Here is a 57,671-nt window from a genome sequence, read left to right as displayed (position 1 = left end):
AATTCAGCGTGGGCGTTCATTGCATTTTCCGTCGGGCTCGAAGCGGCATACACAGCAACGCGTCCCGTGTTCACTTTTTCTTTGACTTGGTCAGCCGTTTGGGTCATGGCATCCTGAGAAATCAATTTCTCGCGGAACAGCTTCGCGGAATACTGCATCGACTCGCGGAAAATCGGATCCGTAAAGATCGAAGTCAGCTTATCACCGTTAGGCACACCGCGGATGCTGATCCAACGAGTCAGAGCGTTTTCTGCGAATGCAGAGTACAGCACCTCGATACCTTGACCTTGTACGTGCGGCTCATAAGGAACCACTTGATCGCCGTATTTCGCTTTGACGGCTTTCAGGTATTCATACAGATCATCCGTCGTTTCCAGCTTCGGCTCGCCAAGCTCTTTGTAGATCTTCTTGTTTACAACATAACCTGCATTACCGTTCGGTTGGTTCGTATACCAGTTCGGGAACTGATACAGCTTGCCGTCCGGAGAGCGAAGCATGTTCAGACCTTCGTCCCCCATCCACTCTTTCAGGTTAGGATATTTATCAAGATATTCATCGAAAGGTACGAGCATATCGGCTTGACGCAGCTTCTCTACGTCCGGACCACGGTCCATCCACATCACATCCGGAAGCTCCGTGGATGCGATCATGGTATTGAATTTTTGCTGGGCGTTACCTTGCGAATGGATCGCGTTGACGGTTACCTTCTTGTTCTCTTTAATCCATTTCGAAGATTCGTCTTGTCCCCATGGCGGCATGGTGTACTCGTTATAATGGCCGTAGAAACTGAACTCAAGCGGTGTTTCGCCAAGCACAAACTTGTCGGATGCCTCCGTTGGAGGCGTGCTGGTTCCGTTTTCGCCTGCAGGCGCCGGATCCGCAGTCTTGGTTCCACCGCCGCCGCCGCATGCAGAAAGCATCAGCGCTGCCGCAAGCAAAGCCGTCATGGACGTGGTCAGCGATTTCTTTCTCAACCTCATTCTCTAATTTCCCCTTTCGTTTTTACACTTGATATTTATGTCTAAAGCTTAAGGCTTCAAACAACACGCATTGTTTTCCCTACTCTTTCAGGGAACCTACCAGAACACCTTTAACGAAGTGCTTCTGTACGAATGGATACACCATAATAATCGGAAGCGTTGCCACCATCATGGTTGCCATGGACAACGACTTGGAGGTTACGCTTTGCATCCGGGAGAGCACCGCCTGCGAAGCGGAATCCAGGTTGCTCATCTGTTCAGACATAATATTGGAGTTCAATATTTGACGAAGCATGGTCTGAATCGGAAGCAAGTTCTCGTTATTGATGTAGATACTCGGCAAGAACCATTCATTCCAATGGGAAACCGCCGTAAACAACGATAATGTTGCGATGACCGGACCGGACAGAGGCAGAATGATCTTAAAGAAAATGCCCCAGTTGCCGCAGCCGTCGATTTTGGCGGACTCTTCAAGACCGCTTGGGAGGCCGTTGAAGAATGTCCGGAAGATGATCATATTCCACACGCTTACCAAACTCGGGATAATGAACACCCAGAAGGAATCCATCAGCCCCAAACCGCGAACGAGCATGAACGTCGGGATCAAGCCGCCGCCGAAATACATCGTAACGATACACATAATCATGTAGTATTTGCGGCCGATCAGCTCCCGCTTGGTCATCCCGTAAGCGAAAATGGAGGTTACCAGTATGGAGGAAATCGTTCCGATCACGGTACGAAGCACCGAAATCTTGAAACCATTCAGCAACCGGTTATCCTGAAACACGATGCCGTAATTCTCAAGCGTAAAATCACGGGGCCAGAAGGTAACGCCCCCCATTGCCGTATCTGAACCTGAGTTAAATGAAATGACTAGTCCGTTCCAAAACGGATAAAACGTTACAAAGGCCAAGAATGCCAAGAAGATATAAATGATGACCATCATCACTTTGTCGCCAAATGCTAGACGTACCACTATTACCCGCTCCCTTCCTCATAATGATCTCTTACCATAAGCTGTTTCCTGATTTGCGTGCAATCAAGTTGGCAATCGTCAGAAGCATGACGCTGATCACCGCTTTAAACAAGCCTACGGCCGTTGCATATGAGAATCGGGAATTTTCGATACCTATTCGATAGACATATGTGTCGATAACGTCGGATACCTCTCGCAATACCGGGTTCTTAGCCAAGAGCAAGATGTCTTCGAAGCCTGCGGTCAGCAAGTTACCAATGGCAAGAATCATGAAAATAACGACGACCGGCATGATCGATGGAAGCGTAATCGTGAAGATCTGCCTGAATTTGCTTGCGCCATCCATGTCAGCCGCTTCATACATGTGCGGGTCAACCCCGGCAACCGCCGCCAAGTATACGATGGAGGAAAATCCAATCTCTTTCCATACCCCTGTCGTTACGAGAATTCCCCAGAAATATTCCGGTAGCGACAGGAAGTTGATCGGCTCTTCGATCAAATTCAGCTTCTGCAGCAAAATGTTCACGCTGCCGTTATCCGTTGACAAGAGCGAAATCGCAAAGCCTGAGACGATAACCCAGGACAGAAAGTGCGGAAGATAACTGACCGTTTGCACCAGTCTCTTGAAGAACATATGCCGAACTTCGTTCAGCATAAGCGCCAGCAGAATCGGTGCCGGAAATCCAATAAGAAACTTGAGCAAACTGATGACGATCGTGTTTCTCATGACCGTCATGAATTCCGGCGATTCAAAAAACATTTCGAAATGCTTGAATCCGGCCCACGGGCTGTCGCCCATCCCCTTGAAAATGTTAAAGTCTTGGAAAGCCATTAAAATACCGTACATCGGTATGTAGCTAAACACAAAAACGAGTGCCAGTGCAGGAAGCACCATTAACTGTATATCCCATTGTTTAGCAAAGCGAAGCAATAAGCTTTCCTTCTTCCGTTTCGGAACAGGTTCCTGTTCTACGGATATTTGCGCCATGTCCAACCCCCCGTGTGTTCTATGCCATGAAGTTTACCTGATGTCTAACATTGTAGAATAAACGATCGAATATAAACATTTGCCTATTCAACGAAAAATGATAGTATTCAATCGAGAATGAAACGCTTACACGGCATGGAATGTTTGCGAGGGTGAAACGCTGGGTGCGATTCTTTTCCATAAACGTAAAAAGACCCACCGCAAACATCATTGCGATGGGTCTGAAAAATAAGCTTGTGATGGCATTAACTATGATTTGCTCTTCACCCGAACAGGCGGAAGCAATTTACTCATATTCACCGTACGCTTGATCTCCCAAGTTTCCGGCTGATCATGTTCATACTGTTCCAAATAGGCGATGACTTCCTTCGTGATCGGAGTCGGTGTTGATGCCCCTGATGTAACTGCCACTTTGCCTACTCCTTCAAGCCATTCGCGTTTGAGTTCCGTCACATCGCCAATACGGTGGGCCGGTACTCCTGCTATCTCTTCGGATACCTGAGCAAGACGGTTCGAGTTATTGCTGCGAGGATCTCCTACCACGATCACTAAATCCGCCTGACCGGCTTGTTCGGCTACCGCTTCCTGACGCACCTGCGTTGCAAGACAAATTTCATTATGAATCTCCGCTCCCGGGAATTTATCGAGCAAGCTCTTCATGATATGCTTGATGTCCCATTGACTCATCGTGGTCTGGTTCGTGATGATGATTCGGGATGTTTTTACCTGAAGCTGTTCAATTTCTTCTTCCTTCTCGATCAGATGCACGTGTTCCGGTGCGATCCCGATCGCCCCTTCCGGCTCGGGATGCCCCTTCTTCCCGATGTAAATGATCTCATATCCGTCGGCTGCCTTATCCCGGATCAGATCATGGGTTTTCGTCACATCCGGGCAAGTGGCGTCGAGCGTGGTCAGCCCTTTATCCCGCGCAAGCTTGCGTACTTCGGGAGAGACCCCGTGTGCGGTAAAAATAACGGTCCCGCTCTCCACCTGGCTCAGGATTTCCATCCGATTCGGACCGTCCAGGGTAATGATGCCTTCGTCCTCAAAGGATTGCGTGACATGGCTGTTATGCACAATCATGCCCAATATATAAATAGGCCGAGGAAGGTCCAGATTCTGCGCCGCCTGACGCGCCAAGACCATGGCGTCGACGACACCGTAACAATAACCTCTCGGTGATATTTTCAAGACTTCGATGATCCCCACCTGCTTTCCGTAGTAATACATAAGCGATCTAGTCTATTATACCCTATTCAAGGGGAGGAGCAAAGACGACGGGGAGCCAGACGATAAAGGTGCTGCCTTCCCCTCTTCGGGTAACGACCTCGACAGAGCCCTTATGCTCATCGATGATCCATTTGGCGATGGACAGCCCGAGTCCGGTTCCGCTCGTGATGCCTCTCGACTGATCCGCGCGGTAAAATCGTTCGAATATGAACGGAACCTCATCCTTATCCATACCGATTCCCGTATCCGAAATCCGCAAGCCTACCTGACCTTTGTATAGAACAACATCCAGACTAACCTCACCCTCAGGCGTGTACTTGAACGCATTCTCGATAAAAATGAACAGCATCTGCTGTAAATAATCCTTATTTCCTTCCACATAAACACCGTTCAGGACAGACAGCTCTCCGACATGCCATTCTGCGGTTTTCTCCAGAAAATGAGCGCGCCGTGCAACCTCTTCAACCAACGGCTGGAGCGGCACCGGGTCCAGCTCAAACGTCTGGCCGGTATCGGCCCGCGCCAGGGACAGCATATCGTTCACCAGCCGGCTCATCCGCTTCGCTTCATCGGATATATCGCCTACCGCTTCGACCGAGATCTGTTTAATCATTTCCTCGTCCATATCCGCTCTCTCGCCGGGAGCAACCGTCCACATCTTCTGCAGAAGATCCACATTCCCCCGGATGGTGGTCAGCGGGGTCCGAAGTTCATGGGAAGCGTCCGACACGAAGCGCCGCTGCGCCGCATAGGCATCCTCAAGCTCTTTATAGAAGCTCTCCGTCCTCTCAAGCATCCCGTTAAACGTGCCGATTAACTGACCGATCTCGTCCTGAGGCCCGTCGTATTCGATCCGTACGCTAAGGTCGGTGCCTTTTTGGATCTGCTCCGCTGCCTCCGTGACCTTGCCGATCGGTTTCATGGATTTCCGGGCTAAGAATAATCCTAGGGTTGAAGCGATCACGAGTGTCGCTGCCGAGCCCATGATGAGGATGGATTGGAGCCGGTCCAGGGTTTGCTCGATGGTGCGTGTACTTACACCAATTTGAAGCCATCCGAATAATTTCCTTGAGTTGGTTTCAACTACAGGAGATTCGTATACAAGAAAGGAGGCCCCATTAAACGAAAATCGTTTAAACTCTCCGGACTTGGTCATACTTAATGCTCTTTCAACGGTCGGACTCTCAAATTGCAAGCCGCTAAACTCCATGTTGCCGGACCGCCAAATGGATCCGTTATAGAACGTATAGAGCTGTACATATAAATCAGCTGCCTCCGCATTAATCGCCGAGGAGCGATCCGGTAGTAGGGCAACAGACGATGACGTGTAACCAATCTTATTGGCTTCCTGCACCAACCGCTGCTTTAATTCCTCATACGTATACAAATGGACAAAGCCATACACCGCCGAGCTGAATATCAGCAGTGTCACGAATAAAATGCCGGTATACCATGCTGTCAATCTTAACCGAATGGACATGCTAGTTATCTCCTCTTAAAATATAGCCGGCTCCGCGGATCGTCTGGATCAGCCGTTTACCTCCATGTTCCTCGGTCTTCTGCCGGAGCATGGCGATATAAACCTCCAGCACGTTCGACTCCCCGCTGTAGTCATAGCCCCATATTTTATCCATAATCAAATCGCGGGACAGCACCCGCTTCGGGTTTTGCATAAACAGGTGCAGCAGCTCGAATTCCTTGGCCGTGAGCTCCAGTCTCTGCCCGCCGCGAATGACCTCCCTCGCATCGGTATCCATCACGAGATCCTCGAAGGTCAGTCGGTGGTTCGAGGTATCATCCCCTGTTTTGCGGCGCAGCAAAGCCCGGACGCGGGCTAGCAGCTCCTCCAGCGCAAAAGGTTTGACCAGATAATCATCCGCTCCGGTATCCAGCCCCTTTACCCGGTTCTCCACCTCATCCTTTGCCGTCAGCATCAGCACCGGTATCGTGCTTCCGCCCTCCCGGAGTCTGCGCAGCGCTTCAAATCCATCGACCTGAGGCATCATCACGTCCAGAACGACGACATCCGGGTCCTCACTCAATATCACTTTCAATCCTTCTGCCCCGTTGGATGCGGTCAGGACGTCATAGCCCTCAAACGCAAGCCCTCTGCGCAGCATGGAAATAATCTTCTCATCATCATCTACAATCAAAATCCGGGATCGCATAGCGGCATCTCCTCTATCTTCTTAGCGTTATATTTAGTACGACGTTACAATCCCATTATATCGGTCGCTTCAAGGACAAGACAAGCGGAAGGGAACGGTCCCTTCCGCTTGTTGTCACGCCTATCCAGGGTTACGGCTGCTGTTGCTGTTGCTGCTGTTGTTGGGTTAGATCAAAATCGTTCTTGTCGCCGATCGTCAGCGCTAAGTCCATGTTCTTGCCGTTACGCACCACATTCAACGTGATTTTGTCTCCTACCTTCTTCGATTGAATCAATTCAATCAGGTCCTGCGCGGTCGGATACTTGGTACCATCCACACCCACAATGATGTCATATTGGCGCAGGTCCGCTTCATAAGCCGGCGAACGGAACACGACGCTGTCAACGTAAGAACCTTCCTTCACGTCCGTACCCAAGGATTGGGCTATTTGCGGAGTGACCGTTCCCAGGCTGGCCCCGATGAACGGAACCGGCTCTTTCGGCACTTCCTCGTTATTTTTCAGGTATTCCACGACTTCCTTGATCGTGCTGGATGGAATCGCAAACCCGATCCCTTGCGCTTCCGCGCTGACGGCTACGTTCATCCCGATAACCTCGCCCTTCAGATTGAGGAGCGGTCCGCCGGAGTTGCCCGGATTAATCGAAGCATCGGTTTGCAGAAGATGCTCGTAATTACGCTCAGCTTCGCCGTTCGTGCCTTGAATATCGATCTCGCGTTCCTTCGAGCTAAGTACACCAGCGGTTACCGTGTGTTCAAAACCGTGCGGGTTGCCGATGGCAACAAGCCATTCACCAACCTTCAGCGAGTCGGAGTCACCTAGCTGTACCGATGGGAAATCCGCCCCTTCGATTTTCAAAACGGCTAAATCGAGCTCATAGCTGGAACCGAGCAGCTTCGCTTCATAAGGCTTTTTGGTACCCTGTACCGTCACTTGGATCACATCTGCGCCATGGATTACATGCTCATTCGTCAAGATGTATCCCGACTTCTCAAAGATGAAACCCGAGCCGATGCCTGAAGGCTGAAGCTGGGATTCCTGACCTCCGTTGTTGCTGCTTCCACCGTTTCCGCTGTTTCCGCCATTGCCTTCCTGGCTGGATTGACCGCCGCCGAAGAAGTACCAGAACGGATCGTTCATGTTCGGATTCGTGCTTTGTCTATTGCTGCTGTTTACAAGCGTCTCGATCAGCACGACGGCCGGACTCGCCTGATCCACCACTGCCGATACGTCGCCAGGATTCGATGGAATCATCGCTGATGCGGTAGTAGCTCCGCCGTTATCTCCGCCGTTATCCTGGACGTTAGCCGAAGTTTCTTGGGCTGGCTCTGATGAGTACGCCGCATCCGGCGTAAACAGATTCGTTCGGTCAGCGGCAAACATCAGGCTCGAAATGACGAGGACGCCTGCCAAGAAAGACAATAGTACGGTCTTAACGGAATTTTTGGGCTTCTGGCTGTAGTTCCACTCTTTGTTTCTTTTCATGGAATCCACAGGCCCGCCGCCACCCTGGCTTCCGGAGGAATGGGCCTGCGAGAAGCCGGAAGATGGAATCGGTTTAACCGGCTGCGGAGGGGTAACCTCCACTTCCTGGGGTTCCCGGCTCTGGTAAGGCCGTTCCGTTTTCTCGTCGTCGCGGTTATTCGATATGGACTGGAACGGTCCGTAAGAATAGTAATAAGAAGAATTCTCCGTGGATGCTTCCTCACGTCTCGTTGCTTCATTGTTATTCGCTTCGCTGTTCATTCCCTCATCATCCGGATACCCGTAACGCTTTCTTTGGTCGTCCATTGGTCTACCTCCTATTAAAATCACTTGCTTCCAAGTGGTCTAATTGATTAACTGTTCTTATTGTGTACTATAAACCTTAATAGTACCTTAAAAACAATTAAAAGGCAGATAAAAAGAAAACCGGGACGCTTCCCGGTCATACCTCACCAAAAGAACATATTGCTATATTTTGACCCAGCCCTTCCGGTGGGCATAAATCGCCAATTGCGTACGGTCCTCCAGCTCGCACTTCATCAGCAGATTGCTGACATGGGTTTTGACCGTCTTGATGCTGATATGCAGCTCTTCGCCGATCTCTTTGTTGCTCTTGCCTTCGGCAATCAGGAGCAGCACTTCCTTCTCCCGCTCGGTAAGCCCGGATTCATCCCCGTTCACCATATGCCGGCGGATTCCCCTGGTGAGTGCTTCCGAGACGTCTTTGGTCATGACCGGCATGCCCCGGAACGCTCCCTGAAGGGCGTAAATGAGCTCGTCAGCCGAAACCGTCTTAAGCACGTAGCTGACTGCCCCCGCTTCAATGCACTCGACCACAAGCTCGTCTTCGAGAAAGCTGGTCAGAATCACGATCTTCTGATCCGGGAATTCGGACATAACCGCGCGCGTGGTCTCCGCCCCGTTCATCACCGGCATCATCAGGTCCATTAGAATGAGATCCGGCCGGTCGGCCTCCTCCCCGTTTCTCAGCATATCGACGACCTCTTGGCCATTCGCTGCTTCTCCGATCACTTCAAACCCCGGATCCAACGATAAATATGTTTTTAACCCCATGCGAACCATATCATGATCATCAGCCAGCAATATCCGAATCGTACCCATAATGATTGTTGTCCCCTCTCTATTCCACTGGCTCAGCCAGCACTTCCTCATCCTTGTTCTCTTCCTCCGCCGCTCCGGTATTGCCCTCGGCCTCAAATAACGGGATATTTACTCGCACCGTCGTTCCCGCGCCCTTCTTGCTTATAATATCGACCTGTCCGCCAAGCTTTTCGGCCCGTTCGCGCATCGTCGACAGCCCGTACGATCCCTGCTTGCCTGCCACCTCGTCAAAGCCGACACCGTCGTCGCTGATGCTTAAAATCACGCGTTTCTGGTCCTCGCGAAGCGACATGCTGACAAGGCCTGCACCGGCATGCTTCACGATATTAGCCACCGCTTCCTGGATGATCAGGAAGAGCTGATGCTCAATGGCATCCGACACCCCGCCGTAGAGCTCGACATCCTTCATGCCCTTCAGGCCGTTTTGGCGGCAGTAATCCGGAAACCACCGTTCCAGTGCTTCTTCAAGGGTTCTGCCTTCCAGCTCCACGGGCCGAAGCTGCGCAATCAGCGCCCGCATCTGCTTCTGCGCCACATGGGACATTTCGATCAACTGGCCGAGCACTTTGTCCCCATGCTCCGGATTCCGCTTCAGTACCGCCGGGAGGGATGAAGCCGACATGTGGATCGCGAACAGCTGCTGACTGACCGTATCGTGCAGATCCCTTGCCATCCGGCGCCGTTCCTCGAGGACCGCGGCTTCCGCGGCAATCTCCTTCTCAATGACATCCTGCTCGCCGAGGCGCTGCAGCAGCTTCATTTTCTTCTCCAGTGCTTCCGTCATCCCGTTAAACTCATCGTATACTCTGGCAAAAGACCCGTCTTCCATGGCAGGCAGCCGCACGTTCAGATTTCCTTTGGCAACCTGCAGCATGTTCAGATGAAGCAGATCCAGCGGCCGCTGGATGCGCTGTCCCGCGATGTATCCCGCAATCCCCGTAAACAGAAGTACACCGACCGTGTAATACACCCACAGCCGGTTATCTTCAATATGTATGTAGCCGGATTGGTTTGCTGTGTACAGGAAAACAGCAACTCCGGCTCCGATCAACAGAAAATAAAACAATATCACCCATTTGGTATTTTTCAATATCCCCATCATAACGATTAACCTACCCTATTCACTTTGACGTCACCGATAAATACGCTCACGGTAATTCGAATTTTCTTGCCCGCTTCCCTGTAATGCGGGCTTTCCAGGCCGGCATTGCTCATAAAGCCGCTTCGGGACTCCTCCAGCACCTTCATATCGCCGATGAAGGAATTGGTCGTGACATGAATGCCGACGTCCGAATCGTTCGGAACGAACACCTTGACATCCCCGATAAACGCCGAGATGTTGATTTTCGTTTCGCCGTAAGGGATTTGAGCTTTGGTCAGGTCCAATACCGTATCACCGATGAACTGCGAAATATTCGTCGGCTTCAGCTGGAAATAATCCTTCCCCATGTGCACGTCCCCGATAAAAGAGGACTTGTTCACCGTATCATGGCTATGCCAAGATTGGTGATGATGATGTTGATGATGGTGGTGTTCATCCTTATATTCCGATCCGTCGCCGTAGCTTTTGCCGTTATCGTCAAAATCCACATGAACTCTGAACTTGCTGCGATCCGGACGTTCCTGGCGCGGGCGCTCATGCTGCTGTCCCTGCCAGCGGTACCCTTTGCTTGAATCGTGCGAGTCTCTTGATTCGAACTCCGGCTCTTCATAAGCCTTGTCAGCCTTGTCTGGCTTGCCGAATCTTCGCTCGAATTCTTCGTCCAGGGAGGATTCCAGCGGACGCGCTTCAGGCGGCTCCGGGATATCGTAATCGTCCCGACGATGCGAGCCGAAATCATCGGGACTTGGCGGTGATGGCGGCGGCGTATGATCCTTCGGTTTGAAAATAACCTGCAATCCGTACCCGATCAGGATGATCGGAATCGCGTATTTGATCAAATCGCCGAAAGAGAAATGGACCATGTCCAGATTTCTTCCGAGAAAGTACGATCCGATCACGATCGGTACGATCGAGCCCCACAATGCTCCGCCACGGGCATAAATCAAGCTTTGCAGCCCGAACCAGATGATGAACACCGGCCAAAATGTCGAGAATATATAACCAAGGTCCACATGTATAATATCGAGCTGATTGAGAAGAAACACCACACCAATGCCGATGAGCAGCAATCCGTTGCTAAGCTGGCTCCATCCTTTTCTACTCATGGTCATCCCCTAGCCTTCCAGTTCTATTTTTTCTTAATTACAGTGTACAACATATTGCGATGAACGGGTTAGCGGCGGTGGAATGAAGTTGATCTCAGTCTCGAGACCGAGTCCCTGGATATAAATGGATATGATTCCATAATAAAAGACCTCCGCTTTAAGCGGAGGTCTTATTACTGCACGAACGGGCGTTGACATCTACACCTTAACGGTTTGCAGAATGGTCCCCTGGTGTGTTCAGATCGCCAAACTCAGCGTCAAACTTCTCGTTCGGTTTTTTGTAGTTCTCCTGTACTTTGGAGTTACCTTTTGGGTTGCTGGCGATGCTGGTCTCTTCAGCAAACTCAGCGTTAAACTTTTCGTTAGGTGTTTTAAAGTTCTCTTGCACCTTGTTCTTTTTAGCCACAATATTCACCTCCCTGTTCATTTGCGATACCATCATCCTCTTCAGGGGTTTGGCCCCCGAAAAGTAGTATGTGATGAACAGGGTGTCATTATTCTTAAATGTTTACTGCCAAAGACGCGCAGCAAAATTACCCTAAATGGCTTCCTCCAGCACGGATGAAGGCAGGAAACGATAGGTCTCAATCGCGTCCTCCAAGGTTCTCAGCATGGCTTCCGTGCATTTGCCGCTTCCGGTTTTAATGACCTGCACCTCAACGTCCTTTTTCCCCCACTCCTTAAACACCTGCTTGGTGGTGGAGAAATAGAGGTCAATCTTCTGGCCCTTGATGGCTGACCCGATATCCGCTACGATTCCATAACCATAGCCGGGGATATAGAGAATGCTGCCGAGCGGAAATACATCAGGATCCGCGGCAATCGTAGACAGCGTATTTCGATCCCGCTTGACCTTCACCCCGGAGTAGGTGATTCCATACTGGGGATGTCCCGGCTTCTTCCCGGTCGACTCGTAACCTGCCGTGTATCCCGTAGCGGTTACCTTCACCGTATGCAGCACCTGGTCCTCCCTCGGGGCAAGCACCGGCATGGACTCGCGTTTCTTGCCGGGCTCGCTGGTCTTCGGCCCCGTACTTGGAACCTCCAAATATCTATTCATATCACTAAAACCTACCACGCGCAGCGCATAGAAGCGAGACATTTCAACGTAATCGGAGCCATGTATTTCCTCTGATGGATCATACACATTTCGGGTGTCCGTCGATTCGTAGGATTCGCTTAGAATCAAATTGCGGGCCTCTACTGCCGTAGAGCCTGCGCTGAACAAGATGGCTGATAAAATAAAACCAGCAAAAAACCTCTGCCATGTTTTCCATTGGATCATGTGAATACCTCCCCCTTACTAGCGAGGGTTCCCACTTCCCGAATAGAATATACGTCATGGCAGAGGTCTGCATGTTTCCTCGGTTACTTATCTTTTACGGCTAAACTAAACCGCATGGGTGTTAATTTCTTCACGCAGCTTGAGGATGATTTCGTCCAGCGGCTGGGCCCCGATGTCCCCTTCGCCGCGCTTGCGGACGGAAACCGCTCCGGCATTTTTCTCGTTCTCGCCAACGATGAACATGTATGGAATCTTCTCGAGCTGTGCTTCGCGAATCTTGTAGCCCAGCTTCTCGTTGCGAAGATCCGGCTCTACGGAAATACCGGCGAATTGAAGCTTCTCGGCCACTTCCTTCGCGTAGTCTTCAAAGGCGTTGGATACCGGAATGACTTTGACCTGTACCGGGGAAAGCCACAACGGCAGCGCCCCTGCAAAATTCTCAAGCAAGAATGCCGTAAAGCGTTCCATGGTGCCCAGAATCCCGCGGTGGATTACGACAGGACGGTGCTTCTGGCCATCGTCGCCGACATATTCCAGCTCAAAGCGCTCAGGCAGCAGGAAGTCGAGCTGGACCGTGGACAGCGTTTCTTCCTTGCCCAGTGCCGTGCGGATCTGAACGTCAAGCTTCGGTCCGTAGAAGGCAGCTTCGCCTTCCGCTTCATAGAACGGCATGTCCAGGCTCTCCACTACTTCACGCAGCATGCGCTGGGACATTTCCCACATTTCGTCGTTCTGGAAGTACTTCTCGGTATCCTGCGGATCCCGGTAAGACAGACGGAAGCGATAGTCGTGAATGCCGAAGTCCTTGTAGACCGTCATGATCAGCTGAATGACCCGGGCAAACTCTTCCTTGATCTGATCCGGACGGCAGAAAATATGCGAGTCGTTCAGCGTCATCGCGCGCACGCGATGCAGGCCGGTCAGCGCGCCGGACATCTCGTAGCGGTGCTGCATGCCAAGCTCCGCAATGCGGATCGGCAGATCCCGGTAGCTGTGCATATCGCTCTTATATACCATCATATGGTGAGGGCAGTTCATCGGACGCAGAACAAGCTCCTCGTTGTCCATTTCCATTTTCGGGAACATGTCCTCCTGATAGTGCTCCCAGTGACCGGAGGTTTTGTACAGCTCCACGTTTCCGAGTACAGGGGTGTACACGTGCTGGTAACCCAGGCGTTCCTCCATGTCCACGATATAACGCTCCAGGGTACGGCGCAGCTTAGCTCCGTTAGGCAGCCAGATCGGCAAGCCTTGTCCAACGAGCTGAGAGAACGTAAACATTTGCAATTCCTTGCCCAGTTTGCGATGGTCGCGCTTTTTGGCTTCCTCCAGCAGGCGAAGATGCTCGTCGAGCTGCGCTTTTTTCACAAACGCCGTACCGTAAACACGCTGAAGCATTTTGTTCTTGCTGTCGCCGCGCCAGTATGCGCCTGCCACGTTCATCAGCTTGAACACCTTGATCTTGCCGGTTGAAGGGACGTGCGGTCCACGGCAAAGGTCGAAGAATTCGCCCTGCTCGTAAATCGTAATGATGCTGTCCTCCGGCAGGGCGTTGATCAGCTCCAGTTTGTATGGATCGCCAAGCTCGCCGAAAATGCGCAGCGCTTCCGCACGGCTCACTTCCTTGCGGACGATCGGCAGATTCTCGCCGATGATGCGTTCCATTTCCTTCTCGATCTTCTGCAGATCCTCCGGATTCAAAGGCTCTTCCAGGTCCATGTCGTAATAGAAGCCGTCTTCGATGACCGGCCCCACGCCAAGCTTGACTTCTTTCTGTCCATACAAACGCTTGGTTGCCTGAGCCAGCAAATGCGCTGTACTGTGGCGCATCACCTCAAGCCCTTCGGGCGTATCCTGCGTAACGATTTCGATCAGCGCTCCGTCCTGAAGCGGAGTGGATAAATCCACGACGATCCCGTCCATTTTTCCCGCAACGGCATTCTTTCTCAGTCCGCTGCTGATCGACGCAGCCACATCCTCGATATTGCTGCCGGCCTCATACTCCCGTACGGAGCCGTCAGGCAGTTTAATGCTAATAGCCACCTTGTATTCCTCCCCAAAAAAGTTTTCACGTTTCTTCCATATATGAAGGACGCGTTAGTCTCCCCGTGAAGCAAGGCCTTGGGCTGTTCACAAGCCCGCCTGGACTTCAGCGAAGGATACCGGAACATGCAAAAAACACCCGTCCCGCGAAGGGACGAGTGTTATACCCGTGGTTCCACCCTAATTCGATCTCTCCATCCTCTTATGTACCCGGTACATAATCGATTAAGATCCTTCATCAGCATTGAGTAACGGTCATGAACCGGTGAAGCCTACTCATCCGCATTCTTGATGACTTGCGGGTTCGACGACACAGCTACAAAGGGGTAAATCAATGGCGAACCGGAGGAAATTGCAGCCGAGGTTTCCTCTCTCTGAGCGGTCGGATCCGGATTGATTCATGTCTTTGTCAGAGCTTTTACGTGAATTTATCAGTAATTATAATCCTGACCGCTTCGGTGCGTCAAGTCATCATTCGTCCGCTTCCCAGAAGCGCGCTGCATTCCGGACAGCTGCAGCATACTTCGGCTCGGTTATCAAAGATATGGGCCAATGTTGCGATGACGGGAAGCTCCGGCTGTCTCGTGTGGATAATCATGCGGGCCGGAGATACCGAAATCAGCGTGCTGACGACCATATCCTCAATCTCCATCTCCTGGTCCAGCCTTTCCATAACCAGTCCGTCGTCACGAGGGCGTTCGATCGGGCGAAGATTGCCGTCCAGCAGCAAAAAGTCCTCTTCCCCTTTATGAATGACGTGAACCAGCGGCATTTTGGGCTCCTGAAAATAAACGAAATATTTCAGCAGGCTTACGAACTCCTCATACTGCTGATCAAGCATGAACTCATCCACCGCGTACTCGGCCATCTCGCGAAGCTCCTGTTCATAGGACTGGAGCCTGAAGGCCATGAAACCGTCCAGATTGAGCTCCGGCGCCTCGTTAAGGCATTGATATATGCCTTCGGACAGCTTGCGCTTGCGGCTCTGCCAGAAATCCCCGGACGGGCCTTCTTCTTTTTGCAGGAGCATCAAAAACCACTGCAAAATCCGCCCTGCTTCTTCCTCATCATCAAACTCGAATTCCGAGAACATTAACCGTGCAGCAATCTCCTGCTCCTTCTCCTCCAGAATGTAAGCCGTGACCGCTTCGGCAGCAAGCCGGCGCAGCGTGTCGGCCGATGCGGTCCACGAAGACAGCGGAAGCTTGCCGGAGCACGTCCAAATCACGCGGTCATTCGAAGCGCTGAATGTGAATTTGAGCGGCTTGCACTGTTTATGTAGCTCTTTCTGCTTGTCTGACAATATGCGGTGGAACGCCTTTTTCTCATCTTCCGTCCGCGTACCGACAGAAATGCTGAACAGTTCCATGGAATCACTCCTTTCGAGTTCCCTTTTCAGTATATGGGGACCCGCTCGGGTATATACGGAACTCCTGCTTGGAAAAACAAGCAAGTCCCGGAGCGCATATTAAAAATGTTTATTACGCACGTTCCATGAAGGGCCTGCCCCTCTGAATAGTAATTTTTTAATGCGATATCAGGAAGGTTCATGCTTTTTGAATGTATACTTTCTGATATCAAATAAAAAACGGGCCGAGTCGGCCCGTCTTGCGGATTATAAGTTATGCGATTAGTTCTGCATTACGAAGTCGCGCTCCACGGTGCTGTTATCCTCGAACACGCGAAGGATATCATACCGGGTGTTGCGCTGAGCCGGAATGTTGCCGGTCTCGCGGATTAATTGAATAATCGATTCAATGTTGACCTTGTACACGGCGCCTGCGGAAGACACCACGTTCTCCTCCATCATCGTGCTGCCGAAGTCGTTGCAGCCGTAACTGAGCGACAGCTTGCCGATCTCAGGCCCCATCGTTACCCAGGACGATTGCAGGTTCGGCACGTTGTCGATCGCAAGCCGGCCGATGGCTACCGTCTTCAGGTACGCTTCCGGCGTTTCGCGCTCGCGCTTGAGGTTTGTGTTGTCCGGCTGGAAGGTAAACGGAATGAAGGCCAGGAAGCCTTTGGAATCATAACCGTTCTGGATGCATTCATCCTGCGCATCACGCACGCGAAGCATATGTAGCGCACGCTCTTCCATCGTTTCGCCAAGACCGATGACCATGGTAGCCGTCGTGTTCATGCCGACCTTATGGGCCGTCTGCATGACATCCATCCATTGGCGCCATGTACCTTTCAAACGGCTGACTTTTTTGCGGATGCGATCATCCAGAATCTCCGCGCCGCCGCCAGGCAGCGAATCCAGACCGGCGCTGTGAAGCTCGCGCATCACCTCTTCGAGTGTGAGCCCGGAGATCTCCACCATCTTCATGATTTCCGCCGGGGAGAAGGAATGCATCGTAATGTTAGGGAACCGCTTCTTAATATTGCGAAGCAGATCCGTATAATAATTGAAAGGCAAATCCGGATTGACTCCGCCCTGCATCAAAATTTCAGTGCCGTTGACGTCCTCGGTTTCCTGAATCTTCTGGAAGATCGTCTCATCCGGCAGAACATAGCCCTCGGAAGAGCCGGGTCTGCGATAAAAAGCACAGAAACGGCAGAATACATCACATATGTTGGTGTAGTTGATATTCCGGCCGATAACAAACGTCGTGATGGGATCCGGATGCAGGCGCTTGGTCATCACATCCGCCGCATGGCCAATCTTCTCGATCTCATCACTCTCAAAAAGGGTCACGGTATCTTCCAAATTTAAACGCTCACCGCGTAAAGCTTTATCCAATATACGGTTTACCGCACTCATTCTTGCAGCCTCCCTACTTAAAACAAAATACAAATCACCAGTAAAACTTCATCTATCCCATCCTACCACATTCCGCCATTAAAAACGACATCCCGTCCGTGACAGGATGCCGAATTCTATGATTTGGCAAATCTTCAAATAAGGTTCATTGCTTCTAAAAAATCTTTAATTGCTGGCAGAAATGGCCTGGTCCAAATCGGCAATCAGGTCATCCACATCCTCCAGTCCGACCGAGAAGCGGAGCAAACCGTCGGTAATGCCGCGCTCATGCCGAACCTTCTCGCCCATGGCCGCATGGGACATCATCGCCGGATACGACAGGATGCTTTCCACTGCTCCCAGGCTGACGGCTACCAGCGGCAGCTTCACGCGGTTCAGCACCTGCTTGGCACGCTCGCCTGAGCCGACGTCAAAGGAGATGACCGCGCCGTAACCGCTCGACTGCTTCTCATGGACTTCCCGTCCCGGATGATTCAAGAGGCCGGGATAATACACTTGCTCAATGTCGCTTCTCCCTTGCAGCCAGGCCGCCAGCTTGGCCGCGCTTTGCTCGGAGTGGGCCATCCGAGTGCCGAGCGTCTTCATGCCCCGCATAAGGAGCCATGAATCCTGCACTCCAAGCACCGTGCCCAAACCATTTTGCAGCTGTTTCAACTGGTCTCCCAGCTCCTGGGTTCTGGCTACGGCGAGACCTGCCAGCACATCGCTGTGTCCGCCAAGGAATTTGGTTGCGCTGTGGATGACGATATCCACGCCGAACTCGATCGGGCGCTGATAGAACGGCGTCATGAACGTATTGTCCAGCAGGGTAAGCAGGCCTTGCTCCTTCGCCCAATCCGTGACGGCGCCGATGTCGGTAATTTTCAAGGTCGGGTTCGAAGGGGTTTCCATATAAACCGCTTTTGTATTCGGTTTGAGGGCCGCCTTCACCTGCTCCAGATCGGTCATGTCGACGAAGGTGCTCTCGATGCCCATACGGCTCAGTATGCTGGTCAGCAGGCGGTAGGTTCCGCCGTATACGTCCTCCGTCACGATCATGTGATCGCCCGCGGACAGCAGCATGAACGAGCTGGAGATCGCCGCCATGCCGGATGCATAAGCGAAGCCGCGCACGCCTCCTTCCAAGAGGGCGATATAATCTTCCAGCGCCTGCCGCGTCGGATTGCCGGAACGGCTGTAATCGTGCAGCGGCGGGTTAAAGACGTCTTCATGATGAAACGTCGAGGCTTGATAGATCGGAACGCTTGAGGCGCCGGTTGCCCGGTCGATTTCCCCGCCGAAATGCAATAGTTTCGTCTCGAAACGAAGTTCTTCTTGGTGTCCCTGTTTTACTGATACCTGCTTGGTTTCCGTTCCCAAGCCGGATAGACCTTTATCGATGCTCATGCTCCCGTGCTCCCTTCCACTTCTGCCATAGCCGCGCCCAGCGCAGCATCCAAATCCGCGATCAGGTCATCCGCATGCTCGATGCCGACCGAGAACCGAAGCAAGCGGTCGTCCACGCCGATCGCTTCCCGAATCTCAAGCGGGATGTCCGCATGGGTCTGGACCGCCGGGTATGTCATCAGAGACTCGACGCCTCCGAGGCTTTCTGCGAATGCAATCAGTTTGATGTGCCGCAGCACCGGCTCGACATAGCGGGCGTCCTTCACCTTGAAGGAGAAGATGCCCGTGTTGCCGCTGGATTGGCGATTCTGGATCTCATGCCCCGGATGATCCGGCAGAGCAGGGTAATACACCTCGCCGATCGCCGGGTGGGTTGTCAAAAAGGTTGCCACCGCGGTTGCATTCGATTCGTGCCGGTCCATGCGAAGCGCGAGTGTCTTCATTCCCCTCATTAACTGATAGGAATCGGAAGGACTCAGCACCGCCCCGATGGAGTTATGAAGGAAGGCCATCTCCTCGGATAATTCCTTGCCCTTCGTCACGATGATGCCTGCCAGCACATCGTTATGCCCTCCCAGATACTTGGTGGCGCTATGTATGACGATATCCGCCCCAAGCTCGATGGGTCTCTGGAAATACGGGGTTAGCAGCGTATTATCCACGATGCTGATCAATTGATGGCGTCTTGCCCACGTACAGACGGCTTCGATATCCGTAACCATCATGAGCGGATTGGTCGGCGTTTCGATAAATACGGCCTTCGTGTTCGGTCGTCTGGATCCTTCCAGCGCATCCAAGTCGTTTGTATCCACGTAGGTTGCCGTTACCCCAAACTTGGACATAATCCGCTCCAGCAGCCGATACGTCCCTCCGTACAGATCGAGCGATACAATCAGGTGATCGCCTTGACCGTACAGCGCAAAAATCGTCTGAAGGGCCGCCATGCCCGAGCTGCAGGCAAAGCCGGCGTCACCGGATTCCAGCTCGGCGCAAGCATCCTCGAGTACCGAACGGGTCGGATTCTTGGTGCGGGCATAATCAAACCCCGTGCTCTGGCCTAATTTAGGATGGCGGTATGCCGTAGCCTGATAAATCGGAAAATTCACTGCTCCCGTTACCGGCTCCTGCACCGATCCGATCTGTGCCAGCCGGCTCTCTATATTCAAAGGTTTCTTCTCCATCACAAACTCTCCTTCCGTACGCTGTTAAATTTGCGGACCGATATCATATGGCGTTTCCTGATATACATAGTAATTGAGCCAATTAGTGAATAATAAGTTTGCATGCGCGCGCCATATGGACGGAGGCGTTCTTGTTGGATCGTCGTTCGGGTAATAGTTGCGCGGCAGCGCGATGTCCATGCCTTTGGCAACGTCCCGGTCATACTCCCATTTCAGGGAGTCCGCATCATACTCGGAATGCCCTGTGGCAAAAATCTGCTTGCCGTCCCGGCTGGATACCAAATAAATCCCTGCTTCCTCGGACTCGGACAGGATGACCAAATCATCCACGCCTGTTATGTCTTCGCGCCGAACTTCCGTATGACGGGAATGCGGAACAAAGAACATTTCGTCAAATCCGCGGAGCAGCTTGGTACACGCTTCATTGATCGTATGCGGAAATACGCCAAAGCACTTTTCCTCGAGGCTGTATTTCGGCACGCCGTAATGATAATAAAGCCCGGCTTGCGACGCCCAGCAGATATGGAGCGTGGAGGTTACATGGGTCTTGGTCCATTCAAAAATTTCAGTAAGCTCATCCCAGTAATTCACTTCTTCGAACTCCAGCTGCTCGACCGGAGCTCCTGTAATGATCATGCCGTCAAAACGACGGTTCTTCACTTCTTCAAAGGTTTTGTAAAATGATTTCAAATGCTCGGCCGACGTATTCTTCGATACGTGGGAACTCGGGTGAAGAAGGACGACATCCACCTGGAGCGGGGAGTTGCCGATCAATCGCAGCAGCTGGGTCTCCGTCGTTTCCTTGGTTGGCATCAAATTCAGGATCGCAATCCGCAGCGGGCGGATATCCTGATGAAACGCGTGACTCTCATCCATGACAAAAATGTTTTCTCCAGCCAGAACTTCCTTTGCCGGCAGGGCATCCGGAATTTTAATTGGCATCTCGGCTCACTCCTTCGAAATATGAAATGATACATCCATAAAGCTGTGAGAAAGAGCGTTAGACTGTATAAACGCAAGAAGACCTTTCTCGAAGTAGAGAAAGGTCATCATATACGTATCACAATGCGCCTCTCTCATCTGTCAGGCTATACAACGGCTTATACAATCGTCGTATCTCCTGCAAGAATTAGCACCGTGCGATGTTGCCGCCGGTTGCCGGGTTTCATAGGGCTAGTCCCTCCACCTGCTCTTGATAAGATTTCGCTTTATTCAGTTGTTTGGAATTGTTTCGTAATTGATACCTACTTTAAATCATTCTCAATTTTTCGTCAAGAACCTTTTCATGAGTTTGTCACACTTCACCAAAGGTTTCCATACCCTATATCATGGCCCTTGGACTGCTCCGGATTTCACTTGAAAGGTCCTACACCCGGCGTTATACTAGACAAGTGCTGTTTAAAACCGAGTATGAAAGAGGTGACATGGAAGATGGACGGTGACCCGAGCCAGAAACTGGATGCACAAGACGCACAACCGCATAGGATCAAGATCAGCTTACCGGCAGAGGGCAGCGTTATTTTTCATGCGCTTTTTATCGTATTCTAACCTTCCTCGATTTATGCCCGTACACCGGTGGGCTGATATCCTGTGCCTTAACTGCTTGACTTAAGCAGCTTGGATTAGACAAAGGAGTGATATCAGATGAAAATCCGGTTGGTCGATTCGGGCGTATTTACCCCTGTTGATGACATCGAAATGACGCTGACAGCTCCGGCCAGCGGCTTCTACTGGCTGGATGCGGACGTGGATGATTTAGCCGAACTGCAGCCCCTCTTCTCCCTGCATGATCTTGCCGTTGAGGATTGCCTCAGCGAAGAGGAGCAGCGTCCCAAAATTGAAATATACGAGAACCACTATTTTATCGTCGTGAACAGCATCCGGTTTGACGACGAAGAGATTTTCCTTCGGGCATTGAATGTTTTCCTGGGCAGGCATTTTATTATTACGGTAACCAAGCAAAAGATCCATGAGCTTCGCACCGTCAAACCGCTTCTCTGGGAGGATGAAGTCAGCACGCCTGACCGCTTCCTCTATCTCCTGATCGACCTCGTCACGGACAACTACTTCTCCGTAGGGGACAGAATTGAAGCGCGGATTGAAAAGCTGGAGGAAGACATTCTGATGCATACCAAAAAATCCCATCTCAGCGAGATCATCGGTCTGCGAAGCGAGATTCTTTGGTTGAAGAAGGTGCTTGGACCTCAGAAGGAAGTTATCAATACGCTCAACAAAAAAGATCTTCGGCTGATCGATGACCAGCTGCAGAAATACTTCAGCGATATCTATGAAAATGCCGTTAAAATTTCCGAAACGTTCGAGACCTATCGGGATCTCATGGGGAACCTTCGGGAAGCTTACCAATCCAGTATCGCCAATCGGGCCAATGAAATCATGCGCGTGTTTACCGCTATTACAACGATCTTTATTCCATTGACGCTGATTACGGGCATCTACGGCATGAACTTTGAGTATATGCCGGAACTTCATTGGAGATATTCCTATTATGTGGTTATCGGCATCATGGTTTTTGCCGGCGCGCTCATGTTTTACCTGTTCCGTAAAAAAGATTGGATATGAGGCACCCTGGTCAAAGGGGAGAGTACTGGCCGGATCACAACGGTTCATACGAACGGCCGCAATTCAAACTCAATCTACAAGCACGGCGAATTAGCATCAGGACGGATCTCCCTGCAACCGGGAGAATCCGTCCTGACTTCGTTTAAGGCAGATTAACCGGCATTCGCTTTGCCGGGCTGATCGCGCCGAAAGCGGATCCGTATGAGACGAAGCCGCTCATACAGCCTCTCCGTTCCGCCCAGCTCTTCTGCTTCTGCGTTCTCCGCTTGTCCCTGTCCGTATACCCGCTGTAACACAGGTTTAAGAAACGTATCGCCCAACTCTTCAAACGCCTTCCATACGTTTTCCTGCTCCGCAGCCGTCATCGTGTTCAATTCGACCTGGAGCAGCTGCTCCGTATCATAGCCTTCCTTCTCAAGCCCTTCCAATTCCTCGACCAAATCCCGGCGCGACAGCGAGGTACGCGCTTCAAGCTCGGTCAGCGAAGCGCCCTCGGCTATGCCAATCAGCATCGCACGGCGGGTTCGGAAGCGTTCAAGCTCCTGCTGATATCTCTGTTCCTTCTGTTTATACAGCCAGGACAAGAACTCCTCTTCCGGCAGCTGCGTATACACCCAATCCAGTGGAAACGTGGTGGTTCGCTCGGTTTTCGTCGTAATCTCCAGCCATTCCACCCCGTGCTCCGAAGCCTTGCTAACCCCGATTCCCGGAAGCTGCAGCAGCTCTTCCTCACTCTGGGGAACAAAAGCGCTGATCATGCGCAGCACCCGGTTGCTGGCAATGAAATAGGGCGCTTTTCTTCCGGATGCTGCCTTTCTCCTGCGCCAGGCGCACAGCTCCGTGTACAGCTCCTCCGATCCGTACAGCTCGCTGTAACACTGCAGCTTCTGAGTGCCGAGATTCTTGCTCCCGGTCTCCGCAGGTTCATGGAATACCCCTTCGATTAGCGGGCGGAAGCCTTCTCCGAGCTTCTTCGCAAGCTGGTGCCGATACACGCATAGCAGCTCATTCCATGAGTTGCCTTCATACCATTCGTCATCGGAAACTTCACCGTCCGGTTCCATATTCCGCCAGCCGAGTCGCCATCCTCCTTCTTCCTCGCCGATCCATACTTGGGCCGAACGGAGATGACCTGACTCATCCGCTCCGCTCATCCGATTCATGAACACAATTTGCATCCCTCGATAACCTCCCGTTTACGCAATCAGCATAAAAGCGGAACAACGCAAAAAAGCACCTCTCCTCCGCGCAGCGGCAAGAAAGGTGCTTCCTTCGTTCCATACATTATACTGTTGAAACTATAATACCATAATCTGTAATAGAATCCAATCCATTTTGAACTTGCCCTATATAAGAAATCAGGCTAAGCTTGAATGCTTTTGGCTTCATCCACTGCCAGCTTGGCCAATGCCAATGCGCCGCAGAGACCCGCATTATCGCCGAGCATCGGCGGAACGATGAATTGATCGATCCCGTCATGAAGGCTTGGATGCTGAACATATCCTGCCAGCAGCTCTTGAAGCTTCGTGCGGATCAGCGGGAACAGCTGCTCCTGCTTCATCACGCCTCCACCCATCACGATCCGCTGAGGGGACAAGATGAGGACATAATTCATCAGCGCTTGAGCGAGATAATAAGCTTCCATCTCCCAAGCCGGATGATCCGGCGTCAATTCCACGCCGGGAACACCCCAGCGTTTGCCAAGAGACGGTCCCGCAGCAAGCCCCTCCAAACAGTCTGCATGATAAGGACAGGTCCCCTCATATTTGTCTTCCGGATGACGGCGGACGTAAATATGCCCCATCTCCGGATGGGACAGGCCGTGAATCAGTTCGCCGGATACCACGGCGCCTGCTCCCACTCCCGTTCCGATGGTGATATAAAGACAGCTGTCCAGTCCCTGGGCCGCCCCCCACGTATATTCTCCAAGAGCAGCTCCGTTTACATCCGTATCAAATCCGATCGGAACGTCAAAACGCTCTTCCAATGCTTTGACGATATTGTAATTGCTCCAATGCGGCTTCGGCGTCGTTGTAATGCAGCCGTAGGTCGGGCTGCCTTTCACCGGGTCAATCGGTCCGAACGAACCGACTCCGATCGCCTCTATATCCTTATCCGCAAAAAAGTTAAAGACGTTTGCCATGGTTTCTTCAGGGGTTGTCGTCGGAAAGCTCACTCGCTCCACAACCGTTCCATCCTCCGTACCCACGCCGCAAACGAACTTGGTTCCTCCTGCTTCAATTGCTCCAAGTAAACTCATGCTTCTTCCATCCTCTCCACGATGTGCTGTGCCTTGTTCTCTATATGGTTGCTAACAAGCTCTATTCGAAGCATATGTAAACATTGTGCTCCCGTCAAGTCTGCCTGCCTCTTTCTCTGCCTCTGCCCGTTCCGAGCCGCGGGAGTAACAGCCATGAGAACAAAATCATAACCGTCGCCACGCCCATGCCTGCCCGCTTTGGCCATTGCTAACCGCAACGTAAATCGCCGTGGGCAGCGTTTGCGTGACGCACGGTATATTGCCTGCAACCATCCAGGTTGCCTCAAATTCGCCTAAACCTCCGGCAAAAGCCAGAAAGAACGCCGATACGCCTGCCTCGCGGACCTGCGGCAGCGCGGATCCAGCTGTTTCCGCTCAGTACCATTAGCGGACGGAAAGCCTACCACCATTGGCAGGAGCATCAGCTGCGTTTCGCCGGCCGTTCTGCCGACAAACGCGCGCCGGGACATGCAGTGTGCCGCCGCTGATCCCAGTATAAAGGCACTGATGCTGGACAGCAGTGATGTTTTTATCGACTGCCATTCCGGCAACCCGAGCCGAGCATTTTCGTCATGGTCACGACGACGGCTCCACAAACACAATCCGGCCACCATGTAGACGCCGCTGATTTCAGGCTTCCTGGTGAATTGAAGAAGTGCCCCGGCCTGCTGCGGATGTCTCCGGTACGACACCTTCGACCGAAGCGGCTAGGAAACCACCGCCACCCCAAAAAGATGGCCAAGACTCTTCATTTCCAGCTCCTCCAGCTTGGTTAACGCACGTTCGTGATCCACGCTCAGGCGGCACAAATCGAGCTCGCATTCCATTGGAACCTCGCAATGAATTTCGGCCAGGGCCCGGGACAGATGCAGCATCTCCAAATCCGCTTCGATCTTGGTGCGAACCCCTTTGGTCAATGAATCCAGATTGGCAAGGATGCCTTCCACGGATTCATATTCCTGGATCAGCTTGACAGCCGTCTTCTCGCCGATCCCGCGTACGCCCGGATAATTGTCGCTCGTATCTCCCATCAGGCCTTTTACATCGATCACCTGTCTTGGAGAAAGACCCTTTTCGGCATAAAGCGTCTCCGGTGTATAGTGCATATAATTGCCATGCCCCTTTTTCATAATGATGACCGAAGTCGAATCGTTCACGAGCTGAAGCAAATCGTGGTCGCCCGACAGGATCATGACGTTCATGCTATCTCCGAACCGTCTGGCAAGCGTACCGATGCAGTCATCGGCCTCATAACCCACAACGCCCAGATTCGGGATCCCGAGGCATTCCGTCACGTCGCGAACCAGCGAGAACTGCGGAACCAAGTCATCCGGCGCTTCCGGACGATTGCCTTTATACGAGGCGAATTGCTCCGTACGGAATGTTTTTGAGCCCATATCCCAGCAGCAAGCCACATGGGTAGGCTGAAATTTATCGATGGCATCCCACATATACCGCAGGAAACCGTAAATCGCGTTGGTCGGCACACCCGCTTTGGTACGACGGATATAACCGCTGGACGCGGTTGCATAATAAGCACGAAATAATAAAGCCATCCCGTCGACGAGCATTAAGGATGGTTGTGTATTGGGTATCACGGTCATGATCGCTCCTAACTTTAACTTCTCTGGTATAACCTTAAAATATACCTTGTCATTATACCATATCCTTATATGGACTTGGGCTTGTCACAGGGTATTTCTTTGAATTTCCTATCGCGGGCTGCTCACAAAAAAAAAGAACATTCCGATGGTCGAAAGACCATGGAATGCTCTGCCTTCATCAGCAGGACGACATCGTTACCGGCGAATGGCTGCCCTTCGGCAAACCGATTCCGTGACTCTCGTAATCAATCACTGCCGCAGTTTGTCTTTTGTGTCTGTCATATCCCAAAAACGACCGTTACTTCTGCCATGCCTCCTGATATTGCTCCGCTTTGAAGCCGACGGTTACTTTGCTGCCGTCGGTCACGATCGGACGCTTGATCAATCTTCCGTTGGAAGACAACAGTTCGATCTTCTCCTCATCGGAAAGGCCGGGCAGCTTGTCTTTCAGGTTCATTTCCTTGTATACCTCGCCGCTCGTATTGAAAAATTTCTTTAGCTCCAGTCCGCTCTTGGCGATCAGGTCGGCTAACTCGTCCTTCTTTGGCGGTTGTTCGAAAATATGTTGAAGCTCCAGCTCATGTCCTTCGTTCTGCAGCCATTTCACGGCGTTGCGGCAAGTCCCGCATTTCGGATATTGATATACTTTCAGTTTGCTCATTCAATAGGTTCTCCCTCTAATGTTGTAGTGTTACATAATGAAGTGACAGCTTCTTGCGCGAGCGCTAATCTCAATGATTTCATGTCCTCAGGTAGCGGGGCCGTGAATACCATCGTCTTCCCCTCTATCGGATGCATCAGCGTCAGGCTTGCCGCATGCAGCGCCTGCCTGTCCATATAGCCGTCCAGCCTCATGATCGTTGCGGCTAACGGATCCAATGACCCGACGGCCCCATGGGAATCCTCATCCCTCTCCGGCGCATTCGATAACAATTCCTGATCGCTGTATACGGGATGCCTGTACATCTGATCTCCGATCAATGGACAACCGATGCTTAGCATATGCACCCGAATTTGATGCGTCCGGCCTGTTTCGAGCTTCAATTCAACCAAGGATGCGGAGGGGTATGTTTCGCATACCCTATACCGCGTAAGCGAAGGATATCCTTCCGGGGTTACGATGCGCCGGTGGGGCTCCAACGGATCCCGATCAATCGGACCGTCAATATCGCCTGTCTGCGAAGAAGGTCTTCCATGCACAAAAGCGACATACCTCTTATCGACGGTGCCGGCAATCATTTGTTCGGAAACATGCTGATGAATATACGCATTCTTCGCGATTACCAGTACGCCGGAAGTCTCCTGATCGAGCCGGTGAACCGCTCTGAACCGGTAATTCCAGCCCTTCTCCTGCCAATAATGAACGACGCCGTTGGCCAGCGTGTCGGTGTAATGCCCATGCGTGGGATGCACGATGACCCCTGCCGGCTTGTTCAAGACAAGCAGATGCTCATCCTCGTACAGAATATGAAGTTCCATGGGCTGGGGCAGCATATCGTTGGAACGTTCCTGCTCCATCCGAATTTCGACCAAATCGCCCGCTTGCACTTTAACGCTAATATATACGCGGGTCCCGTTCAGCATAATGCCCTGCTCCGTCAATTTGAGGCGGGAGAGCAGCTTGCGGGATACCCCCATTCTTTTTTGCAAAATGGTCTTAAGCAGCATGCCGTCTTCGTGTGAAGGCACGACATAGCGGATTGGCGGATAGTACAGACTCATCTATTACCGGAACACCTTTCCGCTTCGCTCATATTCAACATCAGGTATCCCGGCATGCACATTGGCTGCCCGTGCGGCAACAAAGAAATAATCGGACAACCGGTTCAAGTACCGGCGGACCTCCGGATTGATCTCGGTGGTTCGCTGCAGCGTAACGGTCAACCTTTCTGCGCGGCGGCATACGGTCCGGCATACATGCAACGAAGAAGACAAGGCGCTTCCGCCCGGCAGAATAAAGCGCTCAAGCGGAGGGTTCTTCTCTTCGAATGCATCCAGCCACGCCTCCAGACGATCCACAAGCTCGGCACCGACCTTGAGTTTATCCTCCCGAGGCCTCGCATAAGCCAGATCCGAGCCGCAATCGAACAGTTCATGCTGGATTTGAACGAGCTGAAGATACAGCTCCTCAAAATCGGCTTCCTTGGCCAAGCACACGGCCTGACCGACAAAGCTGTTCAATTCATCGATCGTGCCGTACGCTTCGATGCGCGGATCATCCTTGGGCACGCGACCGCCAATAATCGAAGTCTCCCCCGCATCTCCCGTTCTTGTATATACCTTCATCACATCTTCCTCCATTTCATATCTAGAACGAACACCATAACATCTTATTATGCTCACTATAGCATAATTTCGGATCACGTTCCCGCTGCGGCCGAATAAACCCAAGGCCGATAACGCCTAGAGGGAAGTGCTTTAGGTTGCGTTTGGTTTTAAACACAAACAAGGCTGAACCACGAGTATTCTCACTCTAGGAACAGCCTTGTATTATTTAATGGTGAAATATTTTAGAGTTTCTTTTTGGGATGGGCCTTCATATATTCGTTGATCTTCAGATCCAGCAAACTGCTGATCTCGATCACAATTTCCGACGTGAAGGACTGCTCTTCCAGAAATATTTGCTCCATCTTCCGGCGGAGCATGTGAATTTCGTCTTCCAAGGTAATTTCCTGAGGAGTGGATTTGGCTGATTTAATTGACCATTTACCGTGATTATTGTCTTCAGCCGTATAATCACCACGGTAGTTTGACAATTCATAATCACAAAACACTGGTGATCCCTCCTTGGAAAGTAAAATTCTGCCCCCAAAATAAAATTATAACATAATTTTCGTCAATGAAAAGTGAATCTTTTGTTAATTCAAGGAAAAAGTTCAACGAATTCCTTGCCTACTTTATTTTTTCAACAAAATTGCCCATTCGCTCCAATGCCTCATTCAGTTGAGCAATGGATGTAGCATAAGAACAGCGAATGAAACCTTCCCCGCCAAGCCCGAAGGCAGTGCCCGGCACTGCGGCCACTTTGGCTTCGGTCAGCAATCGCTGAGCGAATTCTTCCGAGCCGAGTCCCGTTCCCTTGATGCTTGGGAAGGCGTAAAACGCTCCCTGGGGTTCGTGGCAATCCAGACCGATCTCCCGCAGCCCCTGCACAACGAGTCTGCGCCGTTGGTTATAGGATTCAACCATTCGGTCCTTCTCCCCCATGCCGTTACGCAATGCTTCAAGCGCTGCGACTTGCCCCATGGCCGGTGCACACATGACCGTATACTGATGAATTTTCAGCATGGCGGCAATGAGATCCGTATGGGCGCACACATATCCCATACGCCAGCCGGTCATAGCAAACGCCTTCGAAAAGCCGCTCACCAGTATGGTGCGGTCCATCATGCCGGGCATCGAGGCAAAGCTGACATGCTTGCCTTCATACGTGAGCTCGGCATAAATTTCATCGGAAATCACAATCAGATCGTGCTTTTCCACCACTTCCGCAATCGGAAGCCAATCCTCGTAGGTCATGATCGCCCCTGTCGGATTGCTCGGATAGCAGAGAATCAGAATCTTTGATTTGGGCGTGATTTGCGCTTCCAGCGCCTCGGCCGTCAGTTTGAAATGATGCTCCGCCGTCGTTTCGATGCCGACGGGCACGCCGCCGCCGATTGAAGCGATCGGCGAGTACGAAATGTAACACGGTTCCGGAATCAGAATTTCATCTCCGGGAACAATCAAGGCCCGCAGCGCCAGATCAATCGCTTCACTGCCGCCCACGGTTACGATGATTTCATTCGCAGGATTATAGGTCACATGGAAGCTGTCGTTCAAATATTCCGCGATCGCTTCCCTCAGCTCCGGCATGCCGGCATTGGACGTATAGCCCGTAAACCCGCGTTCCAATGAATATACGCACGCTTCTCGTACATGCCACGGCGTAACGAAATCAGGCTCCCCGACGCCTAGCGTGATAATATCCTTGTTTCCGCTGACGAGATCGAAAAATTTCCGGATTCCGGAGGGTTGAATATCCCTGACTCTAGGCGCCAAATAGGAGCTCATCGATTTCCTGTTATTTTCTGCAAGCTGCTGTTCGTTCAAAATCATAGCACACGCTTCCTTTACGGCGAGATCAGGAGACGATTGTCTTCTTGACGTTCTTCAAAAATAATCCCGTCTTGTTTATATTTTTTCAAAATGAAATTCGTTTTGGTCGATAATACAGAATCAATAGGCGACAGTTTCTCGGAAACAAAATTGGCCACCTCACGCAGGTTACCGCCTTCCACTTCGACCAGCAGGTCGTAGGCGCCTGACATCAAATAAACCGACTTCACCTGCGGGAACAAATAAATCCGTTCCGCGATTCCTTCAAAGCCTCTTCCGCGCTCAGGCGTTATCTGAACCTCGATCAGCGCCGTAACCTTCTCGTCCTCCACCTTGCCCCAATTGACAACGGTGGCGTACTTGACAATGACGTGATCTCGTTCAAGCTCCGCAATGGAGGTCTTTACTTCTTCCTCTTCTACACCGAGTAGAGTAGAGAGTAGAGCCGGCGATCTTCTCGCGTCCTCTTTCAGCAGGTCAAGCACCTTCAGTTTCAATTCGCTTAGCTCTTCCATGTACGTATCCTCCAGCACTTATTCCGAATAACCGCTCGTGACACACGGTTTTGTCGGAACAGAGATTAATACTTATATTACAATAACTTACACGGGATGTGCAAAAGAAAAAAACCGATGCATGCCCGCAGCGAATGCTGGAGGTGTCATCGGCGAAATCGTTGCGTTAACCATAGATGGTTGGGTTACATTACATATAAGAAGCAGGGGATACATTGGTTGCATGGGGCTCAACGTTCGGATTGTGCGCATACGCGCCCATGCTTGAAGTTTTTTGATTTATCGTTTCCCGAGTTTTTTGTACGGACTGCTGCGCTTGTTTATGCTGCTTGTCCACGTCGTATTTCAGCGCATGCGTGCCTGCGGTGTACATGTTCTGCTGCTTCATCATATTAAAGAATTCGCCTTGCAGACTCAGCGTATCCGTGGTCAAATTGGTAAACATTTGACGCACGTCAGGGCAAGTGGCTTCCGTCGTGGCTGTCGTATATTCTCGAACGGCCCGTTTCAGCTCTCCCAGTATCGGGCTGAGCAAATCCTCTTCGGGCAGGAATGAAGATCCGTTAGGGGTTGCCATCGTAGTTCCTCCTTTGGGTTGTTGGTTATGCACTGTCTGCTTACTGCGGCTGGTTGGGCGCAACGCTGCTGTGGGTCTGAAGGGAGTTCACCAACATATCAAGATGCTGCTCATGTCGCTTCACGAATCCGAGCAGTGCCTGCTGAATGGCAGGGTTCTGACTGGCTGCAGCCGTGGCGGCGCAATGCTTGGCCAGCATGGTCTCGTTGGAGATGCAGTCCACGATATAATCCAGCTCTTTTGAAGTGAGAGGCTGTAATTGCTGATTGGGTGTCATACGGTTCGTTGTTCCCCTTTCCATTTAGGTTGACAGGACCTAGTATGCCACCGTTGTACAAATCTATGTCGCAAGATGTCATGAAATGCGGAAGGAACGACCAAACTAATTGCGATGTGACGATGGGAGGGGATGGATCATGTTACTGACCGGCGGAACAACGCCCTGGAAATATTTAAACACCGAACCGGTAAAAAAATATCCCGTGCTCTCGGACCGGCTTAGCTGCGACGTGCTGGTCGTCGGAGGCGGTATCAGCGGTGCCCTGATGGCCTATGTCCTGAGCGTGCAAGGCGTCGACGCCATTCTCCTGGAGAAAAGTCGAGTATGCGAGGGCAGCACTTCCGCCAATACGGGACTGCTGCAAATCTCCAACGACTGTCCCCTTTCGAATTTGATTCAACATTTTGGCGAGGACCGGGGTACCGCCTTCTACATGATGTGCAGAAATGCCATACGTCGGCTCACTGAAATCGCGAATACGTTGTCAAGGGATTCCGGGTTGATCTCTCGAAGCAGCCTCTACTATGCCAGCAACCCTCAAGATATCGGCTTGATTCGTCATGAGTATGACCTCCTCAAACGCAAGGGCTTCGACGTGCAGTACTGGAACCGCGATGATGTGAAGGCTAAATTTCCGTTCTCAAAGGAAGCCGCCATCTATACCCGCGGCGATGCCGAAGTCAATCCCTACCGTCTCGGACATCATCTTCTTCAGGATGCCGGCGATCAGGGGCTGCGAATTTATGAAAACAGCGAAGTGAAAGAAACCAGGTATACACACAACGATGTCACCGTCATGACGGATCAGGGAAGCGTTTCAGCCAAACACGTGATCTGGGCTACCGGGTACAGCACCCAAGAATGGAAGCCGGATTATCAAGTGGATCTCCTCAATACCTATGCCATTATGACCGAGCCTGTTCACGATCTGTCTTCGTGGTATGAGCGGGCTCTCATATGGGAGACCGACCGTCCATATCTCTATTTCCGGACAACGCCGGACCGGCGGATCATGGCCGGTGGACTGGATGAGCCGCTGCCTCCTTCAGGCAAACCGGAGGAATACGCCGAGCCAAGAAGCCAGAGACTGCTGAATGAAATTCATAAGCTGTTCCCTACGATGACGGACGTGAAAATGGCGTGCAGCTGGGCTGGCGTGTTTGCCTCCACCAAAGACGGCATCCCGCTGATCGGCAGACATCCGCAGTATCCGCACAGCTACTTCATCGAGGTTTATGGCGGAAACGGTATGGTTTACAGCATGATCGCCGCCGACCTCCTGGCCGAGACGATTGCCGGCAGAGAGCCCGAAGAACTGAAATGGTTCTCGCTGAGGCGTCCGATCGACCTGAACTTCACATAAATTAAGAAGGTATCCCCTAACAGGCCCTGCGGCCTTGGAGATACCTTCTTTGCGTTTGTACGATTTGCCTCCGCGTCGCGGCCTTCTATTTTAAAAAAAACGTCGCTGACCTGCGTTATCCAACTTTCGCTCATTGCATGATCTCCATGTCTCACATCGATGCCATCAGGCTCAGGCGGCTTGTCCTTTGCTAGGAAACAGCTTTCGTATGAACAGCCAAGATCCGATGGGGGATGCCCCCAGAAACAGCAGCAGCAATGTTATCGTTAACGTATCCTGCCTGAATGACAGTACAAGAATGAAAACAAGCAAGCCCGTAATTCGGCCTATCGTCAGACTGAGTTCCCGGAGCACGACCAGTTCCACCCGCTTCTCCACGTTTTCCTGATTCACGCCCATGAGATCGAAGCTGGCCGATATAGCCGGCATCATGTACAGCGGAATGAAGAGCGACGTCCCGATTCCCAGCACCAGCAGCGTAGTGTAGTTGACCGTAAATAGCAGCGGCATGATGACAAGCAGCATCAATACGGAACCAACCAGCATGCCGGTTTTACGGAATTTGGGCTTGAACCATTTCCCGCAGGCCCAGTAGCTGACCAGTGAAACGGCCGAAGTAATCAACGCGAATTGCCCCAGCTTGGACTCCTGATCCGTCGCCACGAAAACAAGCAGCGTGATGAGAAAGGAGAACACGCCCTCCCGGATTCCCTGAACAGCCAAGCCTAATACCGCGTATTTCCAAACGCCGCCCTCCTTGAGGCGGCTTACCCCTTCCAGCCAGTGATAATCGCTTTGAACCGGCCTTTTGCGCAGAAAAAAGCTCATGACCACCGTTACGGCGAAGATGGCCATCGACACGGTAAAAATAAACCGATAGCCCTGATCCCCATGCATCAGCGTAATGATCCAGCCTGCCAGCCATGGACCGATAATCCCCGTTATGGAGCCCAAGAGCCCGATCCAGCCATTAAACCAGTCCCGGTTCTCCGCACTCGACACCTCGAAGTAAACCACATTAAAGGCCAACCAGAACAATCCTAAAGACACACCGAACAGCAGGCCGAGCGGCCAAATGTAATGGACGGCGTCCCTCCCTGCCCACAGCACGCATAGATAAAACAAGCCGGACACGGCAATTCCCAGGCGAAGCGCATTCATTTTGTTATGCTCCTTCACCCATTTGCCGGCGGCCCAGAACGTCAGGCCAAGCGCCACCTGCTGCGCAATCGTGAACCAGCCGAGCATGGTGTAATCTTGGCGGCTTTTCCATAAGTATACGTTGAGGAACGTACCCGACAATGCGCTCGATAGAATAAACAACCCATGAACCGATAACAGAAGCATAGCCTGGGGGTCCTTTGTCAACTTCATATACAGTTCCTCCCTTGCCCTTTCACTTGAAGTCCAAGGTATTTTACCCCTTCGCGCTCCACTTCATGAACAAAAAAAAGGAAACCGCCGCCGGCAGTTTCCTTAAGTCATCCGCGGGATCGGCAACAGCGCCGCTCCGCAACTCTATTCCTTTTTATGGATAAAACTCTTGATCATCCGAAGCCGGTCGTTCTCTGCCAAATTGTACTGCACATGGAAGCATCCGGGACATACATAAACGTTCAGATCATACGGAGGCTGCAGAATGGGAGCTTGGATCAAGGGTGCGTGAACCGGCTGGAAGCCTTCTCCGCTCACGCGCTGCGTTCCTGCATGGAGCATATACTCTCGGCAATGCAGACACTCGGGCACTTCCTCTTGTTGGTCCAGGATCCCCTCCACCGTCTCCTCGAATGCAAAAAGATCGTGATCTTCCCCGTACTTATCCACGGTGCGAAGCGATGACAGCGATTCATGGTCGGAGCCCCAGATGCGATGAAGATCGCGCGCCTCCTCGTCGGAAGGCTCATAAGCCTCTTCATATTCCTCCCCGCCGTCCTCTTCATCTTCATCTTCATCTTGCAATGCGATATTCAATGTGCGGTAGCCTTTAAGCTCATTCGCGCAGTGAGGACAGGTATCCTCGGGACCTATCTCCTCATCCCATACAATCTCACTTTGGCACCATGGGCAAACCGTCGGTTCCATCGGTCATTCATCCCTTTCTTTATTCAAACGGCCATGAATGGCCCTGTTTACGTTATTTTTATTGAGACATTAAGTATACAATACCCGCCACGAAAAAAATCATGGCTGCCGCAAACAATATCCGCGGTAAATATTTCATCGTTCTTTTCCTCCCGAAGCCCTTAAGTAATGCTCGCTCCAATAATGTAAGACAAAGATACGGTGATAAGAAGCACGATCAGGCCCACTGCCCGATTATCCTTGCCAATCTCTTCATCGACCGAAAACACAGGCGTCAAGAATTCAAGCAGCCAATAAGCCAATAAAAGCAGTATAAACCCGAAGAACGACCATTTAATCATGCCGTAAATGGACGTATTCGCCGTGATGCTATACCGCATCACGTTACAAATGCCAAAGACCTTGCCGCCGGTCGCCATGGCCGCGGCAACATTTCCTTTGCGTATTTCATCCCAGCAATTGTACTTGGTAACCAATTCAAAGCAATACAAGTAAACAATAAGTGCAAGTATCGCAACCGAGAAATAGCCGACGAGCACCCCAAGCGGATGGGTCAGCAAATGATCAATCGCTTCCGTCATTCCCTTATTTCCTCCCTGATAAACGGGATGCGGCACCTTTCGCATCCCGTCGTTCTGAACCCTATTGATGATATGTTATACGATTGAAGGAGAAAACGGTTCCTGATTTCTTATTTCAACTCGGCAATCGTAACGCCATTGCCGCCTTCGCCGTAATTGCCTAAACGATGGCTTTTGACATGTTTGTGCTTGCGCAAATAATCCTGAATGCCGGTTCGCAAAATGCCGGTTCCCTTGCCGTGAATGATGTAGATCTGTCCCAGATTCCCCAAAAACGCCTCATCAATGAACCGGTCCACCTCGATCAAGGCTTCTTCCAGGTTCGCTCCCCTTAAATCCAGCTCATTCCGGATGTTGGCATCGCGGGTCCGCTTCAGGACGGTGGCATGCTGTTTCGGTGCCTGCTTGGCATTGGCGGCTTGATTCGACAGCAGCTCCAAATCGTCCAGCGCGACCTTCATCTTCATAATGCCAAGCTGAACGACGGCTTCCTTCGAGCCGGACATCTCCACGACATGCCCCTTCTGATTCAGGCTGTATACCCGAACCTCATCCCCGGGCTCGATGCTGCGCTGCTGCTTCGCAGAACGCTGGCCGCCCGTTTTCTTGCCCTGCTGCGGCTCGGCGTCATCCAGGCGCTTTCTGGCCGCGATCAGCTTGTGCTCCTTAACGGAAGCCCCTTCCTCCTGGGCAATCTTGCGCAGGTCCGCAATGATCTCCTCGGCTTCGCTCCGCGCCTTGTCCACGATCTGTCTTGCTTCCGCCCGAGCCTTATCAACGAGTTTGTCTTTCTGCTCCTCGAGCTTCTGAAGCTCCTGCTGGTGACGTTGACGCAGTTCCTCCATTTCCTTCCGAACCTGTTCCGCCTTCTCACGCTCCACTTCAGCGGTATGCCGGTTCTCCTCGAGGGACGCAATCATATGCTCCACCCGCTGATCCTCTTCCTTCACTTCCCCGCGGGCGAATTCCAGAATGGATCCTGGCAATCCCAGACGTTCTGCAATAGCAAACGCGTTACTTCGTCCAGGAACGCCCACCAGCAGCCGATAAGTCGGACTTAGGGTATTGATATCGAACTCCATGCTGGCATTGATCACGCCTTTGCGTTCATAGGCGTATGCCTTCAATTCGGAATAGTGCGTCGTCGCGATCATGCGGCAGCCCATGCGGTGGATATGCTCCAGAATGGAAATCGCCAGAGCCGAACCTTCCGCCGGGTCGGTCCCCGCCCCCACTTCATCGAGCAGGACCAGGCTCTTCGGCGTCATCTGGCTTAAAATGCGAATGATGTTGGTCATATGGCTGGAGAAGGTACTCAGGCTCTGCTCAATGCTTTGCTCATCGCCAATATCCGCGTAGATCGCATCGAACACGCACATCTGGCTGCCTTCTTCGGCCGGAATAAACAGTCCGGACATCGCCATCAGGTTTAATAAACCGATCGTTTTGAGCGTAACCGTCTTACCGCCGGTATTCGGGCCCGTGACGATGATGGAGGTATAGGAATTGCCCAATTCCACGTCCAGCGGCACGACCTGGTCCGTCGGTATGAGCGGATGTCTGCCTCTGCGCAGCTTAATATATCCTCTGTCGTTCATCCGCGGGAGCGAAGCCTTCATCACATGAGCTAAACGGGCTTTGGCAAAAATAAAATCGAGCTGCCCGATCAGATCGACGTCGATGGACAGCAGTTCAGCCTGTTCGCCGACCTGGGCGGTCAGCTTCTGCAGAATCACTTCAATCTCCCGTTCTTCCCGCATCCGGGTCTCGCGCAGCTTGTTGTTCATCGCCACGATGGACTCCGGTTCGATGAACAGTGTCGCGCCCGAGCCGGACTGGTCGTGTACGATACCGCCAAAGTGGGAGCGATACTCCGCTTTGACGGGAATGACGAATCGGTCGCCGCGAATCGTAATCAGCTGGTCCTGCAGCATTTTCGCCACCGATTGCGAACGGATCATGGATTCCAGCTTCTCGCGGATGCGTACCTCTCCGCCTCGCAGCTCCCTCCGAATTTGCGACAGCTCCGCGCTTGCGGAGTCCAGCACCTCGGCCGTTTCATCGATGCAGAGCCGAATGGCATCCTCCAGCGGCTTCTGCTCCGAAATAAGATCGCTTAAATTAAAGAGAATATCAATCTTCTCATCCTCATGAATCGCAGCGATAAACCGTTTGATTCGTCGCGACCCGTGAATCGTGTTCGACGTGGCAAGCAATTCATGCGGATTCAGCGTGCCTCCGATTCGAGCCCGCTTCAAAGCATCGTTGATGTCGGTAATGCCGCGGAAGGACGGGTTGCCCTTAAGCCGGTCTACGGTGTAAGCCTGGTCGGTGGCCGCGAGCAGATCCTTCACGGCTTCGAGGTCGGTCTCTGGCATTAACCTTTCAGCCCTCAAACTTCCCATGGAGGTTTGGGTATATTGCGTCAATGTATTTAAAATTTTCCGGTATTCTAAAGTGTGCAAAATCTTGTCGTTCAAGAAGTTCACAACTCCTCTCAATCAATGCCTATATTATATCGAACGCCATGCGAAATCGCCATGGAATCCAAAATCCTTCCACACATAACCTAACGTCCGATTGAACAAAATAAATTCTGCGTAACATTCCAGTCTTATTCTAAGGAGGCAGGTACCATGCAATTTCTCGGGCATGTCGTTCGATTTATCGTAGCGGCTCTCGTCCTTATGGTCGTCGGATGGATCGTCCCTCAATTCTCCGTCGGCGGATTCGGAAGCGCCCTGCTGCTTGCACTCGTCATCGCCCTGTTTGGCTGGGCTATCGAGGGCATCTTCGGCAAAAAAGTCACGCCGTTTGGACGCGGCATCGTGGGCTTCATTGTGAGCGCGCTTGTCATTTACCTGGCCCAGTTCATCGTCGGAGGCGTTAGCGTCTCCATTCTGGGTGCTCTGCTTGCTGCACTGGTCATCGGGATCATCGATCTGTTCATTCCGATCTCCACCCCGTTTGAAGCAGGCAAAAACCGCAAAGAATAAGACAGAAGGCCGCCCGCTTCTGTCAAAGGATCCTGACGGAGCTCTTCCTGAACGATCCCGGTTCGCGGTTAAATCCATCGATGCATTCCCCACAACTGCCCCCTGTTGCTATATGACAGGGGGTTGTCCGTGTTCGAGCAAGTTCCCGTCCTCTTTGACTATGTTTCCCCTACATTATAACGTAAATCCATAAAATTCGTTGCAAACGCTTCACGTTCACCAATTTTTCATAACAGGCATGTGCGTCGACTCCCGTTCTGAGCTATCATAAAGATTGGAAATTAATTTTCACAATTATTTCATAGTCAGGAGAGATTATAGTGAAAAAAGGCATAGCACTACTTGTTTCATGTATGCTCCTTTTTGTATTGGCGGCCTGCGGCGGAAACCAACAAGAGTCCGAGGGCAATTCGGGGATCACGGATACCGGCGTGGCACCGGAAGCAGAACTCGTGATTAAAGGCTCCAACTTCCAATTTGACCAAGCCGAATATCACCTCAAAAAAGGGGTGCCCGTCAAGATTACTTACGAGAACGAAGACGGCAACCACGGCGTTATGATTCCTGCGCTTGGCCTGCAGCTGGACCGAAAGAACAACTCAACCGTCGTTACGCCTGACAAGGCAGGAGAATTCGAGGTTTCGTGTTCCATTATGTGCGGAGCCGGTCACAGCAAAATGATATCCAAACTGATCGTCGAAGAATAGCAGGGCCTGCTATGCAAAATGAAAACCTCCGGATCGCCAGAGTTTCCTCTCTCTGATCCGGAGGTTTTTTCAGGTTCACATCTTCGTCATGGCCTAACGCTGATCCTGCTCAATCAACTCGATCCATTCATTATATTCAACTTGGAGCTTCGCATACTCTTCCTTCAGCTTGCGGTGTTCTTCTTCAAGCTGCGCGGCTTGCTCCGCCTTCAATTCCTGTTCTGCCTGCAGCAGCCGATACTGGTGCATAACCAGCTCGTACTGTTCGCCAAGATCGGAATACTGCTGTGCCGCTTCGCTTTTCTCGCCTTCCAGACGGTCGCAGGCCTGACGCGCGGAAGCAATCTCCTGCTGCCAGGACTGAAGCTCTTCTTCCAGCGCAAGCTTGGTTCGTTTCCACTCATCGCGCTCTGCGGCGAGCTTCTCGCTGTCTGCAGCCAGCTGTTCCCGTTCCGCCATCCATTGCTGGTATTGGTCCTGCCAATGAACGGCGCGCTCTTCGGACTCCCTCAGCTGCTCGGCAAGTTCGCTTGCACGCTCTTCGCTGGCGGTCGCCTTCTTGCGAAGCTCATCGAGCTGATTCGACACCGTATCGTATTCTTCTTCCAGCATGGCGTAGAGTTTGCCGGTCTCTTCCTCGCGGATTCCCGCGTCCTGGGTGAGTTTCTCCAGCTCTTCGTTGCGGAGCTGGAGCTCCTTCAATTCCTCCTGGGCGCTTCGCCGCTCGGAAAGGATCCGGTCCGCTTCGTCCTTCATCACATGGATTTCATCCTGAAGCCCCTTCATTCCCTCTTCCAGGCTTTCGTTCAATTCCATCAGCTCGACGATTCTCATCTCGAGCTCGCCGGTCTCCTCCTTGCGCTGATCCGCCAGCGTCCGCCAGGATTGCAGCTCGCTGCTTAGACGCTGCAGCTCTTCCTGCTGCTTGCGGGAGGTCTGATTCGCATCCACCACAAGCTTCTGCAGACGTCTGCGCTCTTCCTCCGACTTGCCGGATTCCTGCTTCAGGGCCTCGAGTTCCTTCGCCAGCCCTTCCGCCTTCGTACGGAAGGAACGCAATTCCTGCGAGGAAGCTTCAGCTTGCTGCTTGGACGAATGGAGCTGTTCCTTCAGCTTGTCCGATTCCGCTTTTACCGTGTTCAGTTCCTTCTCCGCGGTCGTTAACCGCGAGTGCAGCTGGCCGCCGCGATTGCGCTGCTCGGCGAGCTGTTTCTCCAGATCCTGCACGGTCTTCGAGTTCTGCTGCTCCAAATCCTGCAAGGTTTTCGAGTGCTCCAGCTTCAGATCTTGCACCGTCTTCGTGTACTTCTGCTCCAGATCCTGCACCGTCTTCGAATTCTGCTGCTTCAGATCCTGCACGGTCTTCGAGTGCTGCTGTTCTTTCAGAAGCGCCTCTTGTTTATAAGTGCTCTCCTGTTTCTTCAACTGCTCCGCCAGCTTCTCTTCAGCCTGCTTCGCTGAAGTCCGCAAGCTCTGTTCCAGCTTCTCGACGGCCTGCTTATGCGTGAGCGCCGACTGTGAAATTTGCCCTTCATAACGGCGTTTCATATCTTCCATCGCCTGCTTGTGGCCGCTCTCCAGCTTCTCGCGCTGCTCCTTAAGACGCACCTCAAGCTGCTGCTTCTCCTTCAGAAGTTCCGCCACGCGGTCCGATTCCTTCTGGAGCAGCTCCTTCGTACGCTCCGACTCCGCCGTCAGGTTCTCCTTGGATTTCCTGTATTCTTCAGCCAGCGTTGTCTGCTCCGCCAGCTTGCGCTCCAGCTGCTCCAGCTGCTGACGATGTCTCTCCTGCTGCTCGATTTGAAGTCCCTGCACCTTGGCCAGTTCCGTTCTCAGCTCATTCCGCTCGGCCGTCATCTGCTTGGCCTCGTTCTGATACTCCAGCTTCTGCAAAGCTTCTTCAGCCATATGTACCGCGGCAAGGACGGCAATGCGCGGGGTATCCAATCGGGAGTGCGCCTTGGAGATGGTACGCATGCGATCATCCACGTAATTGGCTACCTGTCTGGTATAATCACTGCTGTTTCCAACGAGTTTATAGGAAGTTCCGTAGATGTCTACGGTAACGCTTTTACGGTCAGATGTAGTCAAAATTGTGCCCTCCTTCTATTATGTGTAAATTCTATGATGTCTGAAATGGTCTATCCTCTGCATCCATTATATATGAGATAACATCTACAGACGAACCTCTAGAGTACAGACCGAAGTGTGGTATATGATAACACAGTTTTGTGCTTATAATTATGAACCCTGCGGGCCTTCCTATGCAAATCCCAGTTCAATTTAGAGCAAAAAAGCCCGCATCGAATCTCTGATGTAATGGATTCGATGCGGACGTTCACAATTCCTGCTATTTTCTTAATTCTGCGCCAAAAGTTTGCTGAAGGGCGGCGACTGCTTTTTCCGTAACCCCAGCAACCTCTTCATCGGTCAGCGTCCGCTCCTGATGGCGGTACGTCAAGGAGATCGCAACACTCTTCATGCCTTCTCCCAGCTTGCTGCCCGTGAAGACGTCAAACACCTGGATCTGCTGCAGAAGCTCTCCGGCGTTCTCTCTGATGACTTGCATCAGGGAACCGGCTTCTACTTCCTCATTCACCACGATGGCAAGATCGCGCTCCATGCCCGGGAATCTAGGCAGATCGCGGTAAGCGACGCGGGCATTGGTCAGATCATAGAGCGGCTCAAGCAGGATCTCGGCGGCATAGGTATCTTCCAAATCCAGTTTCTGCTGCGTCTTTGGATGAATTTGTCCGAGCACGCCGAGCAGATGTTTGTTCTCGCCCTGACCTACGTAAACGGAAGCGGAACGTCCCGGATGGAAGCCTGCCGGCCCGTTCGCTTCGTAAGAAATGTCGTCAGCGCGAACGCCGAGATAATCGAGCACCGTTTCAAGCGCACCCTTCAAATCGAAGAAATCCACTTTGGCCGGCTGGACGTTCCACTGCTTGCTGCCTTTGCGTCCTGACAGCAGCAGACCGAGAACCGGACGCTCCTGCGGCTGCTTTGTCAACGTCTCCTCCTGCGTGTGGAACAGGTTCCCTATTTCAAACAGGGCCAGGTCCGGCTGCTTGCGGTTATGGTTATACACCGCGATATCCAGCAGCTGCGGCAGCAAGCTGGTACGCAGCACGCTGCGGTCCTCGCTCATCGGCATCGCCAGCTTAACCGCCTTCCCGCCTTCCGATAGGGAAGTGAACACTTCCGCTTGCTGCGGATGAATGAAGGAGTAACCCAGAACCTCCTGGAATCCGCTGTGCGTCAGCAGACGGCGAAGCGAGCGGCGGATGGCCTGCGCTTCCGTCAACGAACCCGGCGTCGTTGGTCCTTCAATCGCCGTGGTCGGAATGTTGTCATAGCCATACAGGCGGGCAACCTCTTCGATCAGGTCTACATCGAGCGTAATATCGCCGCGGCGGGAAGGCACTTGGATATCCACCAATCCCTGGCCCGCATCCCCGCTAGGGAAATGCAGTCGGGAGAAGATCGTTTTGACCTCAAGCAAAGACAGCTCCGTGCCCAGATAACGATTGAGCTTCTCCAGCGACAACGTAATCACGGACGGCTCGGTTTGCGCACTTCCTGCTTCGACGATTCCTTGATGCACGGACCCGCCGGCATATTTCGCCATCAGTGCAGCCGCTCGGTTCAAAGCAGGGATTACTGCGGCCGGGTCCACTTCCTTCTCGAAACGGGAGCTTGCCTCTGAGCGAAGTCCCAGCTGACGGGAGGTTTTGCGGACGGTGCCGCCATCGAATTTAGCGGACTCCAGGAAAATATTCACCGTTCCGTCCGTTACTTCGGAGTCCAGGCCGCCCATAACGCCAGCCAAGGCCACCGGCTTGCCGCCTGCCGTAATTACCAGCATATGCGGCTCCAGACGCCGCTCTGCGCCATCCAGCGTCACCATCGTCTCGCCGGCCTCAGCCAAGCGTACGTGAACCGCCCCGTCTTTCAGCTGATCCGCATCAAAAGCATGCAGCGGCTGGCCGTATTCCAGCATCACATAATTGGTAATATCCACAATGTTATTGATCGGACGCACGCCGGCTGCCATCAACCGGTTCTGCATCCACAGCGGGGAAGGAGCGATCGTTACCCCCGTGATATAGCGTGCAGCATAATGGCTGCACTGCTCATCCGCGCCGATCGTAACCGAGATATGATCGGCTGCTGCATCATGAACCTCCAGCATTTCCTTCTCCGGGTTCGGCAGGCTCAGCTCGCGGCCGAGGATGGCGCTCACTTCGTAAGCCGTGCCCAGCATGCTGAGGCAGTCGGAACGGTTCGGCGTCAGGTCCAGCTCCAGAATTTCATCGTTCAGACCCAGCACATCCACAATCGGTTTCCCGATCTCCGTGTCAGCCGGGAGCACCAAAATCCCCTCCTGCAGTTCTTTGGGTAGCAGTTTGTCATTCATGCCCAGTTCCTTGGCTGAGCAAATCATGCCTTGGGACAGCACGCCGCGCAGCTTGGCTTTCTTGATATCCAGCCCGCCCGGCAGCTTCGCGCCCACAAGCGCTACCGGCACCTTCTGGCCAGCATCCACGTTTTTTGCTCCGCATACGATCTGGAGATCTTCTTCCTGGCCCGCATCGACGACGCACACGTTCAGCTTATCGGCATCGGGATGCTTCTCCTTGCTCTTGACGTAGCCTACGACCACGTTGTTAATGCCTTGATTCCGTTTCTCGATCACATCGATTTCAATGCCGGCCGATGTAATGCGGCTAGCCAAATCCTCTGAGGTTACGCCTTCGAGCGAAATATAATCGGACAACCAATCGGTTGAAACTCTCATTGTCTATTCACTTCCCTTTATCGTTAAAATTAGATCCGCGTGAACTGATTCAAGAATGCCGTATCGTTGTTGAAGAAGTGGCGGATGTCATCCACGCCGTATTTCAGCATGGCAATCCGCTCAACCCCCATACCGAAAGCAAATCCGCTGTACTTCTCAGGGTCATAGCCGCCCATTTGGAGCACCTTCGGATGAACCATGCCGCAGCCTAAAATCTCCAGCCAGCCCGTTTGCTTGCATACGCGGCAGCCGCTGCCGCCGCATTTGACGCAGGATACGTCCACTTCCGCGCTGGGCTCCGTGAATGGGAAGAAGCTTGGACGCAGACGGATCTGCGTGTTATCGCCGAACATTTCCTGAACGAATTGCAGCAGCGTCCCTTTCAAATCGCTCATGCGAATGTTCTCGCCGATCACGAGGCCCTCGATTTGATGGAACTGGAACGAATGGGTCGCGTCGTCGTCGTCCCGACGGAATACGCGTCCGGGACAGATGATTTTGACCGGCGCTTTTCCTTGCATCGACAGCATCGTCCGGGCTTGCACCGGGGAAGTCTGGGTCCGCATCAGCAGATCTTCCGTCAAATAGAAGGAATCCTGCATGTCGCGTGCCGGGTGGTTCTTCGGCAGATTGAGCGCCTCGAAATTGAAATAGTCCGTCTCCACCTCGGGTCCTTCCGCTACGCGGTATCCCATCCCGATGAAAATATCCTCGATATCCTGGATCACCTTGCTGAGCGGATGAACCGCACCTTGGCTGAGCTTGCGACCCGGAAGGGTCACGTCCACTTTCTCTGCGCGCAGACGCTCTTCGGTTTCCTGCTGCAGGAACGCTTCCTGCTTGCCGGAAATGACTTCCTCGATCGCGCCGCGAACGTCATTGGCCACCTGGCCGATAACGGGACGCTCCTCTGCGCTGAGTGCTCCCATGCCGCGCAGGATTTCCGTCAGGGCCCCTTTTTTGCCAAGGTATTTCACCCGCAAATCATTCAGCTGCTGCGGATCGGTAACATCCTGCAATTGCGCCAATGCTTCCTGCTTTAAAGCTTCCAATTTTTCCTTCATGGCTATTCGCACACCCCTTTGTAAACTCCATCATTGTTCTGAAAACAAAAAAGGCCTCTCCTCCCGAAAAGGGACGAAGAGACCGTGGTACCACCCTTGTTAACATGCATCATACCCTAACCAAGACGGTAAAAGCCTTGGGCACGAGTATGCCTCATCATGCTCACTTGACCGACGTAACGAATCGGACCCGTTATCCCCTACTCAACCGGCGGGCTGCCGTGTTCAGGGAACTGCTCCGGAGCGAACTTCACCAGCCTGATTCTTTGAGGGACACTCTCAATCCACGGCATCCCTTCCCTGTAAAGAGGCACTGGCTACTTTTCTCCATCCATGCATTTAGAACTTATGCAAATATATAGGGTTTATTATATGCAACCTTTCGGCATATGGCAAGTTTCATTTCCCCATTTTAACCTCATCGGACCGATTTTAATCGGGATCCTTGGGCTCAATCCGACAAAAGCCCGGCAAGCTCGGCCCGCAGCTCCCTAATTTCGGCGAGCCAGCTCGCCTCGTCCCCGGCCTCAAGTCCATCAGCGGATAACCCCAGCAATTCCTGAATCCGGTACTCGAGCGCCATTCGGCGATTGTCCTTCTCGGTATCTCCCTTGATCACCCCGGTTCGCGCAGCCTGTTCCTCCTCCTCGCCAACGCTTCCCTCGAACCATGCGGGAGCTTCCCCGGGCTTCAGCGTAAGCAGCCGGTTCGCGATTTTGCGCACCAGATACCGGTCATGCGATACAAGCGCGATTGCGCCCGGAAAGCTTACGAGCACCTGTTCAATCACCTCTCGGGTGTCCACGTCCAGGTAATTCGAGGGTTCATCCAGTACAAGGAGATGCGCCCCGCTGAAATACAGCTTGAGAAAAGCCGTTCTGCACTTCTCCCCCATGCTGAGCTGTCCCATCTTCTTAAACACGTCGTCTCTCCTGAAGAGAAACGAGCCCAGCAGGGTACGCGCACGGCTCTCCGTCATGCCGGGAATGACAAGAAGGCTGTCCAGCAGCGTGGTTTCCGGTTCAAGCCCCTCAAGCTCCTGCGAAAAATAGCCGATCTTGACGGAAGGATTCCGGGTAATCCGGCCCTCCTGCGGAACGATCTCCCCCAGCAGCAGCTTGAGCAGCGTCGTTTTTCCGCTTCCGTTGGGGCCTCTTACGGCCAGCCGGTCGCCGCGGTTCAAATAGAAGGTGAGCTTATTAAAAAGCTGTTGATCTCCGTATCCAAAACAGATGTCCTTCACTTGGACCAGGGTTCGGCCGCCGAATGCCTCCCCTTCCAGCTCCATGTTCAGCTTGGGCCCGCTGCGCGGCTTATCCACCCGCTCGGCTTCCAGCCGTTCCAGCGCTTTTTCCTTGGCATGGTATCTGGAGATGTTCTTCTTCGCTTTGGCCTTGTAGAAACTGGCGGTGATCTTGACTTCATTCACGTCCCCGGCCGCGTTATGCGCTTTATGGAACCATTCCTCGTATCTTCGGATCGACTCCTCAAGCGCCTTGCGGGCCAGCTCCTGCTTGCGATAAAGCGTCTCCTGCTCGCGCAGCTCGCGTTCCTTTTCGCGCCGGTAATCCGTGTATCCTCCCCGGTAACGCCGGAGTTCCTCCGACGTCAGCTCACAGACGGCGGTCGCCACCCGATCAATGAATTCCCGATCATGAGATACAAACAGCACCGTTCCTTTATAGGTCGACACCAGCCACTGCTCCAGCCAGACCAGGCTTTCACTGTCCAGATGGTTCGTCGGCTCGTCAAGCAGCAGAAATTTCGGGGCCGACACCAGGAGCGCAGACAGCATCACCTTCGTCTTCTGGCCTCCGCTCAGCTCGCGATAGGACACCGGCCACACCTCCGGCCCGATGCCCAGCATCGTCATCGCTTTCTCCACCTCGGTCTCCCACTGGAAACCGTTCCGGGATTCATAACGCTCCAGCAGATTGCCATATAACTCAAGCAGCTGCTCCATTTCCGCAGCGCTGCCGCCGTTCATTCGCTGCTCGACTCCCGCAAGCCGAAGCTTCAGCTCCCATAACGTTGGATGACTGCGGCTGCGCACCGTATCGATCGCACTCATATCGCCTTCCTCCGGTTCATCCTGCTGTCTCAACCAACCCCAGCGCTCTCTTGGAAGGATCGCCTCCACAACGCCGGAGGTCGGCTCAAGCTCACCGGCCAGGATGGAGAGGAGCGTTGTTTTGCCGGTACCGTTACGCCCATACAGCGCGATTCGCTCTCCTTCGGCCACTTCCAGCTGAATGCCTTCAAACAGCGGCTTTCCTTGAAGTTCCATGCTTATATCCTTCGCTTTTAGAATCATTGTCATATCGCCTCATCCTCTCTCTGTGAAAAACATCAAAAACCGCAGGCGATGGCCTGCGGCGGTTGTTATGAGAGAGGATTTGCTTGGATCTGAATAACGGGACGAATGCGCGCCACTGCTCAATTCTTCGGCTGTTCATTCCAGGCCAGCCCTGACGGGTATTGAGATGAAAGGTCCTTACCTTCGCCCGTCAACAAAAGCAGCTATCCGTTCCGTATATGTGATTGGTATTGGTTCAGAGTACCGTTTCAGACATAACAAAAAGAGGCACCCCAGTCACATTGTTCAGACACGCCAAATCTCTCCCTCTACCGCCGTAGAGAAACGCCTGCAAAACTACATGCAGTTGTTTTAGAGAAAAGGGTGTCTTACTTCATTGGACTAGGTTACCTCGCATTCTTGGAATGAAATTATGGCCATTATAACAGATATTTCTAAAATGTAAAAGGACTATCTGCGGAGCCTGCATCCTATAACAGCCAGAGATCCTTGATATCTCCAGGATTTACTACTTTGCCCCGTCTAAGATAACAAGCAGCTTCTGCAGCCAGTTATGCAATGAAGCAACAAAAAAACCCTTGGTACCAAGGGTTTTCGTCTAACTATAAGCGGGTGATGGGAATCGAACCCACGCTACCAGCTTGGAAGGCTGGAGTTCTACCATTGAACTACACCCGCATATCCACCTACAAAAGTGACGCTATGCTTTGGAGCATATGCCGATTACTATTTGCGAGGTCCTAAATCATAAGCGAATCGGGACGACACGATTTGAACATGCGACCCCCTGGTCCCAAACCAGGTGCTCTACCAAGCTGAGCTACGTCCCGATAATCAACATATTGTCTTTTGAAGACAAAAATAAATATACCATGCGTGACACGCAATTTCAACATGTATTTTATGGAAAATGTATCATAGGCACTAGAAAGCAAGCAGCACCCTTCCGAATGGGGAAAGATGCTGCTCTTTCATACACTGATATAAGATGCAAGGACGCCCTAGCCATCCTTACTTCTTTTTGTCGAACGTCACTTCCGGCGTCGTCAATTTATCGTAAAAATCCACTATTTTGTCTTTATCGTCCGAAGCGCGAAGTGCCATTGCGGAGCGCGGATGTTCGTCCAGGGTGCCTGTAATCATGTAGGGCATGATGTAACCCCACTCCTCTTTTTCGCGAAGAGGGATCATGAAGCGCTCAATAATGTCCAGTACCGGGCGCAGCTCGTACTTCGTGCCTTTCAAGTGGGTAACCAAAAGCTCGGTCGGACAGTTGCCGGCCGCGCGGCCCATGCCGTACACGGACGCATCCAGAAGCTCAACGCCGAGGTCGGCGGCTACCAGCGTGTTGGAGAACGCCAGCTGCATATTGTTATGGGTATGAACGCCAAGACGTTTGTTCGGCAGATGCGTCTTGAACTTATTTACCAGGTATTCCATGTCTTTATGATCCAGGCTTCCGTAAGAATCGACGATGTACACCACATCCACGACGCTCTCCCTGATCATCTCAAAGGCTTCCAGCAGCTCATTCTCCATCACGTTGGAGAGGGCCATAATGTTCAGCGTCGTCTCGTAACCGCGATCATGGAAGGTCTGAACCAGCGCAAGCGCCTTATCCACGTCTTTGATGTAACATGCAACCCGGATGAGATCCAGCAGGCTCTCCTCGCGCGGCAAAATATCATCCTCATCCACCCGGCCGATATCGACCAGTGCGGACAGTTTGGTTTTACCTTTATGGGGAATAACTTCTCGAAGGAATTCATCATCCAAAAAACGCCAAGGGCCGGCTTGATCAGCGCCTTTTAGCAGCTTAGGCGAATTTTTATAACCGATTTCCATATAGTCCACGCCAGCCTCATTCAGGCCTGCATATAAATTTTGCACGAATTCTACGCTAAAATCCCAGTTGTTCACCAGTCCGCCATCGCGAATGGTACAGTCTACAATCTTTGTCTGACTACTCTTAATCATTCTAAGCTAAACTCCTCTCGGCAATTTTCTCTTCATCATACTTGAATGCCGGTTGAAAAGTAAAGCATAACATGTGCATCAATCCTTGACGGCCTCGGCCTCTCGGAGTATCCAGTCGCTGATGGTTCGGACGAGCACGCCGGTTGCCCCTCTGGGATCCACGCCCCGCTCCTTGGACAAGTAAGCCGTACCTGCAATGTCGAAATGAACCCAAGGCAGCCCGTCAGCAAACGTGCCCACAAAAAGACCGCCCGTGATCGTCCCGCCTTCTCGCCCGGTTTGATTTCGCAAATCCGCCACCTCGCTCTTCAATTTATCCCAAAACTCCGGATAGGATGGGAGCGGCCATATTTTTTCGCCGGCCCTACGGGAAGAAGCGATAAGCTCCTGCAAAAAGGTTTCGTCATTGGTTACGGCCCCGGTGGCGATATCCCCAAGCGCCGAAACGACGGCCCCGGTCAACGTGGCCACATCAATCAGGCGCGAAGCGCCGAGCTGTTTGGCATGGGTTAATCCATCCGCGAGCACGATGCGGCCCTCGGCATCCGTGTTCAGCACTTCGACGGTACGGCCGCTCATCGTCGTCACGATATCGCCTGGTTTAAAGGCGCCGCCGCTCATCACGTTCTCCGCAGACGGGATCACCATCACGACATTCGCCTTGGGGCGAATACGCCCGAGAGCCTCCATAACGCCCAGCACTGTAGCCGCCCCGCCCATATCGCTGATCATATCCTCCATCCCGGCTGCCCTCTTCAGCGAAACGCCGCCGGTATCAAACGTGATTCCCTTGCCGACCAGGCCGATCACATCGTCCCATGTCTCCCGTCCCTGATAACGGATCGTAATCATGCGCGGCGGATGTATGCTACCTTTCCCTACGGCCAAGAGACCGCCCATTCCTTTCTCGACCATGGCTTCCTCATCCAGGACCTGTGCTTCGAAGCCGTACCGCTTCGCCAGCTGAAGCGCCTTCTGGGCCAAGTCTTCCGGTAACAGTTTATTGCCGGGAAGGTTCGTCAAATCTCGTGCCAGGCAGGTTGCTTCTCCAATCGCTTGGCCCAGCGACATGCCTTCCTTCCACGCGGCTTCAAATTCCGCTTCCGCATTTCCTTCTATATAATAGAGGATTTCTTCTAAATCCGTATGTTCGGAAGCATCTCGTTTATAATGCGGTTTCCGGTAGCTTCCCAGGATAAAACCTTCGGTTAAAGCTTGAGCCGCGTCGCGGGGCGTCTGTTCGGCGGTGAAGCTGACCATCGTATGCGGAATTTGAATGGCCGCGCTGCGTATTCCCGATTTTACGGCCGCCTTCGCCGCTTGAGCTGCAACCAAACGCAGCTGCTCGGATGTCAGGATACCTTCGGGACGGCCTACCCACATTAACAGGCGCGATCCGCTCGAAATGCTCTCCGGCCATACGAATGACCGGTTGGCGGTGCCGTCGAACAGCCGGTTCTCCGCTAACTGCTTTAATAACGGGTCCCAGGCCGCGGAAATGCCGCCCTCCTTCGCTTGTTTTTTAGTAACGGGAACGATGATGGCATCCGCTTGTACTTGCCCGGCTGTTAAATTGCTTTCAAATGTCCATTTCATGTCTCTTCTCCTCCTAAAAAAGAAAAAGCCATTCCATTGGAACAGCTGCTCTTGTATTCAAATCGGTTGCATATCCTCTTAGACTTCCGACACGTCCAGCTTGGGAAACGTGATCACAAACTCGGTCCCGGCCCCAATCTGGCTATCCACGGCAATGGTGCCGCCATGGTTTCGGATGATGCTGTAGCTCACGGACAAACCAAGTCCCGTCCCGCTCTCTTTCGTTGTAAAAAAGGGATTAAATAGGTGGTTCAGCGTATTCTGATCCATGCCGCCCCCGTTATCCGAAATGCAAATGTTAATATGTTTCCCCGTGTCACGGGCTGAAATATCAATCATCCCGGTAATGTTCTCGTCATGATGCTCATTTATGGCGTCGAGGGCATTTTTAATAATATTCAGAATCACCTGTTTGATCTGCTTGACATCAACGGAAATAAACGCAGGTGGGGTCTTATCGGTATGCAGATTGATCTGGCATCCCTTCATCAAGGCTTCGCTCTCTGTTAATAGAACAACTTCCTTCAATAATGAGGATACGGATACAATCTTGGTCTCTGGAGCCGAGGGTTTGGAGGAATTGAGAAATTCGTATATAATATCGTTTGCGCGATCGATCTCCGTTAGTATGATTCTGGCATACTCGTCCTTTCCCAAACTTACGAGATGCGGACGCAGCAGCTGGATAAAGCCTCGAATGGATGTCAGCGGGTTTCGGATTTCATGGGCAATGGAAGCCGAGATTTTTCCCAGCATGGCCAGTTTATCGTTCTGATAAGCGGTTTGCTCAATTCGTTTGAAATCCGATACATCCTTCACGCTGATCAGGAAGTCGCCTTCCATTTGGTCCCCATACGTCATCGTGATCAGCCACGATCTGCCGAATTCATCAACCAATTCATGGAATCTTCGGCGATGGAATACCGTTTCCCGAAAAATGCGAAGTATTTTTTTCTTCTTGAATCTGGAGAGCTGGGGATGACGCAATAGCTGGGTCAGCGTACAGCCTGTCAGCGATTTACGGGATACGCCTAACAGTTTTGCCATCTGCACGTTAACAAATGCCAACACTCCATCACTATCAAAGAGGATAATCCCGCTGTCGAGATTCTCCAGTATGTTCTCATACTTGTTTCTAATAAGCTGACTGGAATGAAATGAACGAATTGCCTGCAGCTCAGATTCACGGATTTGACTCAACAAGATGGCTCCCCCTTTTCTTGAAAAGTTGAACTCACCAAACCGACAAAAAACATGCGAAAAAAATGAGCTTGTCCGCCTCTGAATCAGAAGCAGCCCGAATCTGCTTCCTTCCATGATAGTCATCGAAACAAAGAAACGTCAATCAGAAATCCTGTCGAAAAATGGATAATTGCATAAAAATACCATTGTCATTACTTATGTATTGGGGTTTATGTAATTGATATGACACCCGTCATTGCACAGCTAATGCAAATGATTACCCAAACCCGTCTGATTTGAAACATTAAAAAAGCCCCGGGCATTCACGAGGCTTTATTAATCCCTAATTAAGGCTGCTTCTGGAGTCGGAGCCTGCGCTGGCTCATCACGGCAAGCCGTCTTTTCAGTTCGCCCTGCCACTTCTCGTCCTCCATCCATTTGGCAACCACCAGGAGATCCAGCGACATATCAATCTGACTCTGAACAACCGTGAGCGGATCCTCCGACTCCCGATTGACCACATTCTCAAAAATGGCATCCTCATCTTCCATCACGTAATCCTGAAAATCCACCTGGGATGCACCGTCACCATGGGCATATTCAGCCAATATCTCATACTCATTCTCAACCCGATGATGAACCTCGACGCGATGGCAGACCGGACAAGACAGTAGGGGAACATTATGTACTTGAGTGCGATAATGCTTCAGTGTACCCTTTGTACCCATCATACTAGCCCCACAGCAAAAACTCATATCGTTCACCCTCCTTGTGTGGATTCTCTATCGTTTCAATATTGTATTCGCTTTCAGGCAGGCTAATTCCTTCATGAAAAAAACCTTGATTTAAAATTTTGGCATGATTTCCTAATCATAAGCCGGCCAACCTATTTATTTAATTATATATTAACGCAAGCGCGGTTTCCTAAACAAAAGTCTTCCCCTATTTCATCCAATAAAACCAAGAGTGAAAAAACCCCCATTACCTGGACGTAACGTCAGGTAATGAGGGTTGCTATTCATGAAATGGAATTACAGGTTGCTATCGCCCGGCTTCCAGTTCATTGCGCACAATCCGCCGGATTGCAGTGCTTGAAGAACGCGAAGCGTTTCTTCTACGCTGCGGCCAACGTCGTTATGGTTAACAACTTGATATTTCAATTCGCCTTCTGGATCGATGATGTACAGGCCGCGCAGAGCAACGCCTTCTTCTTCGATCAGAACGCCGTAGTCTCTAGCTACGTTCTTGGTGATGTCGGAAGCCAGCGGGAAGTTCAATGCTCCCAGACCGTTAGCTTCTTTAGCTGTGTTGATCCAAGCTTTGTGGCTGTGAATCGAGTCAACGCTCACACCCAGGATTTCCGTATCCAATGCTTTGAATTGATCGTAAGCATCGCTGAGAGCCGTGATTTCAGTTGGGCATACAAAAGTGAAATCCAGCGGATAGAAGAAGAATACGAGCCATTTGCCGCGGTAGTCGGACAGGCTGACTTTGCCAAAATCTTTACCGTCACCTGATACAGTTTCCATCGTGAAATCAGGAGCCGCTTTACCAACCAAACGTTCTGCCATGATTGAATTCCTCCTTAACATATGTAAGAAAATACGTGTATTTTCTACATGGTATGTTCTATGAACATTTAATAGAAATGTTATCATCGAGGCTAATCAAAGTCAAGATTGTAGACGTTACTTTATTATAATTATTATAAATAAGAAGTTTTCTTGAACGTACGCTTCTTCTATTAACGGATAGCCGCGGCAATCAAATCGCCCATCTCCGTGGTGCTGAGCGCCTTGCTCTTATCAACGGCAATGTCTGCCGTCCGGTGTCCGGCATCAAGCACCTCGGCAACTGCGCGTTCAATGGCGTCAGCCGCATCCTCGTATCCGAACGTGAGGCGATACATAAGCGCTACGGAAAGAATCGTTGCGATCGGGTTCGCCAAGCCTTGGCCGGCAATGTCCGGAGCCGAACCGTGTACCGGCTCGTACAGACCGAAAGCTCCTTCGCCCATGGATGCGGATGCCAGCATGCCGATGGATCCTGTCAGCATGGCTGCTTCGTCGCTCAGAATGTCACCGAACATATTCTCGGTTACGATGACATCAAAGCTGGACGGGCGGCGCAGAAGCTGCATCGCGCAGTTGTCTACCAGCACGTGCTCCAGCTCGACGTCCGGGTATTCAGGGGCGATGCGGTTTACGGTTTCGCGCCACAAGCGGGACGTTTCCAGCACGTTCGCTTTATCGACGGAAGCCAGCTTCTTCCGGCGCTTCTGTGCAATCTCGAAGGCTTGATGCACGATGCGCTCTACCTCGGCGGTATTGTATACGCAGGTATCTACCGCTTCTTCTCCGCCTGCACCTTCGCGTCTGAACTTCTCGCCGAAGTATATGCCTCCCGTCAGTTCACGAACAACCATCAAGTCGGTTCCTTCCAGAACCTCGGGCTTCAGTGTTGACGCATCCTTCAAGCAGTCAAAAATGACGGCCGGACGCAGGTTCGAGAACAGGCCAAGCTCTTTGCGGATGCCGAGCAATCCGGTTTCCGGGCGAAGCTCCTTCGCGTTGTTGTCCCATTTCGGTCCGCCTACCGCACCAAGCAATACCGCATCGGCGCTTTTGCATACGCTCAGCGTTTCTTCCGGGAGCGGCGTTCCTTTCTCGTCGATCGCAATGCCGCCAAACAACGCATGTTCCGTCGTGAATGAAAGTCCGAATACCTCTTCGGTACGTTTAATGATTTTCTCCGCTTCCGCCACTACCTCAGGACCGATGCCGTCTCCCGCGATTACCGCGATTTTTTTCGTTTCTGCCATCCTTCGTCACTCCTTATTTATATATACACTGGTCGTATTTAATCATCTAGTTACTGTTGTAACATACTTCCCCCTCGATTGACCAAGATATAGAAACTATGAACTTAATTCGTTTTGCCTATAAGTAGGGGGAATGTGATCAGGGAGACGGCGTCAAAGAAGTTGTGCAGAAGCTCGAAGAGCTAATTTCGCGAGGACAGTTCATGCGAGAGCAGTTTATGCGAGGGCTTCGAAGAGTTAATGTGGGAAGCTCCAAGTACGTATCGTTCCTCCAATCGCTGTTGTCGCCGAATTTCTGGATTGTATGTCAGGGGATGAAATTCGGCTCCAAAGGCGACCGCTCCGCTTTTCCGGAATCGATTCGTCCTCTCCGCTGCTTCGATGCTAATGAATTGCCAGGTCACCGGAGAAGAGCACATCTCCCTGACCACAAGGGTGATGGGAGATGAAGAGACGCCCTATGCATAAAAATAGGGCGTCTCTTGCTTTTGTAGGTAACACTTGAATGTAACGACTTGAAGAGATTCTTGGTTGTTCCTGGTCTTGCGCTTTTTGCTTCTTGCTTCGGCTTCTTGCTTCTGCTTCTTACTTCCGCTTCCTGCTTCGGCTTCTTGCTTCGGCTTCCTGCTTCTGCTTCTGCTTCTGCTTCTGCTTCCTGCTTCGGCTTCTGCTTCTTGCTTCTGCTTCTTACTTCCGCTTCTTGCTTCGGCTTCGGCTTCTTGCTTCCGCTTCTTGCTTCGGCTTCTTTCTTCTTGCTTCGGCTTCCTGCTTCTGCTTCCTGCTTCTGCTTCTGCTTCCTGCTTCGGCTTCTTGCTTCTTGCTTCTTGCTTCTGCTTCTTGCTTCTGCTCTTGCTTCTTGCTTCGGCTTCTTACTTCTGCTTCTTGCTTCCGCTTCTTGTCTTGTTTCGGCTTCTTGCTTCTGCTCTTGCTTCTTGCTTCGGCTTCTTGGCTTCTTGCTTCAACTTCATACTTCAGTTACTTACGCCGTTATCCCAATTACTTGCTTCTGCTACTTGGTACTACTCCCTACTTTCTGCTCCCTGCTCTTGCTCTTTAAATTTGGCGAATAACGTGAACAGAAAACCGCAAAATCGGCTTTCAGTGCAACCATACTAACGTTTCCGAACGCCGTTAGTTACATTTTTCTGCCAATACGCTACAATAGGGGTGAATTTGCCTTATACCCTAAACGACCAAGGAGTGATCATCGATTATGAAGTACGCAGCTCTAGGTAAATCCGGCATGAAAGTAAGTCGTCTGTGTTTGGGGACGATGAATTTCGGTCCTGCCACGGATGAAAAGGAAGCCTTCCGCATCATGGATGCAGCGCTTGATGCCGGCGTCAATTTCTTTGATACGGCGAACATCTACGGCTGGGGCGAGAATTCGGGCCTGACCGAAACCATCATCGGACGCTGGTTTAACCAAGGCGGGGGCCGCCGCGAAAAAGTCGTTTTGGCTACTAAATTCTACGGTTCCATGAGTGATCCTCTGGATGGCCCCAACAATGAAGCCGGGCTGTCGAGCTATAAACTTCGCCGTCATCTCGAAGGGTCGCTGAAACGTCTGCAGACCGACCATATCGAGCTGTACCAAATGCATCACGTCGATCCTTCCGTCACTTGGGACGAGCTGTGGGGCGCTTTTGAGGTTGCGGTCAATCAAGGAAAAATCGGATATGTCGGATCCAGCAACTTTGCCGGCTGGCAGATTGCGGTTGCGCAGGCCGCGGCCCAGAGCCGTCACTTCCTCGGTCTCGTTTCCGAGCAGCACAAATACAGCCTGACCTGCCGATTGCCGGAACTCGAAGTGCTCCCCGCTTCGCAGCAGCTGGGTCTCGGCGTGATTCCTTGGAGTCCGCTGGACGGGGGACTGCTGGGACGCAATGCCCTTAAAAAAATCGAGGGCTCGCGCAGCGGAGGCAATGCGGAGCGCGTAGAAAAGCACCGCGTGCAGCTGGAACAGTTTGCTGCTCTCTGCCAAGAGCTGGGCGAACCGCAGGATAACGTCGCTCTTGCCTGGGTGCTGAAGAACCCGGCCGTTACCGGACCGATTATTGGGCCGCGCACGCTGGAGCAATTCGAAAGCTCCCTGCGCTCGCTTGAGATCGAACTCGATGAATCCGTGATGAAGCGCTTGGATGAAATATTCCCGGGTCCGGGCGGCGCCGCCCCGCAGGCCTACGCCTGGTAAGATCCGGGCTCCGCATCGACGCCTTAACGAAACCCTGTCTTATCTCGTTGATCAGCTGCATCAATCCGGTATCGGCCCTCTGCTATGAGGCCGTATAAGGCTTGATGCTAGTGTCTTGATATCTGCATTCCACGTCTGGCCAACAGTTTAATAAAGCAAATAAAAGAGGAGCCGCTTCAATAGCGGCCCCTCTTTTTTTATGGCATTCACCTTCAGCGCTCATGCGGAGAGCAGATCTCCCGCCACGCCAAGTATGGATTAC

Annotated in this window: 50 protein-coding genes, 2 tRNA genes and 1 riboswitch (2 of these 53 cut by a window edge); of the genes, 5 read left to right on the top strand and 47 right to left on the bottom strand. The window is 52.0% G+C overall.

All coding sequences use genetic code 11. The features are described from left to right. From JNUCC32_RS00545 to metA, 18 genes are all read right to left on the bottom strand, one after another. Window positions 1-980: the 5' portion of an extracellular solute-binding protein gene (locus tag JNUCC32_RS00545; RefSeq protein WP_015737115.1), read on the bottom strand. Its footprint begins 691 nt before the window's first position; the window shows 980 of its 1,671 coding nt (coding positions 1-980); its start codon is at window positions 978-980; its stop codon lies off the left edge, out of view. Window positions 981-1,059: 79 nt separating this feature from the next. Next, entirely contained in the window at window positions 1,060-1,956 is an 897-nt protein-coding gene (locus tag JNUCC32_RS00540) for a carbohydrate ABC transporter permease (protein ID WP_009594306.1), read from the bottom strand. Between the two features lie 31 nt (window positions 1,957-1,987). After that, complete coding sequence (locus JNUCC32_RS00535; protein WP_009594311.1) at window positions 1,988-2,944, bottom strand: ABC transporter permease; 957 nt, start codon at window positions 2,942-2,944, stop codon at window positions 1,988-1,990. 249 nt (window positions 2,945-3,193) lie between these two features. Further along, entirely contained in the window at window positions 3,194-4,144 is a 951-nt protein-coding gene (locus tag JNUCC32_RS00530; protein ID WP_096776699.1) for a 4-hydroxy-3-methylbut-2-enyl diphosphate reductase, read from the bottom strand. Window positions 4,145-4,196: 52 nt separating this feature from the next. Beyond that, entirely contained in the window at window positions 4,197-5,654 is a 1,458-nt protein-coding gene (locus JNUCC32_RS00525) for a sensor histidine kinase (protein WP_096776408.1), read from the bottom strand. 1 nt (window position 5,655) lies between these two features. After that, window positions 5,656-6,342 carry a response regulator transcription factor gene (locus tag JNUCC32_RS00520; RefSeq protein WP_009594308.1) on the bottom strand — a complete coding sequence of 229 codons (687 nt, stop codon included), beginning with the start codon at window positions 6,340-6,342 and terminating at the stop codon, window positions 5,656-5,658. Window positions 6,343-6,472: 130 nt separating this feature from the next. Beyond that, window positions 6,473-8,131, bottom strand: coding sequence for a S1C family serine protease (locus JNUCC32_RS00515; protein WP_192570759.1), 1,659 nt, complete (start codon window positions 8,129-8,131; stop codon window positions 6,473-6,475). Window positions 8,132-8,293: 162 nt separating this feature from the next. After that, window positions 8,294-8,947 (bottom strand): response regulator, encoded by a 654-nt coding sequence (locus JNUCC32_RS00510; RefSeq protein WP_009594299.1) that lies wholly within the window; start codon window positions 8,945-8,947, stop codon window positions 8,294-8,296. 19 nt (window positions 8,948-8,966) lie between these two features. After that, window positions 8,967-10,049 (bottom strand): sensor histidine kinase, encoded by a 1,083-nt coding sequence (locus JNUCC32_RS00505; RefSeq protein ID WP_009594296.1) that lies wholly within the window; start codon window positions 10,047-10,049, stop codon window positions 8,967-8,969. A gap of 5 nt (window positions 10,050-10,054) precedes the next feature. Further along, complete coding sequence (liaF, locus tag JNUCC32_RS00500) at window positions 10,055-11,161, bottom strand: cell wall-active antibiotics response protein LiaF (protein WP_096776410.1); 1,107 nt, start codon at window positions 11,159-11,161, stop codon at window positions 10,055-10,057. Window positions 11,162-11,360: 199 nt separating this feature from the next. Further along, a complete protein-coding gene (locus JNUCC32_RS00495) occupies window positions 11,361-11,561 on the bottom strand; it encodes a hypothetical protein (RefSeq protein ID WP_009594314.1) in 201 nt (66 codons plus the stop codon). A gap of 132 nt (window positions 11,562-11,693) precedes the next feature. After that, entirely contained in the window at window positions 11,694-12,440 is a 747-nt protein-coding gene (locus tag JNUCC32_RS00490; protein ID WP_009594309.1) for a 3D domain-containing protein, read from the bottom strand. A 105-nt stretch (window positions 12,441-12,545) separates the two neighbouring features. Then, the gene (gene thrS / locus JNUCC32_RS00485) at window positions 12,546-14,483 is read right to left on the bottom strand and encodes a threonine--tRNA ligase (RefSeq protein WP_192570758.1); all 1,938 of its coding nucleotides are present in this window, start codon (window positions 14,481-14,483) and stop codon (window positions 12,546-12,548) included. A 463-nt stretch (window positions 14,484-14,946) separates the two neighbouring features. Then, a complete protein-coding gene (locus JNUCC32_RS00480; protein ID WP_192570757.1) occupies window positions 14,947-15,852 on the bottom strand; it encodes a putative sporulation protein YtxC in 906 nt (301 codons plus the stop codon). Between the two features lie 261 nt (window positions 15,853-16,113). Further along, window positions 16,114-17,247, bottom strand: a complete 1,134-nt coding sequence (gene mqnC, locus JNUCC32_RS00475) for a cyclic dehypoxanthinyl futalosine synthase (protein WP_015737124.1) — start codon at window positions 17,245-17,247, stop codon at window positions 16,114-16,116. 165 nt (window positions 17,248-17,412) lie between these two features. Further along, complete coding sequence (locus tag JNUCC32_RS00470; protein ID WP_228468853.1) at window positions 17,413-18,633, bottom strand: aminotransferase class I/II-fold pyridoxal phosphate-dependent enzyme; 1,221 nt, start codon at window positions 18,631-18,633, stop codon at window positions 17,413-17,415. Continuing rightward, window positions 18,630-19,814 (bottom strand): PLP-dependent transferase, encoded by a 1,185-nt coding sequence (locus JNUCC32_RS00465; protein ID WP_192570756.1) that lies wholly within the window; start codon window positions 19,812-19,814, stop codon window positions 18,630-18,632. Before JNUCC32_RS00465 ends, JNUCC32_RS00470 begins: the two co-directional genes overlap by 4 nt. A 24-nt stretch (window positions 19,815-19,838) precedes the next feature. Next, window positions 19,839-20,756 carry a homoserine O-acetyltransferase MetA gene (gene metA / locus JNUCC32_RS00460; protein ID WP_015737127.1) on the bottom strand — a complete coding sequence of 306 codons (918 nt, stop codon included), beginning with the start codon at window positions 20,754-20,756 and terminating at the stop codon, window positions 19,839-19,841. 131 nt (window positions 20,757-20,887) lie between these two features. After that, window positions 20,888-21,016: riboswitch (SAM riboswitch) on the bottom strand. A gap of 442 nt (window positions 21,017-21,458) precedes the next feature. Here metA and corA point away from each other — a divergent pair. Then, the gene (gene corA, locus JNUCC32_RS00455; RefSeq protein ID WP_009594304.1) at window positions 21,459-22,394 is read left to right on the top strand and encodes a magnesium/cobalt transporter CorA; all 936 of its coding nucleotides are present in this window, start codon (window positions 21,459-21,461) and stop codon (window positions 22,392-22,394) included. Between the two features lie 152 nt (window positions 22,395-22,546). Here the strand turns inward: corA and JNUCC32_RS00450 are convergent, their stop codons facing one another. From JNUCC32_RS00450 to JNUCC32_RS00395, 12 genes are all read right to left on the bottom strand, one after another. After that, window positions 22,547-23,572 (bottom strand): HRDC domain-containing protein, encoded by a 1,026-nt coding sequence (locus JNUCC32_RS00450; protein ID WP_192570755.1) that lies wholly within the window; start codon window positions 23,570-23,572, stop codon window positions 22,547-22,549. Window positions 23,573-23,757: 185 nt separating this feature from the next. Beyond that, a complete protein-coding gene (locus JNUCC32_RS00445) occupies window positions 23,758-24,654 on the bottom strand; it encodes an ROK family protein (RefSeq protein WP_096776417.1) in 897 nt (298 codons plus the stop codon). A gap of 293 nt (window positions 24,655-24,947) precedes the next feature. Further along, window positions 24,948-25,346 carry a hypothetical protein gene (locus JNUCC32_RS31485; protein ID WP_228468852.1) on the bottom strand — a complete coding sequence of 133 codons (399 nt, stop codon included), beginning with the start codon at window positions 25,344-25,346 and terminating at the stop codon, window positions 24,948-24,950. Between the two features lie 15 nt (window positions 25,347-25,361). Next, window positions 25,362-26,258, bottom strand: coding sequence for a 5'-3' exonuclease (locus JNUCC32_RS00435; protein ID WP_192570754.1), 897 nt, complete (start codon window positions 26,256-26,258; stop codon window positions 25,362-25,364). A gap of 298 nt (window positions 26,259-26,556) precedes the next feature. Beyond that, entirely contained in the window at window positions 26,557-26,919 is a 363-nt protein-coding gene (locus tag JNUCC32_RS00430) for an arsenate reductase family protein (protein WP_015737131.1), read from the bottom strand. Next, window positions 26,916-27,980: an RluA family pseudouridine synthase gene (locus JNUCC32_RS00425; protein ID WP_192570753.1), complete on the bottom strand. Its 1,065-nt coding sequence runs from the start codon at window positions 27,978-27,980 to the stop codon at window positions 26,916-26,918. Before JNUCC32_RS00425 ends, JNUCC32_RS00430 begins: the two co-directional genes overlap by 4 nt. A gap of 3 nt (window positions 27,981-27,983) precedes the next feature. Further along, on the bottom strand, window positions 27,984-28,544 hold the full coding sequence (locus JNUCC32_RS00420; protein ID WP_036659974.1) for a cob(I)yrinic acid a,c-diamide adenosyltransferase: 561 nt from the start codon (window positions 28,542-28,544) through the stop codon (window positions 27,984-27,986). A gap of 224 nt (window positions 28,545-28,768) precedes the next feature. Next, the gene (locus JNUCC32_RS00415) at window positions 28,769-29,032 is read right to left on the bottom strand and encodes an aspartyl-phosphate phosphatase Spo0E family protein (RefSeq protein ID WP_009590300.1); all 264 of its coding nucleotides are present in this window, start codon (window positions 29,030-29,032) and stop codon (window positions 28,769-28,771) included. A 118-nt stretch (window positions 29,033-29,150) separates the two neighbouring features. Continuing rightward, window positions 29,151-30,356 (bottom strand): aminotransferase class I/II-fold pyridoxal phosphate-dependent enzyme, encoded by a 1,206-nt coding sequence (locus tag JNUCC32_RS00410; RefSeq protein WP_015737134.1) that lies wholly within the window; start codon window positions 30,354-30,356, stop codon window positions 29,151-29,153. 14 nt (window positions 30,357-30,370) lie between these two features. Next, window positions 30,371-30,871 carry an Lrp/AsnC family transcriptional regulator gene (locus JNUCC32_RS00405; protein WP_009590307.1) on the bottom strand — a complete coding sequence of 167 codons (501 nt, stop codon included), beginning with the start codon at window positions 30,869-30,871 and terminating at the stop codon, window positions 30,371-30,373. A gap of 190 nt (window positions 30,872-31,061) precedes the next feature. Further along, window positions 31,062-31,448 carry a spore coat protein gene (locus tag JNUCC32_RS00400; RefSeq protein ID WP_015737135.1) on the bottom strand — a complete coding sequence of 129 codons (387 nt, stop codon included), beginning with the start codon at window positions 31,446-31,448 and terminating at the stop codon, window positions 31,062-31,064. A gap of 40 nt (window positions 31,449-31,488) precedes the next feature. Beyond that, window positions 31,489-31,725 (bottom strand): hypothetical protein, encoded by a 237-nt coding sequence (locus tag JNUCC32_RS00395; RefSeq protein ID WP_009590298.1) that lies wholly within the window; start codon window positions 31,723-31,725, stop codon window positions 31,489-31,491. A gap of 139 nt (window positions 31,726-31,864) precedes the next feature. Between JNUCC32_RS00395 and JNUCC32_RS00390 the strand changes: the two genes are divergently transcribed. Further along, complete coding sequence (locus JNUCC32_RS00390; RefSeq protein ID WP_192570752.1) at window positions 31,865-33,091, top strand: NAD(P)/FAD-dependent oxidoreductase; 1,227 nt, start codon at window positions 31,865-31,867, stop codon at window positions 33,089-33,091. Between the two features lie 171 nt (window positions 33,092-33,262). On the opposite strand, the gene JNUCC32_RS00385 is transcribed toward JNUCC32_RS00390, so the two are convergent. From JNUCC32_RS00385 to JNUCC32_RS00370, 4 genes are all read right to left on the bottom strand, one after another. Continuing rightward, entirely contained in the window at window positions 33,263-34,465 is a 1,203-nt protein-coding gene (locus JNUCC32_RS00385; RefSeq protein WP_096776422.1) for an MFS transporter, read from the bottom strand. 144 nt (window positions 34,466-34,609) lie between these two features. Then, on the bottom strand, window positions 34,610-35,173 hold the full coding sequence (locus JNUCC32_RS00380) for a hypothetical protein (RefSeq protein ID WP_192570751.1): 564 nt from the start codon (window positions 35,171-35,173) through the stop codon (window positions 34,610-34,612). A 161-nt stretch (window positions 35,174-35,334) separates the two neighbouring features. Further along, the gene (locus JNUCC32_RS00375; protein WP_009590305.1) at window positions 35,335-35,754 is read right to left on the bottom strand and encodes a DUF350 domain-containing protein; all 420 of its coding nucleotides are present in this window, start codon (window positions 35,752-35,754) and stop codon (window positions 35,335-35,337) included. Window positions 35,755-35,864: 110 nt separating this feature from the next. Beyond that, entirely contained in the window at window positions 35,865-38,234 is a 2,370-nt protein-coding gene (locus JNUCC32_RS00370) for an endonuclease MutS2 (RefSeq protein WP_096776424.1), read from the bottom strand. Between the two features lie 156 nt (window positions 38,235-38,390). On the opposite strand from JNUCC32_RS00370, the gene JNUCC32_RS00365 reads away from it, so the two are divergent. Further along, on the top strand, window positions 38,391-38,750 hold the full coding sequence (locus JNUCC32_RS00365; RefSeq protein ID WP_015737141.1) for a phage holin family protein: 360 nt from the start codon (window positions 38,391-38,393) through the stop codon (window positions 38,748-38,750). Window positions 38,751-39,070: 320 nt separating this feature from the next. Continuing rightward, the gene (locus JNUCC32_RS00360; protein WP_009593061.1) at window positions 39,071-39,457 is read left to right on the top strand and encodes a cupredoxin domain-containing protein; all 387 of its coding nucleotides are present in this window, start codon (window positions 39,071-39,073) and stop codon (window positions 39,455-39,457) included. 93 nt (window positions 39,458-39,550) lie between these two features. Here JNUCC32_RS00360 and zapA read toward each other — a convergent pair whose 3' ends face one another. The 12 genes from zapA to leuB form a co-directional block, all read right to left on the bottom strand. After that, a complete protein-coding gene (gene zapA / locus JNUCC32_RS00355) occupies window positions 39,551-41,548 on the bottom strand; it encodes a cell division protein ZapA (RefSeq protein ID WP_192570750.1) in 1,998 nt (665 codons plus the stop codon). A 259-nt stretch (window positions 41,549-41,807) separates the two neighbouring features. Continuing rightward, the gene (gene pheT, locus JNUCC32_RS00350) at window positions 41,808-44,258 is read right to left on the bottom strand and encodes a phenylalanine--tRNA ligase subunit beta (protein ID WP_192570749.1); all 2,451 of its coding nucleotides are present in this window, start codon (window positions 44,256-44,258) and stop codon (window positions 41,808-41,810) included. A gap of 29 nt (window positions 44,259-44,287) precedes the next feature. Then, entirely contained in the window at window positions 44,288-45,322 is a 1,035-nt protein-coding gene (pheS, locus tag JNUCC32_RS00345; protein ID WP_192570748.1) for a phenylalanine--tRNA ligase subunit alpha, read from the bottom strand. Between the two features lie 451 nt (window positions 45,323-45,773). Beyond that, on the bottom strand, window positions 45,774-47,642 hold the full coding sequence (abc-f, locus tag JNUCC32_RS00340; protein ID WP_192570747.1) for a ribosomal protection-like ABC-F family protein: 1,869 nt from the start codon (window positions 47,640-47,642) through the stop codon (window positions 45,774-45,776). 604 nt (window positions 47,643-48,246) lie between these two features. After that, a tRNA-Gly gene (locus JNUCC32_RS00335) sits at window positions 48,247-48,317 on the bottom strand. 78 nt (window positions 48,318-48,395) lie between these two features. After that, a tRNA-Pro gene (locus tag JNUCC32_RS00330) sits at window positions 48,396-48,469 on the bottom strand. 181 nt (window positions 48,470-48,650) lie between these two features. After that, window positions 48,651-49,616 carry an aldolase catalytic domain-containing protein gene (locus JNUCC32_RS00325; RefSeq protein WP_009593056.1) on the bottom strand — a complete coding sequence of 322 codons (966 nt, stop codon included), beginning with the start codon at window positions 49,614-49,616 and terminating at the stop codon, window positions 48,651-48,653. A 78-nt stretch (window positions 49,617-49,694) separates the two neighbouring features. Next, entirely contained in the window at window positions 49,695-51,212 is a 1,518-nt protein-coding gene (locus JNUCC32_RS00320; protein WP_096776428.1) for a leucyl aminopeptidase, read from the bottom strand. 78 nt (window positions 51,213-51,290) lie between these two features. Further along, a complete protein-coding gene (locus JNUCC32_RS00315; RefSeq protein WP_192570746.1) occupies window positions 51,291-52,415 on the bottom strand; it encodes an ATP-binding protein in 1,125 nt (374 codons plus the stop codon). A 326-nt stretch (window positions 52,416-52,741) separates the two neighbouring features. Continuing rightward, a complete protein-coding gene (locus JNUCC32_RS00310; RefSeq protein ID WP_015737147.1) occupies window positions 52,742-53,149 on the bottom strand; it encodes a hypothetical protein in 408 nt (135 codons plus the stop codon). A 276-nt stretch (window positions 53,150-53,425) separates the two neighbouring features. Next, window positions 53,426-53,965, bottom strand: coding sequence for a peroxiredoxin (locus tag JNUCC32_RS00305; protein WP_009593058.1), 540 nt, complete (start codon window positions 53,963-53,965; stop codon window positions 53,426-53,428). Between the two features lie 173 nt (window positions 53,966-54,138). After that, complete coding sequence (gene leuB / locus JNUCC32_RS00300) at window positions 54,139-55,215, bottom strand: 3-isopropylmalate dehydrogenase (RefSeq protein ID WP_015737148.1); 1,077 nt, start codon at window positions 55,213-55,215, stop codon at window positions 54,139-54,141. Window positions 55,216-56,428: 1,213 nt separating this feature from the next. Here leuB and JNUCC32_RS00295 point away from each other — a divergent pair. After that, window positions 56,429-57,409, top strand: a complete 981-nt coding sequence (locus JNUCC32_RS00295; protein WP_096776432.1) for an aldo/keto reductase — start codon at window positions 56,429-56,431, stop codon at window positions 57,407-57,409. A 258-nt stretch (window positions 57,410-57,667) separates the two neighbouring features. Here the strand turns inward: JNUCC32_RS00295 and JNUCC32_RS00290 are convergent, their stop codons facing one another. Then, window positions 57,668-57,671 carry the final stretch of a 2-isopropylmalate synthase gene (locus tag JNUCC32_RS00290; protein WP_009589363.1) on the bottom strand. 1,535 nt of this gene lie beyond the right edge of the window, so only the last 4 of its 1,539 coding nucleotides appear in the window; its start codon lies off the right edge, out of view; its stop codon occupies window positions 57,668-57,670.

It is taken from the genome of Paenibacillus sp. JNUCC32, from assembly GCF_014863545.1.
Lineage (GTDB): Bacteria > Bacillota > Bacilli > Paenibacillales > Paenibacillaceae > Paenibacillus_AQ > Paenibacillus_AQ lautus_A.
The sequence above is the reverse complement of the archived record's forward strand: the minus strand, read 5'-3'. Positions and strand labels throughout refer to the sequence as shown.

Bases quoted from the DNA above. Each gene is read 5' to 3' on its own strand.
- JNUCC32_RS00395 (WP_009590298.1), bottom strand. From the start codon at position 31,725: ATGACACCCAATCAGCAATTACAGCCTCTCACTTCAAAAGAGCTGGAT.
- JNUCC32_RS00445 (WP_096776417.1), bottom strand. From the start codon at position 24,654: ATGAGTTTACTTGGAGCAATTGAAGCAGGAGGAACCAAGTTCGTTTGC.
- JNUCC32_RS00520 (WP_009594308.1), bottom strand. From the start codon at position 6,342: ATGCGATCCCGGATTTTGATTGTAGATGATGATGAGAAGATTATTTCC.
- JNUCC32_RS00525 (WP_096776408.1), bottom strand. From the start codon at position 5,654: ATGTCCATTCGGTTAAGATTGACAGCATGGTATACCGGCATTTTATTC.
- JNUCC32_RS00375 (WP_009590305.1), bottom strand. From the start codon at position 35,754: ATGACGGAAGCGATTGATCATTTGCTGACCCATCCGCTTGGGGTGCTC.
- JNUCC32_RS00325 (WP_009593056.1), bottom strand. From the start codon at position 49,616: ATGATTAAGAGTAGTCAGACAAAGATTGTAGACTGTACCATTCGCGAT.
- pheS (WP_192570748.1), bottom strand. From the start codon at position 45,322: ATGAAGGAAAAATTGGAAGCTTTAAAGCAGGAAGCATTGGCGCAATTG.
- JNUCC32_RS00420 (WP_036659974.1), bottom strand. From the start codon at position 28,544: ATGAAGGTATATACAAGAACGGGAGATGCGGGGGAGACTTCGATTATT.
- JNUCC32_RS00320 (WP_096776428.1), bottom strand. From the start codon at position 51,212: ATGAAATGGACATTTGAAAGCAATTTAACAGCCGGGCAAGTACAAGCG.
- JNUCC32_RS00465 (WP_192570756.1), bottom strand. From the start codon at position 19,814: ATGGAGAAGAAACCTTTGAATATAGAGAGCCGGCTGGCACAGATCGGA.
- JNUCC32_RS00410 (WP_015737134.1), bottom strand. From the start codon at position 30,356: ATGATTTTGAACGAACAGCAGCTTGCAGAAAATAACAGGAAATCGATG.
- JNUCC32_RS00535 (WP_009594311.1), bottom strand. From the start codon at position 2,944: ATGGCGCAAATATCCGTAGAACAGGAACCTGTTCCGAAACGGAAGAAG.
- corA (WP_009594304.1), top strand. From the start codon at position 21,459: ATGAAAATCCGGTTGGTCGATTCGGGCGTATTTACCCCTGTTGATGAC.
- pheT (WP_192570749.1), bottom strand. From the start codon at position 44,258: ATGAGAGTTTCAACCGATTGGTTGTCCGATTATATTTCGCTCGAAGGC.
- JNUCC32_RS00490 (WP_009594309.1), bottom strand. From the start codon at position 12,440: ATGATCCAATGGAAAACATGGCAGAGGTTTTTTGCTGGTTTTATTTTA.
- JNUCC32_RS00480 (WP_192570757.1), bottom strand. From the start codon at position 15,852: ATGGAACTGTTCAGCATTTCTGTCGGTACGCGGACGGAAGATGAGAAA.
- JNUCC32_RS00305 (WP_009593058.1), bottom strand. From the start codon at position 53,965: ATGGCAGAACGTTTGGTTGGTAAAGCGGCTCCTGATTTCACGATGGAA.
- liaF (WP_096776410.1), bottom strand. From the start codon at position 11,161: ATGACCATGAGTAGAAAAGGATGGAGCCAGCTTAGCAACGGATTGCTG.
- JNUCC32_RS00405 (WP_009590307.1), bottom strand. From the start codon at position 30,871: ATGGAAGAGCTAAGCGAATTGAAACTGAAGGTGCTTGACCTGCTGAAA.
- JNUCC32_RS00435 (WP_192570754.1), bottom strand. From the start codon at position 26,258: ATGACCGTGATACCCAATACACAACCATCCTTAATGCTCGTCGACGGG.
- JNUCC32_RS00295 (WP_096776432.1), top strand. From the start codon at position 56,429: ATGAAGTACGCAGCTCTAGGTAAATCCGGCATGAAAGTAAGTCGTCTG.
- JNUCC32_RS00470 (WP_228468853.1), bottom strand. From the start codon at position 18,633: ATGAGCATCGATAAAGGTCTATCCGGCTTGGGAACGGAAACCAAGCAG.
- leuB (WP_015737148.1), bottom strand. From the start codon at position 55,215: ATGGCAGAAACGAAAAAAATCGCGGTAATCGCGGGAGACGGCATCGGT.
- JNUCC32_RS00450 (WP_192570755.1), bottom strand. From the start codon at position 23,572: ATGCAAATTGTGTTCATGAATCGGATGAGCGGAGCGGATGAGTCAGGT.
- metA (WP_015737127.1), bottom strand. From the start codon at position 20,756: ATGCCAATTAAAATTCCGGATGCCCTGCCGGCAAAGGAAGTTCTGGCT.
- JNUCC32_RS00365 (WP_015737141.1), top strand. From the start codon at position 38,391: ATGCAATTTCTCGGGCATGTCGTTCGATTTATCGTAGCGGCTCTCGTC.
- JNUCC32_RS00430 (WP_015737131.1), bottom strand. From the start codon at position 26,919: ATGAGCAAACTGAAAGTATATCAATATCCGAAATGCGGGACTTGCCGC.
- JNUCC32_RS00385 (WP_096776422.1), bottom strand. From the start codon at position 34,465: ATGAAGTTGACAAAGGACCCCCAGGCTATGCTTCTGTTATCGGTTCAT.
- JNUCC32_RS00425 (WP_192570753.1), bottom strand. From the start codon at position 27,980: ATGAGTCTGTACTATCCGCCAATCCGCTATGTCGTGCCTTCACACGAA.
- JNUCC32_RS00510 (WP_009594299.1), bottom strand. From the start codon at position 8,947: ATGGGTACGATTCGGATATTGCTGGCTGATGATCATGATATGGTTCGC.
- abc-f (WP_192570747.1), bottom strand. From the start codon at position 47,642: ATGACAATGATTCTAAAAGCGAAGGATATAAGCATGGAACTTCAAGGA.
- JNUCC32_RS00390 (WP_192570752.1), top strand. From the start codon at position 31,865: ATGTTACTGACCGGCGGAACAACGCCCTGGAAATATTTAAACACCGAA.
- JNUCC32_RS00515 (WP_192570759.1), bottom strand. From the start codon at position 8,131: ATGGACGACCAAAGAAAGCGTTACGGGTATCCGGATGATGAGGGAATG.
- mqnC (WP_015737124.1), bottom strand. From the start codon at position 17,247: ATGAGTGCGGTAAACCGTATATTGGATAAAGCTTTACGCGGTGAGCGT.
- JNUCC32_RS00400 (WP_015737135.1), bottom strand. From the start codon at position 31,448: ATGGCAACCCCTAACGGATCTTCATTCCTGCCCGAAGAGGATTTGCTC.
- JNUCC32_RS00310 (WP_015737147.1), bottom strand. From the start codon at position 53,149: ATGAGTTTTTGCTGTGGGGCTAGTATGATGGGTACAAAGGGTACACTG.
- JNUCC32_RS00505 (WP_009594296.1), bottom strand. From the start codon at position 10,049: ATGATGGGGATATTGAAAAATACCAAATGGGTGATATTGTTTTATTTT.
- JNUCC32_RS00380 (WP_192570751.1), bottom strand. From the start codon at position 35,173: ATGGAACCGACGGTTTGCCCATGGTGCCAAAGTGAGATTGTATGGGAT.